This is a genomic window from Methanopyrus sp., assembly GCF_053997775.1.
The window spans coordinates 1-54,648 of record NZ_JBMXXF010000002.1; the positions used below are offsets into that span (position 1 = coordinate 1).

Sequence of the window (54,648 nt, forward strand, 5' to 3'; positions counted from 1 at the left end):
CCTCCCCGAACTCCAACTCCCGCGCCCGCTTAGTCACCTCCTCCGGTAACTCCACATCGAAACCTTTAAGAGACTCCCCACTATCCCCGACCACGGCCGCGACCCCCGCACGGCCTCCTCCCTACCACGGCCGGACCGAGACCGGGTCCCGGGGCTTACACGCTCACTCCGACCACCACCCACCCCACCCTACTTATTTGCGTTACGATCCCACCCAACCACCATTGTAACCAGACACCCACCAACCCTACCCACCGCGCCGAAGTTTCCACCGTTCGAGCTCCCAGAGCACGTCCCGCACCCATTCACCGTCCCGGGTACGATGCAGGAGGAGCTTCCGGAGCACCCGATCCGCGAACCAGGCCGGCCAGGGTCCGAGCACGGACCGGGTGAACCCCGGCGCCTTCTCCAACAACCTCTTGAGCCTGGTCGAGCCCGAGGGCCGCAGCTCGAACGCTAGGGAAAGCACCCGAGCCACCCGCTTGTGACTCACCTCACCGCCCGACGCTTCCTCGACCAGCCGCTCCAGGGCGGCTCGAAGGTGCCGAACCGCGAGTCGGGCCAGCCGCAGCACGAACCCCTCAGACTGCTCCTCGAGCCAGCGGACGAAGCCCACGCTCTCATTTTCCTTGCCCAAGTAGAAGACTCGGGGTAGGTCGAACCCCTTACTCCGCACCCGCTTCAGGTAGGCCACGTAATACGGCCCGTACGTCCTTCCACCAATCCTACGGTACGTTTCCTTCAGCTCGGGCTTGACCTCGCGGCGGTAAACCTCCCGGAGCACGCGTAGGACGCGGATGCGTTCCACGGGATCCTGAGGGACGGGCACGTTCTCCCAGGTCACGGCCCCGGCCCCCTTACGGGCCCGCCCACACCATTGTAATCACCCAGGAGCTTAAAAACGTTCTGACTCGGCGGGCTCGGCGGCAGGGAGGTTGGGGGAATCGAGCCTCGAGCCTCCCGGCTACGTGGTCCTGGGACTCCTGGTACCGTACCGGTACTCCGCCTGCACGGTCACGATCATCCTGGCCTTCTCCCATTGTAATCAGTAGGAGTAGGGGCCGGAGGACGGGGGCGAGTTCACCCACTCGGTCACCCTGGGTCTCGGTCCTGCAGTCCTCGATCTCCCGCGATTACAATGAGAGGAGGCTATCCACGCTCGGAGCCGGGCGGTGATCCTGGAGTGAAGTAGGGGGGAGAGGGGCCGTGGTTTTCCGACCCTGAAGGCCGTTCTGGGTGCGTTGAAAGGAGGGGGCAGCGTTCGGACGGCTGGCCGCGCGGCGGTGCGGTGGGTGGGTTTTTGGCCGTGCGGTTCTACCCGGGTTCCACGATGACCTCCTTGTGGACGATGGCGTGTCCGAGGGTGCGGCTGATGATGCACCGGTCGGCGCCGCGCTCGGCGATCTTCTTGGCCTCCTCGGGGTCGGTGTCGTCGCGCAGCTTCACGCGGATTTTGATGCGGATGTCGGTGATGGCGCCGCGGTCGAAGTCGCGCTCTCCGATGGCCTCGCCCGTCACCTCGGCGTCGATGTTCTCCTCTCGGAGGGCGGCGTCGGCGTTCATCAGGACGCAGGCGAGGAGGCCCGAGAGGAACATGTGGACCGGGGTGACCTCGTCTCCCTTCGCGATCTTGCTGCTGGTGAGCCTCTTCCGCTCGCCCGCGAACTCGACCTCGCAGTGGCCCTTGTCCAGGACCTCGGCGGTGACCTTGGGTTCTTCGGTCATGGGCTCGGCCCTCTTCAGTGAGATTTGAAACGTTCAAATTTGTTTCGAGGGGGAGCGGGATGGAGGGGCTGCGGGCGTTCCTGGAGCTGTTGGCGTTGGTCGGGTTGGGGTGCGTGGCGCGTCGGGTGGGGGCGTTGGGGGAGGAGGCGCCGTCGCACCTGAACGCGTACGTGGTGTACCTGGCGATGCCGGCGTTGGTGTTCGCGACGGTCGCGCGGCTGCCGCCGGGGAAGGTGGTGCGCTACGCGCTGCTGGTCCTGGTGTCGGTGGGTGTGGCGTCGGTCTGCTGCCTGGTGGGGTACGGGGTGGGTCGGTGGGTGGGGTTGGGTCGTCGGGACGCGGTGGCGGTGGGGTTGGCGTCGGGGTTGGGGAACACGGGGTTCCTGGGGTATCCGGTCTGCCTGTCCGTGCTGGGGCGGGGTGGGTTGGAGGCGGCGGTGTTCTACGACTTTGGGACGACCCTGTCGGTGATCGGGGCGTACCTGCTCCTGGCGCGGGGTGGGTGTCCGTTGAGGATGAGCCTGCGGTTTCCGCCGGCGTTCGCGGCGTTGGCCGGGATCGTGTGGGCGTTGCTGCGGTTGCCGTTGCCGGGGGTCGCGCTGCACGCGTTGGAGACGCTGGGGGCGTCGGCGGTGCCGGTGATCATGGTGTCGTTGGGGGCGTCGTTGCGGTGGGAGGTGGCGGTGGGTCGGGCGCTGCCGGTGGTGTGGGGGGTGAAGTTGGGGCTGTCGCCGGTGTTGGGGTGGTTGGTCGGGCCGTCGGGGTGGGAGGGTCGGGTGGTCGTGCTCGAGGCGGCGATGCCGCCGGCGTTGATGAACCTGGTGTTGGCGGAGCTGTTGGGGCTGCGGCCGCACGTGGTGGCGACGCTGGTGTTTACGACGACGGTGGTCGCGTTGGTGACGGTGCCGGTGGTGGTGTGGTGGTTGGGGGGTTCGCGTTGAGGGTGCCGACGGTGTGCTACGGTCGGGTGGAGGGGTGCGCGGTGAGTCGGTGGGGCTCGTACGAGGAGTACCTGGCGGACGTGATGCGTCGGTTGAGCGAGGAGCGGCCGTCGCGGTTGGAGTTCGAGCTGGGGGAGTGCGCGCGGTCGTGGCGGCACGTGCTGACGGCGTTCGACGTGCTCCTGCGGGCGTACGAGCGGAGGTTGCCGTTGGGGGAGGTGCGGGTGGGTGGTGAGGACGTGAGCGGGCTGCTGCGTCCGTTGTACGAGCAGGTGTTCAGCAACTACGACGTGGAGCGGGCGCGGGTGGGGGTGCCGGAGGGTCATCGGCACGTGAGGACGGAGCTGGTGATGCGGGACGGGCGGCGGCTGGTCTTTCAGGAGGCGACGGTCTCGAACGTCCTGCGGGCGTTCGTGACGGTGAAGACGCGGCCGGACGTGCGGTGCGTGCGGTTGAGGCGGAGGCGGTTCGACGTGCCGGGGTACGCGGAGTGGCAGCTGATCGAGGAGGACTAGCCGGGCCAGCGGTCGGTGAAGTCCTCGGCGAGGGCGAGGATCGCGCCGATGGTGGGGCGGCCGAGGGCCTCGTTCAGGGCGTTGACGTCCACGACGTGCAGGTTCTCGAACCCTTCCAGCCCGTACTCGCGGTCCAGGCGCTCGGCGAGCGCGCCGCCGGGGTGGGCGCCGGCGGGTCGGGTGACGGTCTCGACGTGGGCGCCCAGCTCGCGGAGGAGCTCGCCGGCCAGGGCGCACCCTTCGGCGAGGCGGGTGGCGTCCGTCGCGGTCACCGGTTTCCGTCGCTCGGCGACGCTGCCCGTGAGCTCGTCGCGGATCTTGACCATGAGGGCGTACCGGTCGGGGTGCCGCGAGGTGCGGTGTGGGGAGAGCATGTACTCGTCCTCGTGGACGATCACGGGCATCTGGAGCCCGGGTGGGGTCCTCAGGTTGGAGACGACGTGGACGTAGAGGTCGGCGAACAGGGGTGCGTCGGTCTCGATGCCGCTGCGCCGGAGGAGGTCCGGGGTTCCGGGGCACCCGGCGCTGAGCACGACCGCGTCGTCCTCGTCCAGTCGGAGTCGTCGTCGCTCGAGGATGAGCTCGGTTACGCGGCCGGAGGCGGTGCGGAGTTCGAGGCAGTGGTCCTCGATCACCTCGACGTCGTCGGGGAGCTCGCGCGTCGGGTCCCACTTGGCGCGGTGGGGGCACTCCAGGCAGCGGCCGCAGCCGGTGCAGCGGTTGAAGTCGATGGCTTTGGGCGCGCGTTCGGCCTTGAGGCCGAGGTCCCTCGCCGCGCGCTCGAGCCTGAGGTCGTGGTCGGTGAGGACGTCGTCCGGGGGGCGTTCGATGGGCGTCGATAGGTCGGTGATCGCGCGCTGGAAGCGGCGTTCCAGGCGTTTGGGGCCCCAGAAGCCGAGGTTGCCCATGGAGTAGCGGGCGGATCCGCCGGGCCCCAGCCCGTAATATACGAGGCACTCGTCGAAGCGTTCGCGGACGAGCCTGGGTCCGCGTCCGGTGATGAGGGTGACGCGGTGGCCCGATTCGGTGAGTCGTCTCGCGATCCAGCAGCCCGCGGGCCCGGCCCCGACGATGTAAACTCGGGTCAAGTAGTAGTCACCCTGGTTAACGGTCGTTGGGGGCGCGGTGGGTGAGGAAGGTCAACGTGGCGATCGCGGGTCACGTGGATCACGGTAAGTCGTCCCTGTTGAAGTGCATCACCGGGGAGTTCCCGGACTCGGAGGGGTTCGAGCTGGATCGCGGGATCACGGCCGTGATGAAGGTGATCCCGGCGGAGTGGAGGGGCGTGGAGATCCGGTTCATCGACACGCCGGGTCACTCGGACTTTCGGGAGGAGGTGGGGAAGGCGCTGCTGCTGGCGGACGGGCTGGTCCTGGTCGTGGCGGCGGACGAGGGGGTGCAGGCGCGGACGGAGGTGATCATCGAGGAGGCGAAGGAGCTGGGGTTGCCGGTCGTCCTGGCCGTTAACAAGATGGATAAGGAGGGGGCGGACTTCGAGCGGGTGGTGCGGGAGGTCAGGGAGCGGGGGCTCGAGCCGGAGGCGGCGGTGCCCACGTCGGCGAAGACGGGGGAGGGGATCGAGGAGCTGCTGGACGCGATCGTCGAGCACATCGAGCCGTGCGGGTACGGGGATCCGGACGACGAGACGGAGTTCCTGGTGGTGGACGTGCGGCGGATGAAGGGCGTGGGGGCGGCCGCGCTGGGCGTGGTGCGGGCGGGCACGCTGGAGCCGGGCACGACGCTGAGGGTGCGGGACGAGGAGTTCCGGGTGAAGGCGGTGTTCTCGCCCGAGCGGGAGCGGGTCGAGTCGGCGGGGCCGGGGGACATCGTGCTGGCGGCCCTGGATCGGGCGCCGGAGACGGGCTACCTGTTGACGGAGAGCGGCGGTTACCGGGTGGATAACCCGGAGGACGTGCGGCCGTGCGTCCGCTTCGTGGTGGACGTGGACGACACCCAGCGGGCGGTGGAGGTGCTGCGGGACCTCTCCCGCCGGAACATGGGGTTGGAGTACGAGGTGCGGGACGACGGGACGCTGGTCGTGTCGTGCCTGGGGGACGTGCACTTCGATCGGGTGCGGTCGGAGCTGGAGGAGGCGGGCGTGCGGGTGGAGGTGCGGTCGCGGGAGTTTGAGGGCGTGAAGACGGTGGGCCGGCGGGCGCGGGGTCGGTACGGTCCGGTGGAGGTGGAGGTCCTGCCGCGGGCGACGGAGGGGGTGCGGGTGTTTCGGCGGGGGAAGGATCGGGCGACGACGGACGAGATCACGACGGCGCACCTGGTGGCGGACGAGCTGGGGCTCGACGGGCTGGTGGTGAACATCCTCAGCGAGGGCGAGGCGGAGCCGGAGGCGTTGGCGGAGGCGCTGGCGGCGGCGGTGGAGGAGGCGGGGATCTTCGAGCTGTACCCGCTGGAGAACGTGCTGATCGAGGTGGGGAACGTGGGCAAGGCCGCCTCGCTGGTCTACAAGCACGAGGGTCACGTGATCGAGTCGGACGAGCGGAGCCTGAAGGCGGTGGTGCCGGCCCCGCGGCTCAACGACCTGGTGGACGAGCTCATGCGGGAGACGTCGGGTCGGGCCCGGGTCCGGCTGCTCTCGTCCTCGGGCGTGGAGGGGCCGATCCTGTCGATCGATCCCGGGGAGGTGAACTTCGGGCTCGCGTACATCCCGCGGCGCGGCCCGTGCGACGTGACCTCGGTCAAGCTGATGGGCCCGTCGGAGGAGGACAAGGTCCGGGAGCTGCGGAAGACGCTGGAGATGTTCCTGGCGGGGCGGGAGGAGCCCTCGCTGGTGTACGTGGGCAACGGGCCGGGCCACGAGGTCGCGGTCAGGGCCGTGCGCGGGGTGCTGGAGGACGCCGAGGTGATCCTCGTGGACGAGCGAGAGACGACGAAGGAGGCGCTCTACCGGCTCTCCTCGGGCAAGCTGGAGAACGTGGAGTCCCGGGACCTCCGGGATCACGGCGTGGCCGCGCTCGCGATCGCCCGGCGCGGGCAGCTGGGTCGCCGGGTCCGGAAGCGCGTGGACCGCGATCGGATCCGACGCCGCGTCACCACGGCGTTCGGCGGCGGTTCCAGCCGGTTCGGGGACTACTCGCGGCTGCCGATCAGCGACCCGGAGGAGCTCAAGGAGGGCACGATGCTGCAGATCAAGGACCCGAGCCGGATCAGCACGGGCCTCTCCAGGGGTGACGTGGTCATCTTCCAGGGCTGGCGGGAGGACGGGGGGATGATCGCGTCCACGCTGACGGGGAACCGGGTGATCATCAAGCCCAAGGACGGGAAGTCGCTGAGGAATCCCAAGAGGTTCTTCGAGGTGTTCCGACCGGTCAAGCCCAGGGACGGATCCGGATGATCCTGGGTGAGAGGCTGCTCCGGCGGCTGTTCCCCGGGCTCGATGAGGAACAGTACCAGCCCGCGGGGATCGACCTGCGGCTGCGGCGCGCGTACCGGCTGCGTGGCGAGGCGGGTCTGTTCCGCGGGGACGAGAAACGGCTGCCGGGGTACCGGGAGGTGGAGCCGGAGGACGAGGTGTACCGGCTGGAGCCGGGCGAGCCCTACGTGCTCGAGCTGTCCCCGAGGCTCGAGATCCCGGAGGACACCGTGGCCCTGTTCTTTCCGCGCTCCACCCTCATCCGGTCCGGCGTCGCCGTGCACACCGCGGTGGGGGACCCGGGGTTCCGCGGGCGGATCCGCGTGCTCGCGGTGAACCATCACCGGGAGCCGTACCGACTGACCCGGGGCGAGCGGGTGGTTCAGGCCGTCTTCATCCGGGCCGAGGGGGCCGGCACCTACTCCGGGGACTACGGCGAGGGGTGAGGGAGGGTGCCCGTCGGGGTGGTCGTCGTCCGCCCGGGATACCTGGAGCGGGGCGCGGACGGGAGCGTGCTCCGGGCCGACTCGGCCTCGGTCCTCCTGATTACGGACGAGGTGAACCTGCTCGTGGACGTGGGGTGCGAGCGGCCGGGGCGGCTGATCCGGCGACTGAAGCCGTACGGGGTCGACGCGGTGGTGTTCACCCACGGTCACCACGATCACGTGGGCAACGCCGAGGAGGTCCGGAGGGCCTTCGAGCCGGACTTCTACGCCCACCCGAAGGAGGCCGAGTCGATCCCGGTGGAGGTGGACGACGTCGACCGGCTCGACCCGCCCGAGGGCGTCGAGATCGTGGAGACCCCGGGCCACACGCCGGGTCACGTGTCGGTGGCGGTGGAGGATCACCTGATCGTGGCCGGGGACGCGTGCCCGACGCCCGACAACGCGGTGGAGCGGGTGCCGCCCGCCGTCGCGTGGGACCGGGAGCGGGCGAGGGAGTCGCTGGAGCGGGTGCTCTCCTACCCGACGGTGATCCCCGGGCACGGGGTCCACGTGCGCCGCTAGCGGAGCGGCATCAGCGCCGGGTGCCGGCCGGGCCGGTGCCGCTCGCACCATCGCCCGACCCGTAGGGCCCGAACCATGTCGCGATCGAGCTCCGCGGCGGGCTCTCCCTCTCCCAGCCCCTTGAGCTCCTCCGCGAGCACGTCGGCCAGGACCTCGACGTCCTCGCGGGTCAGACCCCGGACGTACAGCGCGTGCCCCCGGCACCCGCACCTCCGGGCGTAGGCCTCCGCCACCGGGATCACGATCCTCCTGCCGAGCAGTCGGGACAGGTCCCCCTCCAACCGTCGAGCGAGCCGCTCGAGGTCGTCCAACGGGCACCTCCCCCGGGGGGCGTTGGACTCGCGGGCGACCGTCACCCGAGTGAGCCTGTACGTGAACTCCTTCGTGATCTCGGTGGCGTCGGCCCTGGTGCTCCCGAACGTCCCCGCCTACGTGTACCGGGTGGGCGGCAGCGAGCTCGTCGCCGGGCTCGTGCTCTCATTGTTCTCGGTGACCATGGCGGCGGTCTCCGTTCCGGTCTCTCGGAGGTTGGAGGGCACTCCGGCCGGGATCCCCATCGCGCTGGGGTGCCTGGGGTACGGGGCGTCGTTGGCCCCGTTCCTGCTCGCCCCCTCGATCGACACCCTGGGGATCGCGCGCGCCCTTCAGGGCGCGTGCTCGGCGTTCTCCTTCACGTCGAGCGTGGCGGCCGCCGTGCAGATGGGGCGTCGGGTGGTGTCGATCAACAACCTCGCCTCGAACCTGGGGTTCATCGTCGGGTACGCGGTCTCCTCCTCCCTGAGTCACCCGTTCCGGTGGTGCCTGGTCCTGAGCGCGTGCTCCGCGGTGTTCGGCCTGCCGCTGCTGTCCGTGCGGCTTCGACCCCAGGAGGAGGTCACGCGGGAGCACGGGTACCGGAGCTCCTTCCCCGCCGCGCTGCTCCTGACCTTCGCCTCCACGCTGCCCAACTCCGCCGTCACCCTGATCGCTCCCCGGGTGGAGCCCCATTACGGGCCCGTGATCGCCGCGATGACGGCCGCCAGCGGGCTGGCGCAGCTGCTGGGGCCCTCGCTCGGGGAGGACCTGTCGGCGGCGCTGGCGGGGCTGCTGGCGGGGGTCGCGGGGCTGCTGGGCTACTCGCTCGCGAGCGTGCTGCTGGCGGGGATGGCCTGCGGGCTGATGTACTACGCGGCCAACATATACAGCGGAGGCGGCCGGGGGGTGCGGGCGATCTCGCTGGCCATCGGCGTCGGGTACGCGGTTAACCAGCCCCTCATCGGCGCGATCACGGCCGGCGGCTGGGACGGATGGTCGCTCTCGTCCGCGGTCTCCGGCGCCCTGAGCCTGGCCGCGCTGGTGGGGACGTTCGGGGTTGGAGGAGCGGTTCGATCGCATCGAAACGGGCGCGATCGTGGGCGTGGTGGGTAACGTCGGTCTGGCGGCCGCCAAGGTGGCGATCGGCGTCCTGTCGAACAGCTGGGCGCTCGTGGCGGACGGGATGCACTCGGCCAGCGACGTCGTCGCCTCCGCGCTGGTCTACCTGGGGGCCCGGATCGCGCGAAGGCCGCCCGACGAGCGGCACATGTACGGTCACTACAAGGCGGAGGTGCTCGCGGGGCTCGTCGTCTCCGTCCTCGTGGCGTGCACCGGCGCGTCCATCGGGTGGGAGTCCGTCGAGCGGCTTCGGCACCCGACCCCGGTGGTCTCGACGCTGCCCCTGCTCGTCGCGCTCGCCTCCGCCGCGGTCAAGGAGGCGATGTACCGGTACACGATCCGCCTGGCCGAGCGCGCGCAGAGCTCCTCGCTGCGGGCGGACGCACACCATCACCGCAGCGACGCGCTCTCCTCGCTCGCCGCGGCCGCCGGGATCCTCGGGGCCCTGGCGGGGTACCCGTGGGCCGACCCGGTCGCCGCGCTCCTCGTCGCCGGGCTGATCGTGAAGATGGGAGTGGAGGTCGGCTGGGAGTGCGTGCACGAGCTCATGGACGTCGCCCCGCCGCCCGAGCTGCTCCACCGGATCCACCGGGCGCTGGAGCGGGAGCTACCCGAGCGCGAGGCCGAGCCCGTCATCGTCCGCGGGCGGAAGATGGGCCCCGTCTACCAGATCGACGTGGTCGTCGCCGCGGACCCGGACCTGAGGCTCCGAGAGCTGTGGAGGCTGAGGGAGCGGGTGATCCGGTGCGTGCGCTCCGAGCTCCCCTCCGCCGTCCTCGTGACCGTCGAGTTCCACCCGCGGGGGTAGGGCCCCGTGATGGGCGTGGTGATCGCGGGCGTCCGGAGCGGGTGCGGGAAGACCTCGCTCACCATCGGGCTGCTCCGGGCGCTGCGGGAGGAGGGGTACCGGGTCCGGCCCTTCAAGGTGGGGCCGGACTACATCGACCCCACCTACCTGGAGGTGGCCGCCGGGGCGGAGAGCTACAACCTGGACGTGTGGATGATGGGCGAGGGGGGCGTGGTGGACACCTTCCGGCGCGCCACCCGGGGGTTCACGGGGGCGGTGGTTGAGGGGGTCATGGGGATGTTCGACGGGCACGGTGAGGGAACGGTGGAGGGGAGCACGGCGCACGTGGCCCGGCTGATCGGCGCCCCGGTCGTGCTCGTGGTGGACTGTCGCAGCTACGCCACCACCGTGGCGGCCGAGGTGCGCGGGTTCCTGGACCTGGCCCGGGAGGTGGGGGTGGAGCTCGCCGGGGTGATCCTCAACCGGGTGGGGAGTGAGCGTCACGAGCGGCTGCTGCGCCGCGCCCTGGAGCGATACTGTCCCGGGGTGCGGGTCCTCGGGGTGGTGCCCCGGCTGCGGGACGCCGTGATCCCGGACCGGCACCTGGGGCTGATCCCCGCGGACGAGCGGCGCGAGTTCGCCGAGCGGGTGGCGGAGTACTGGGGCGAGGTCGCGTCCGAGTACCTCGACCTGGACGCGATCGCCGGGCTGGAGGCGGGGGAGCCCGACGCCGAGCCGGTCCCGCCCCCGAGCCCTCCCCGGGAAGGGGTGCGGGTGGCCGTCGTGTCCGGCAGGGTCTTCACCTTTTATTACCGGGAGAACCTGAGGTACCTGGATCGGGCGGGTGAGGTGGTGCACGTGGATCCGGAGGGGGACCGGCTGCCGGACGTGGACGCGGTCTACGTGCCGGGTGGGTACCCGGAGGTGTACGCGGAGCGGCTCGACCGGCGGCTGATGGAGGACCTGCGAGGATTCCACGAGGAGGGTGGGCCGATCCTGGGTGAGTGCGGCGGGCTGATGTACCTGTGCTCGGAGCTGGTGGATGCGGACGGCCGGGAGTACGAAATGGTGGGCGTGTTCGACGCGGTCGCTCGGATGCGGGATCGGCTCGTCGCGCTGGGGTACGTGAAGGGTAGGATCACGGGTAATCACCCGTTCGGGCGCCCCGGCCGGGTCGTTCGGGGACACGAGTTTCACTACTCGGAGGTGGAGGTCCGGGAGGACGCCGAGTTCGCGTACCGGCTGGAGCGGGGTCGCGGGATCGAGGAGGGCCGGGACGGGTTGGTGAAGGGGAACACCGTGGCCTCGTACACGCACCTGCACGTGCGCTCGGACGGGGGCGTGCTCGAGGGTTTGATCCGGTTGGCCTCCTCCCGAGACGGTGGGAACCCGGGGTGAGCGGCTTGGAGGCGATCGTGCGCATCCTGGTGGACAACCGGGTGGGCATGGTCCGGGAGCCGTACCTGGCCCGGCACGGCCTGGCGGTGGTGGTGGAGGTACCCTCGGAGGACTTCGCGGTGCTCTTCGACACGGGCCCGTCGACGGACGTCCTCAGGCACAACCTGGAGGTGGCCGGGATGGACCCCGAGTTCGACGCCATCGTGATCTCGCACGAGCACTGGGATCACACGGGAGGCCTGGAGGCGGTGAGTGGGGACCGGATGATCGAGCCGGGCGGGGGCGAGGTGGACCTGCTCGACGGTGTCATCGTGGCGACGGAAACGTTCGAGGGCACGTACGACGGCGAGGTGATGCCGGAGCGGTCGCTGGTCGTGGGTGACCTGGCCCTGGTCGGGTGCTGTCACTTCGAGCTGGTGGAGCTGTTGGAGGGGTACGAGCCGCGCCGCGTGCTGGGCGGGCTGCACCTGATGGATCAGCCGCGGGAGCGGCTGGACCGGGTGGTAGAGACGCTGCGTGAGCACGGGGTCCGCCGGGTGTACGCCTGCCACTGCACCGGGATCCGGGAGTCGGCCTACCTGGCGGATCGCGTGGGCGGGGAGCCGGGCTACGTGCCCCTGGCGGTGAGGGTGGAGCTGTAGGGGGTCCCGCAAGGGGCGCCTCCTCATCCGGCCCGTCGGTCCCCGCCTCGCCCGGTCATCCCGCCTCGGGCACCGCCGTTCCGGTCATCGAGTCCCCAGTGGGGGCGTTTCCTCATCGGCGTAAGCGTGAGGGGATCAGCCGCCGCGGTACGCCTGTCCCGATCATCGGGGGAGTCCCGTCACGAGCGGCAGGCCTCATCATCGTGACCCTACTCGACCTCCACCCGGGCGATGAAGAACCCGTCCGTGCGGTGCAGGTGGGGCCAGGTGCGCCGGGCCTCCGGCATGCGGATGCCGGGGGAGGCCCAGTCGAGGGGTGGTTTACGCAGCCTCGCGTGCTGGTATCGGCGCAGGAGCCGCTCGATCAGGCGCTCGTTCTCGGTCAGGGTGATCGAGCACGTGGAGTAGACGATCCGGCCCCCGGGCTTGACGAGCCGCATCGCGGTCTTGAGCAGGTCCCACTGCAGGTGGGCCCACTTGGTCGGCTGCCCGGTCGTCTCGAGGTCCCAGCGCTTCTCCGGCTTGGAGTACACGGACCCGGTGCCCGTGCACGGCGGGTCCACGAGGACGAGGTCCGCGAAGTGCTCGCCGAACTGGTCGGGCGCGTCCCGGGCGTCCATCCGGTAGGCCTCCACGACGTCGTCCACGTGGAACTGCCGGACGCGCTTCCGCAGCGTCCTGAACCGCTTGGGGTGCATGTCGATGGCGATGATCTCGCCCTCTCCCTCCATGAGCTGGGCGAGGTGCGTGGTCTTCCCGCCCGGGGCCGCGCACAGGTCGACCACGGTCATCCCGGGCTCCGGTTCGGCCGCGTGGGCCACGGCCGCGGAGGCCTTGGTCTGGGGGAAGACCACGCCCCGCTCGAACTCCGGGGTCCGAATGATCGGGGTGTCGGCGGAGACGATCCGGAGGACGTCGGGGAGGTCCTCGTCCCGCTCCGCCTCGATCCCGCGCCGTTCGAGCCGCTCGATGGCCTCGTCCGGGTCCGCGACGAGGGTGTTCACGCGGACGTAGCGCTCCGGGGTGCCGTTGCAGGCCTCGAGGAAGCGGCGCAGCTCGGCCAGGTTGTGGAAGGCGGGTCGGACGAGCTCGACGTACCACTTGGGGAAGTTGTGTTCGGCGGCGAGGCGGGCGATGGGGTCGCTGATCCGTCGGATCACCCGGTCCGGGTCCACGTCCTCGACCTGGCGGAGGACGGCGTTGGCGAAGTCGGCGTCGCGGCGGCCGAGCCGGTCCTTGACGATGTCGACCACGACCTTGGTCACGGGGCCGGGGTGCTCGCCGCGCCAGTGGATCTCCCAGGTGCCGACGCGGAGGGCGTTGCGGAGGACGGGGTGGAGCTCCTCAACGGTGGTGCCTCGGAGCACCTCGTTGAGCACCAGGTCCACGTTGCCCAGCACGCGGAGGAGGTCGTGGGCCAGGGCCTGGATGAACCGACGCCGGGGCCCCGTGATCCCCTGGAGCACGTTGCGGAGGGCGGCCTTCAGGGAGTGACGGTGCCGTTCCATGTCGAGGAGCACGTCGATGAGCCGCTCGATGACGAAGCGGATGGGGAGGGAGGCCCCCCTACTCCGGTGGGATCTCCATCAGTCGCTTCCTGGCCTTCTCGGGCCCGAGTCGCTTCACCGTGCGGCTGTACGCGTAGTAGAAGATGAACGGTCCGGGCACCATCAGCGCGATCCACCAGTAGAAGCTCTTCGGGTCGCTGATCGCGATCTCGCCCAGGAACAGCAGGCTCAGCACCGTGCCGATGGCTCCCAGCCAGGGGATGGCGCGCTTGGTCTTGTCCCCGAGCGGCGCCTTCTCGTAGATCTCCGGCCGGACGAACCTCCAGACGACGCCGGTCATGCAGATGAACGTGTACGTGAACAGCAGGGCCACCGTGGTGATGTCGACCGCCTTCAGGAACTCCCCGACCGTCCAGACGAGGACGACGGAGGCGATCATCAGCACCGTGAGCGCCCAGTGCGGCGTGCCGAAGCGCCGGTGGACCTTGGCGAGGAACTTCGGGAACATGCCGTCGTACGCCCAGGCGAACGTCATTCGGCTCGTCGACAGGAACATCGGTGGGAGGTCGCTCAGCAGGGCGATGGCGGCCACGAACGCGACGTAGCCGGCGAGCGCCGAGCCCCAGGAGGGGGACAGCGTCTTCAGGACCGGCGCGATGGCCTCGGGCACCGTGAAGTTCGAGCCGGCCTGCTTGGCCAGCACGGCCTTGGCGTAGATGTACTCCCACGGGACCGCGTGGTACACGGCGGCCGAGTACAGGAAGTAATACACCGTGATGACGCCCAGCGCGATCAGCATCCCGCGGAACACGGTCTTCTCCGGGTTCTTGACCTCACCAGCCGCCTGCGTGCCCGTCTCGAAGCCCACGTAGGCGAACACCAGCGTGGCCGCGGCCGAGAAGATCGCGCTCAGCGAGCCCACGTCCTTCGGCAGCCCGCCCGCCTGCTTGATCAGCGACTGGAGCGCCGCGCTGCCCCCGATGGCCTTCAGCGTGAGCTCCGGGGAACCCGCGAACCCGGCGGCGACGACGATCGCGAAGCCCGTTAAGAGGATGAAGAACATCGTGTCGACCACGGCCTCGTAAATGCGGACGCCGAGGACGTTCACGAGCCACGTGAAGATGATGATCAGCGTGGCGACCGAGAGCGTGTGCGAATTTAGCCACTCCGCCGCGCCCGGCGCGCCCCAGAACTTGCACATGGCCGCGAGCAGGGACACGTCACCGATGGCGATCGCCACGAACGCGCCGATCTCACCCACGAAGCGGCTCCACGAGCTGAAGTAGGCCAGGAACGGGTCGAACAGCCGGCTCACGTAGGTGTAGTGACCTCCCGCCCTCGGCACCGCCGCGCTCAGCGCGCCCGCCACGATGCCGGCCACCAGGCTCGGGACGGCGCCGATCAGGAACGCCAGCGGCACGTAGGGCCCGACGCCGGGAGCCTTCGCCTGGATCATGCACGTCAGTACGTTGATACCGCCGCCGATCACCGTACAGCAGATCGTGGAAACGAAACCCAGCATCGTCAGCTCCCGTCGGAGCCCGACCCGCTCACGCTCGACGTCCTCCGGCAATCCGAACGCCCTGGGGCTGGGCTTAAATCCTCGGTTTTTATTGAATTCGGTTTAGGGGTTCACCGATCCTCTTTCTCACCCTTAAGCAGGCCCCGGGACTTCAGCAGCCGGTACGCCTTGCGGACGGCCCGTCGGATCTTGTCCCGGTGACCCAGGCCGCCCAGCGCCTTGGCGGCCTTTCGGATGCTGCCGCACTCCACCAGCAGCTCCAGCAGCTCCCGCTCCCTCGGGGAGAGTGGAACGTCCTCCTCCAGCGCCCGCTTCGCGATCTCGACCGGGTCGTGACCGTCGTAGGGGAGGTGCTCGGACAGGATCGGCTCGTCGAACTTCTCCACCCACTCGAACTCGATGATCGTAACCAGGTCGTCGTCCCGGAGATTCGGGTAGTGCTCTCGCAGCGCCTTGATCAGCTCCTCCCGGTTCTCGAACCCGTCCAGCCTCGCGTCCCGGTCGGTCAGCTCGCGGACCCGCTTCGTGCGCACGTTCGTGATCCGGACCTTGCCGTACACGTAACCGCCGCAGTGCAGGTACACGACCTTGCCCGGGCGCGCGCCCCGCACCCGGCCCACGCGGATGGTGGCGCGCTTCTCGCCCCGGAGCAGCTTGTCCCTGTACTCCCCGCTGAGCTCCAGGTGCTTGGAGATCCCGTAGGTCATGTGTGGTGGGGCCCCGGGGAATCAGCGGGGTGGCGGGCCCTCGAAGTCCTCCGGGTCGTACTCGAACTCCTCGTCCTCCTCCAGCCGGCCCAGCTTCTTCAGCAGCTCGCGCGCCAGCAGCCAGTAGACCAGCGCCAGCGCCTTGCGTCCCTTGTTGTTCGTGGGGATCGCGAGGTCCACGTTGCCCGTGAAGTTGTCCGTGTCGCACAGCGCGACGATCGGGATGCCCACGCTCTGCGCCTCCACCAGCGCCTGGAAGTCGGCGCGCGGGTCCGTGAGCACGATGATCTCCGGCTCCACGTACCCGTCGTACTCCGGGTTCGTCAGCGTCCCCGGCACGAATCGGCCGGGGATGGCCATCGCGCCCGTCGCCTCTGCGAACTTGGTGATCGGCCGCTGGCCGTAGTACCGGCGGGACACGACGAGGATCTCGTCCGTGTTGTACATGGAGAGGAAGTTGGCCGCGATCCGGATCCGCTCGTCGGTCTTCCTCACGTCGATCACGTGCAGCCCGTCCGGTCTGGTCCGGTAAATGAACGGTTCCATGTCCTTCGTCTTCTGCTGCGTGCCGATGTGCACGCCGGCCGCGAGGTAGTCGTTCAGCGGCACGAGGAGCTCGTCGTCCTCCGCCAAGGGTTCTCACCCCCAGACCCCGACTCGGTCGCGCTCCGCGGTGCGTTAATCCCTTACCTCGATCGCGCCCTCCGGGCAGGCCTGCTCGCACACGCCGCAGCCCGTGCAGTCGTCGGCGTTCACGACCACCGGCTTGTCGTCCTCCTCGTCCAGCACGTCCATCGGGCAGGCCTCGATGCACTCGCCGCACTCGGACACGCCTCGGCACGCGTCGTAGTCGATGACCGGCTCCGGCACGCTCGGCTCCCCCTACCTCTCCCTTATCACCACGACTGGAATGACCCCCTCCTCGAACTCCCTTTTAGCAATTTCCAGCGGGCTCTCGTCCCCCCGAACCTCGACCATCACCGGGGAACCCATCGCGATCTGCAGGGCCCTCGCGCCCAGGATCCGGGTCACCTCGAACCGGGTCAGCTCCTCGCGCACGCGGGCCGCCCCCACGACTCGTGAACCTCAGTGCACGGATTGTGAACCCGTTCTCCCTCCGGGAACGCGATACGGTCAACTAAGGATTCCGCCTGGGGGTCCGGCGAAGGGGACCCAGGTCGACTTGAACCGGATGGAGGTGGACCCGGAGGGGCTGCTTCGGGACCTCGTGGCCACGCCCAGCGTGACGGGGCGCGAGGAGGAGGTCCGGCGGCTGATCGTGGAGGTGCTGGAGGAGCACGGGGTCCCGTACGAGGTGGACGGGATGGGCAACGTGCTGGCCGGGGACCTGAGCGGGGTGGTGCTCAACGCGCACATGGACACCGTGCCCGCCGGCGACGGGTGGCGGGTGACCGACCCGTACGAGCCCCGCACGGTGGGCGGGCGGCTGTACGGTCGCGGGGCCGCGGACTGCAAGGGCGGCCTGGCCGCGGCCGTGTCGGCGGTGGTGGAGGCGCGCTACGAGGGGCTGCCGCTCGGCCTGCTGGCCACCGTGGGGGAGGAGTCGCCCAGCGAGGAGGACAACGGCACGCTGTACGCGTGCCGGCGGGGGCTGGACGCGCTCGGTGGGATCGTGTGCGAGCCCACGGACGGTGAGGTGCACGTGGGGGACCGGGGACGGATCACGCTGGAGGTCGTCATCCGGGGTAGGAGCGCGCACGCCTCCCAGCCGGAGAGGGGGAAGAACCCCATCGAGGCCGCGGCGAGGGTGGTGGAGGAGCTCTCCCGGTTGGAGCCGTCCCGGCGCCGGGTCCGGGGCGTGGGGCGCGTTGAGTCGTCGTTAAGCGTTACGCGCATCGAGGCGGACGGTCCCAGCAACGTGATCCCGGACGAGTGCCGCCTCACGGTCGATTACCGGTCCATCCCGGGCGACACGCCGGACTCGGTGCGGCGGCGCGTGGAGCGGGCCGCCCGCAGGGCCGCCCCCGGTTACGAGGTGGAGGTCCGGGTGAGGCACGCCTCCCGGGCGACGGCGGTGGACGCCGACTCCCGGGTCGTGAGGTGGGTGGTGCGCGCGGCCCGGAGGGAGGGGATGGAGGGGCGGATCGGGTTCAAGCTGGGTCACTGCGACATCGAGTACCTGGTGCACGAGGCGGGCGTGGACTCCGTGATCTTCGGGCCGAAGGGTGGAAACATCCACGGGCCGGACGAGTGGGTGGACGTGGAGAGCGTGCGGCGGTGCGCCCGGGTGTACCTGAGGGTGGGTAGGCGAGCGGCCCGGAACTAGCCGGGCGGGATCAGGTCGAGCACCAGCTCCCGGAACTCCTCGGGCATTTTCAGCGGATCCGCCGCCGGGTAGCCGAGCTCGGACTCCACCTCGCGGCAGAAGCGGCGCACCTCGGACTCGGACAGGTCCTTCCCGTTGACGCTGACGAACTGGATCCGGGCCCCGGTGAGCAGCGTGGCGACCTCCGCCGCGTCCTGGAGCCGGTCCTTGAGCTCCGGTCGCGTGGCGAGGATCATCTTGTCCGGATCGCTGCCGAGCAGGATCGTGAGCGACGCGAGCGCCCCGCCGCGCCCGGTGCCCACCTCCAGCGGGTCCGCGGTGACGCCAGTCTGGGAGCCCACCAGGATAACGTCCGGTTCGTACTCTTCGTCCAGCCGCTTCACCGCCCCGTACACCGTTCCGGCCGCGTGCCCCATGGGCAGGACCTGCGGGATCACCATCGCCTCGCACCCGACGAGCAGGCTGCTCGGCTCGGTCCCGACGCTCCGCACGTCGACGCCCTCCTCCTCCAGGACCTTCCGGGTCACGTTCAACGTGGTGAACTTGCCCGTGCGGCGCCCGGTGCCGACGACGGTGACCACCTCCGCGTCGATCCCTTCCTCCCGCGCCCGGATCCCGTACTCCAGGTACTCCAGGTACAGCTCGGGATCGCTGGCGTCGAAGTACTCCACCCCGCGCTTGTGGGCCTCCAGCCGCCAGTTCGGGTCCTGGGAGACCATGTGCAGCCGGCCCATGTTGTACACGTTGACGCCCTTCGTCACCGCCAGGTCGATGGCCTCCCGCCACCGCAGGTAGTGCTCGTCCTCGTCGAACACCTCCTTCGTCCAGATCAGCCACTCGGCCTCCTCCAGCAGCTCTCCCAGCTCCTCGAATGGGCGGATCTCCAGCTCCTCCACGTCCTCCCCGACGACCTCGGTGGTCTTCTTCCCCACCCGATGGTCCCGGTAGTCGCACGCTCCGACGACGTCCACGTCCGAGAACCGGAGGATCCCCGCCGCCACCTTGGTGAACGGAACCAGCACGGCCCGATCCACGCTCGGATGCTCCACCCCGACCAGCCCCACGCTACGCCTCCTTCAGGTTGATCACGGTCATCCTTCGACCGGGGTCCCGGCCTCCGTGGGTGGGGTCGTAGACTATAACCATTCCCACAGTGGGCTCGATTCCCACCTTCCGCTGGAAGTCCGTCTGCTCCTGGAAGGTGGCCGTGGAGATCACGTCGCAGCCCCGCCAGTGGTGCAGGGCCCTGATGTGCGTGTGCCCCACGGCGAACACGTGCGGCAGCCGGTTGATGACCAGGTAATCCTCCGGGAGCGGCGCGATGGGCACGGACTCCCCGTACATGGGCACCAGGTGCCGCGCCCGCAGGCAGGCCTCCGCCGCCGTCCGGACGCCGTTCGGATCGTGCTCCGCGTCCGGTCGGCTCAGGATGATGTCGTCCAGCGACTGCCCGTGGAACATCAGGACCTCCAGCTCCCCGTGCAGCCGCACCAGGGCCGGGTTCGAGGGCAGGTGCACCCCGTCCAGCTCGGTCAGCGGTTGCGCCGGGTCCGACGAGCGCAGGCTGGGCTGCGGTAACGCCTGCCGGATCGCGTCGTGGTTGCCCGGGATGATCACCACCTCCACCCAGTCGGGGAACTCCTCCAGGTACCGCGCGAACCGCTCGTACTGCCGGTCAATGTCGAGGATCTCCAGCTCCTCGCGCTGCCCCGGGTAGATCCCGATACCGTCCACGATATCGCCCGTGATCATCACGTACTTCACCTTACCTGCGACCGGATCGCTGGGATCGTTCAACCACTCAATGAACCTCTTGAACAGATCCTCCCGAAACCGCTTCGAGCCCACGTGCACGTCGCCGATGAACACCACCCGGATGTCGTCCTCGATCCGCGCCTTCCGGGTCTTCCTGGCACCCTCCCCCGGCAGTAGGATCTCCCCGTACCGATCCCCCACGAACGCCGTGGTCCCACGCTGCACCTTGACGAACGCCTTCACGCCGAGAACCACGCCCGGGGCCACCTCCCGCTTCACCTTCTCGAACGCCCGGGGCGCCTTGGATTTGGGGACCACGACGCGCACCTCACCCGTTCCGTCCTCCAGGATCAGCACCTGGGCCCGCTCCGACTCCCTCACGTTCGTCACCAGACCGGCGAAGCAGTACACGCCCGCCTCCTCCCGCGCCCTCGCCGCCAGCTCCCGCAGCGAGTCCACCCACTCGCCGTCGAACAGGCGGCGCACCTTGGGCTTCAGCTTCTCCAACCGGTCCCGAAAGTGCTGCACGAAACCCTCCACGTTACCCTCCGCGTCCACCCTCTGCGCCTCCTGAACAATCTCCACCTCCGCGTCCACCTCGGCCGCCGGGGGCGTCTCCGAGCGGCTCTCCACCACGACCTCGGTGGATCCCTCGGCCCCGCCTCCCTCCCCCTCACCCCGCTCCAGGACCTCGTAGACGCTCCCGTCGATCCCCTCAAGGAACTCCGGATCCAGCTCCCCGGAGACGAGCTCGCCGGTGAGCACGGGCAAATCTATTTCATCCGCCCGCTCCAGCGCCTCCGGCTCCTCCTCCGAGGAGACGAGCCGCTCCACCGCCTCCGGATCCAGCAGCACCCGATGCCGCTCCGCCACCTCACGCACGATCCTCAACCGCTCCTCCTCCACGGTCCTCACCCCACGGGGGACGGGCACCGTGGCCCGAGCGACCGCGATCGCGGCCAGGATCCTCGCGGCCGTGATCGTGTTCTCGGTGTCCTCCGTCTCCGGGTTCCTGTTCGCCATATCGCTGTCCGGCAAGTCGCCGGTGGACGTCCGGCTGATCTTCCGCGCGACCGCCGACCTGGCCCGGGGCGACTACGACGCGCTGGCCCACGACCTCACGATGGCCTACGTCCAGTTCATGACGAGCTTCAGCAGCGGCGTGAAGACCCTACTGGAGTACACCGGGTACAAGGCGAGCCAGTTCAAGGAGCGGGTGAAGCGGAAGGTGGAGTTCCGGTACCGGGTGAACATCGCCAACGCCCGCGACGTGTGCGACCGGCTGACCCGGCTCACGCACGTCGATGAGATCGCCGGGGGTCGCCTTAGAGCCTACGCCGACACCCGGCCGGAGCCCGGACGGCGGGCCCACGTGCTGATCAAGGCGGTGGGTTACGTGGAACGGGTGAAGACGAGGGGGGAAACGATCGTGATCTACTCCACCCCGTACTACATCGAGGCGGAGGCCTCCGGGGTGTTCGACCAGAGCGGCGACCTGATCGTCGACCCGAACTCGATACGGCTCAAGAAGGTGGAGCGTAAGTCATGAGGGTGCCCGAGGGGTCCCTGGCGGGGCTGAGGAGGACGGTGGCCCGCCTGTGCTTCGAGCTGCACCGACGGGGTCTCACCGCCGGGGGCTCGGGCAACGTCAGCGCGTGCCGGGAGGGCCGGGTGGCCGTCTCCCCCTCCGGGTTCCGGCTGGCGGACGTGAGGCCGCGCCACGTCACGGTGGTCGACGCCGGGTCCGGGGAGCGGCTGGTGGGGACGCGCGAGCCCACATCGGAGCTACCCATGCACCTGTCCGTGTACGAGAAGGTGGGTGATGGGGTGGTACTCCACTTTCACTCCCCGTGGGTCACGGAGGCGGCCCACGCGCTCCGGGAGGTCAGGGTGACGGAGGACCTGAGAAGGAGCGTGGGGTCGGTCGAGTGGATCGAGTACCACCCTCCAGGGAGCGAGGAGCTGGCCAGGGCGGTGGGACGGGTGGCCAAGAAGCCGATGGCGGCCGTGCTGGAGCGGCACGGGGGCCTGGTGGTGGGGGAGAACCCGATGGAGGCGCTCTCCCTCGCCGAGGCGTTGGAGGAGGCGGCGCGGCTGTCCGTCAGACTTCGTCCTTAACCTGCTCCAGCGTGGCGATCACCTGCAGCAGCACGGGCCGCACGTACTCCGGGGTGTTCTGGTCGTTGACCACCTCCTCCAGCGTGGAGATGGCCGTGCTGGCCCTCACCCCGGGCGACTGCCCCTCCTCCTTCAGCGCCTTGATCGCCTGCTTGGCCGCCCGGCGCACGTTCCTGGGCACCTGGTCATCCTGAACAATTCGCTCCTCAAGGAGCGTGCAGCACTGCTCGAACTTCTCCTCGTAGTCCGACAAGTCGCCACCCCCCTCCGGGGGTCGCCGCCCCAGGTAACCTTGAAAAAACTTTTTGGAAGTTACGGCCCCGGGGGCCCTCCGGCGTGAAATCGAAGATTAACCGGGAAGTCGTCGAGGTGCTGATGGACGTGTACGGGCTTACGGAACGGCAAGCTACGGTTTCCGTAATGCGATCCGAGGGGATGTCGTACCGGGAGATCGCGGAGGAACTTGGCATTACGGTTTCCGGGGTTAGGAACCACTTAGAGCAGGCTAGGATGAAGATGAAGGTCGACAACGACTTCGAGATAGCAAGGATCGTGGGAAGGCTTGAAGTTAGCTTGGGTCCGGCGCTGGTTATTGCCATAGTTCCGGTGGATAAGTCGGAGGATGTGATTAACCGATTGATTCAGGAAGGGGAAGGAGTAACTGAGATGACGGGCCGAGGTGGGTACACAGGGGAGGAGCAGTCCGTCCTATTTATCATCACGGAGGATGAGGATAAGGTTAGAGAGATCATCGAGGAGGAGGTGGGAGACCGGGTTCCCATGTTCATCATGCGAACGCCGTACGCCGCGCTCGCCCCGTAGGGGGAGAGCGGACCGGGATGAGCATCCGCCGGACCGACCTGAACCGGATGGCCGAGAAGCTGCTCGCCGGGTACAAGATGCTCGGCATCCACTGCCCGGACTGCAAGGCGCCGCTCTTCCAGCACCCCAAGACCAAGCGGGTCGTGTGCCCCGTCTGCGGGGCCAAGTTCGAGGTGGTTAAGGGTAAGCTCACGATGGTCGAGCGTGGCCGGCGGGAGGAGGCCGAGTCTGGGTCGGTCGAGGGTCCGGAGCCCGGGTCCGGGCCGGAGGAGGCCGAGGAGGCGTCGGAGGAGGAAGGGGAGACCGAGGAGGAGTCGGAAGAGGACGAGGATGAGGAGGCCGAGGAGGAAGGCGAGGACGAGGGGGAGGAAGGGGAGGAGGCCGTCGTCGAGGAGGGTGAGCCCCAGGCGCGACCGGTCGAGTCGGAGGAGGAGCTTCGGGAGGTCGTCCTGTCCGTGGTTCGAACGTGGCTGGATCGGGCCGTCAGTACCGAGGATCCGGAGGAGGCCCTGAGGGACCTGAAGGTTGCCGAGCGGGCGCTCAAGCTCCTCCGACTCCTGTAAGGTGGCCTTCGTAGGGGTGGTCAACCGGCAGTTCTGCGAGCTTTATCCGGGCGGACCCGCGTGCTCGGTGCAGTTCTACGACCCGGAGGATCAGCCCGGGAGGGTGGTCCCGTACGTTCGGGAGGGCCCCGGTCGCGTCCTGCCCCCGTTCCGGACGCCCCCCTCGGGCTGGCTGGAGGAGCGGCTGAGGGAGCTGGAGCCGGACTCGATCGTTCCCACGTCCGAGTTCGCCGTTGAACCCGCGCACCGGGTGGCCAGGCGGCTGGGGGCCGAGTTCCTGGGGAACCCGCCCGGGGTCGTGCGTCGGGCCGGCGATAAGTGGGAGCTCTATCGGCGGCTCTCGGACCTCGTTCCAATGCCCGAGACCTCCCGCGACCCGGGCGAGGTCCCGGGCCGGGTGATCGTGGAGAAGCCGGTGAGCGGGGCCGGAGGTGTGGGCGTCCGGCGGGTGGAGCGGGAGCGGGCCGAGCCCCGGCCCGGGGTGATCTTCCAGCGGCTGCTCAAGGGCCGTCACGTGAGCGCCCTGTTCCTGTCCGACGGCTCCGACGCGGTCCTCCTCTCCGTCAACGACCAGCTGGTGGATCTGGACGGTGACGGCTACGCCTACCGGGGGAACCTCGTGCCCTCCCCGTTTCACCTCGTCCCGAGGGTGCGCCGGCAGCTCGAGCGGGTCTGCCGGGTGGTCACCGAGGAGCTGGGCCTGGTGGGGCTGAACGGGGTGGACGGGGTCCTGGAGGGCGACACGTTCTACCTCGTGGAGGTGAACCCCCGTCCCACGGCCGCCACCGAGTGCCTCGCCCGGGTCGCCGACGTCAACCCGATGACCGTCCACGCCTCCGCCTGCCGGGGCGAGCTGCGCCTGAAGCGGGTGCGGGTGCGGGGATGGGCCTGCAAGCGGGTCGTTTACGCCCCCGGGACCGTCCGCGCGGGCCGTCTCTCCCGGGCCCGGGATCGGGTCCGACCGGGCACGATCGTGCCGGGAGGTGAGCCCGTTTGCACGGTGGTCGCCTGCTCCTCGACGCCCTCCGCCGCCTTGCGGCTGACCGAGCGGGAGGAGCGGTGGGTGCTCCGGAGGCTCGAGCCTGTGTCGTCGACGCCACCCACGGAGGGGTGGTACTGAGCGACTTCCTGCACGAGCTGGGCCTGGACGTCGTGCTCGTCGACGTGTACGGCACGCTCCGGGAACCGCGGGGGTACCCGGTGGTCCGGCGCGCCTTCGGGTCGTACGATCTCGTCGCCGTGCCCGTGCACTGCGGCGTCGACTACGGGCCCGTGCGCGGCCCGAGGGTCACTCACCACGCGCTGTCCGGGGCCCTGGCGGGCGGGCTCAAGGAGGGCCCGCTGTTCGAGGTGACCGGGGTGCGGGGGAAGACCACGACCGCCACGTACCTGGCCCGGATCCTGGAGGAGGCGGGCCACGATCCGGCCGTGTCGACGACGGACGAGTCGCCCGTGGGTCGGCCGTCGGTCACGCCCGCCCGGGTGCTGGAGGTGGTGAGGGACTGCCGCCCGCCCTACGTCTGCGAGGTCTCGCTGGGGGTCACCCCGGCGGCGGACTGGGCGGTGTTCACCGGGGCGCCGTACGACTACCGGATCGCGGGGGGTCGGAGGTCGGCCGTCCGGGCGAAGGTTCGCACGATCCGAGAGGCGGTGGAGGTGGGATCCAGGGTCGTTGTTGAGTCCCGGGAGGCGGTGAGGGTCGGCCTGGGCGGGCCCGGGGTGATTCGGGTGGAGGTGGGTCCCGGGCGCGCTCGGGCCCCCGACCTGTCCCTGGGGTGGGAACCGTTCGGGATCGACTTTCACGACCGTTGCTTCGGGCTGGCGGCGGTGGTCGCCGTGCTCTCCGGGTTGGCGGATCGGGAGGACGTGTCGGCGGCCCGGGGGCGCGGGTTCGTGCGTGGTCGATTGGAGCCTCGGGACGGTGGGCTCGTGGACGTTCATCCGGCGGTGAATGAGGAGACGGTGGAGTACGCGCTGAGGGTGGCCTCGGACCGGTGGGATCGGTTCGGGGTGGTGATCGGTGGGGATTCGGGCGGGTACTGCGAGGGGGTGGACGCGGGTCGGGTCGCTCGGGTGCTGGAGCGGTGGGTGCGGTCGGGTCGGGTGGTGGGGGTGGAGTTCGTGGGGGAGCTCGGTCGTCGGGTGAGGGAGCGGCTGCGCGTTAAGGTGGGTGAGGTGCCGGAGGGGGTGCCGGTGGTGCGGGTGGTCCGCAAAGGTGATTAAGCCGGTCGGGCGGGCGCGTGGCCGGGGATGTGCGTGCCGGACGTGCAGCGGGAGTTCGTGATGATTAAGCCCGACGGGGTAGTCCGCGGGCTGGTCGGTGAGGTTATCAGGAGGCTGGAGCGGAAGGGTCTGAAGATCGTGGCGATGCGGATGATGCGGCTCGATCGGGAGACGGCGGAGGAGCTCTACGCGGAGCACCGGGACAAGCCGTTCTTCGACGACCTGGTGGAGTACGTCACGTCCGGTCCCGTGGTGGCGATGATCGTGGAGGGCCGGGAGGCGGTGAAGGTGGTGAGGAACCTGATCGGGGCCACCGATCCCGTGGAGGCCGACCCGGGCACGATCCGGGGGGACTTCGCGCTGGACATCGGTCGGAACGTGGTGCACGCGGCGGACTCTCCGGAGTCCGCGGAGCGGGAGATCAAGGTCGTGTTCGGGGAGGAGCCCCCGATCGTGGAGTACGAGCGGTGCGACGAGGACTGGCTGTACGAGGAGCGGTAGCCTCACAGCGTCCGCTCCAGGCACCTGAGGAACTCGTCCAGTCGGTCCGCCGGGATCTCGGCCCCGGCCGCCCGCTCGTGCCCGCCCCCCTCGCCGCCTACCAGCTCGGCGGCCTCGCTGGCGAGCTCGCCCGCGTCCACCCCGCTGTCCTCGGGGCATCGGATCGAGACCTTGACCGTGTCATCGTCCACGCGGGACACGCCCACCACGACCTTACCCTCGTTCTCGCACACGATCTGGGAGACGATGCCGATCACGGTGGGAGGCACGCCGAGCCGGTCGCCCTCGACGAGCAGGTAGCCGTCGCGGTCCCGCACGCCCTGACCGCGCTCGAGCCTGGACAGCGCCTCCCGGATCACGGCCCTGTGCTTGCGTCGGAGGCGCTTGGCCCGGTCCAGGTGGTCCCAGCATCCCATGGCGACGACCAGCCCGACCCAACCCTCACCGTACCGCCCGCAGGCGTTGAGTAGGGTGGCCGTCTCCAGCGGATCCCTCAGCTCCGCCAGCGGTCGCTCGTCGTGGAAGACGTGGATGTATCCGGTTTTCCCGTTCAGGTCCGTCAGCTGGGCGTGTTCCTCCACGATCTCGCACTCCTCCTCCCGGGGCAGCTCGACCGGGGGCCGGTCCAGCTCCCCGAATCGGGCCTCGAGCGCTCGCCGGACCTCCGGGCCGGACAGCGTCTCCACGATCTCCCCGACGGTCATGGTGGCGCGCCCGTACGTCCAGTACGCGGGGTCCCGGGGCTCCAGGACCTCGCCCTCCTCCCCGTCCCGCTCCGGGATCCGGTTCAGCCCGCGCACCCCGCGCCGGTCGGCCTGGTTGTCCCCGTAGGCACCCACCAGGGCCGTTTTGGGGAGCTCCGTGCGCTCCAGCTTGACCAAGAACTTGCAGAGTAGGTAGGTCACGGTGGACGCGGAGGCCTCAGTCCCGCCGTTGAACCCGCACCGGCGCGGGTTCACCAGGGTGACGTTGTCGGGCGCCTCGTCGGGCGCCTCGTGGTGGTCCACGACGAGCACCGGGTGGTCGGAGGAGAGGTGGCGTAGGATGCCGCTGCCCATGTCCAGGAGGATGGTGGGGCCGTCGAGCCCGTGCTCCAGCACGTCGGACTCGTTGTCCAGCACGCGGACGGTGGCCGGGGTCCTCAGGCACCGGAGGGTGAAGGTCAGGATGGCCCCGGCGGAGAGCCCGTCCGCGTCGTTGTGCGTGTACACGCGGACCGCGTGTCCCTCCAGGTCGGAGAGTAGGTCGGCGCCCTCCCCCATCAGCTCCTCCAGCTCGCTCCAGCGGTCCTCGCTCAAGGTATCTCCCCTTTTCACCCCCGTCGATCGTTAATCGGCTCGTAACGATTCGGCCGGGGGTCGGCCTACTCGACGTGCAGGGCCTCCGGGTCGTACCGCCAGTCCTCTGGCAGCTTGCCCTTCCGCTTGTAGTACCGCACCAGCCGGTGGATCTTCGACTCGATCAGCTGCAGTCCGCGCCGCGAGTGCAGGTCCTTGGGGTGCCGCTTCAGGTGCTCGCGGAGTCGCTTGGCCCGCCGGATCAGGTTCAGTAGGTCCTCCGGGATCTCCGGGGCCAGCCCGTGCTCCTCCAGGATCTCGGTGATCTTCTTGCCCGTGATCAGCTTCACGTCCGGGATCCCGTACTCGTCGCGCAGCTTGATCCCGATCATCGCGGGCTCGTAGCCCTGCTTGGCCAGGTCCACGACCAGGCTCTCCACCTCCTCGGGCGAGTACTCCACCCACGAGGGAGGGGCCACGCGCGGGGGCCGGGTGGAGCCGGACTTGCCCTTGTCCCGCGAGTGCATGCGCGCCATCGCTCATCGCCCCGCGCGACGCTTGAACCATCTCGCGAACTTCTCGAGGGCCCGGGCTCGGTGCGACATTTTACATTTTTCCTCAACGCCCAGCTCGGCGAACGTTTTTTCTCGGCCCTCCGGGATGAAGATGGGGTCGTACCCAAACCCCTCCTCCCCGCGCGGTTCCTCCGCGATCCGCCCGCGCACCTCCCCGGTGAACGTCACGGGCTTCCCGCCGGGCTCGCAGTACCCGACCACGGAGATGAACCGGGCCGAGCGGTCCTCCTCGCCCTCCAGCAGTCGGAGGATACCCTCGTTTCCGATCGTCTCGTACACGTAGGCGGAGTACGGGCCCGGGAACCCGTTCAGCGCGTCCACGAACAGGCCCGAGTCCTCCACGATCACCGGCTTACCGAGCGATTCGGCGCAGTACCGGGCCCCGTGGGCCGCGATCTCCTCCGGGCTGTCCGACTGCAGCTCCGGGTAGTCCACGTCCACGCGCTCCGCCTCGATCCCGTGCTCCCGGAGGATGTCCCTCATCTCCCGGAACTTGGCCCGGTTTCCGGTGGCGACGAGGATCTTCAAGCGGCGCCGCCCCCACCCAACGTTTAAATTGTGGGTGCAGTCCGGCCTGAAGACCGTTGAAAGGGCGTTGGGGGACGGTTGAAGTTGAGCGAGGGTGAGAAGGCGATCCGGCAACCCATCATATCGGTGCTGGGGCACGTGGATCACGGTAAAACGACCCTCCTGGACAAGATCCGGGGGACCGCCGTGGCCGCCAAGGAGGCGGGCGGCATCACGCAGCACATCGGCGCGTCGGAGATCCCGCTGGACGTGATAAAGGAGATTTGCGGGCCCCTGCTCGAGCAGCTCGACGTGGAGCTCACGATCCCGGGCCTCCTGTTCATCGACACGCCCGGTCACGAGGCCTTCACCAACCTCCGCCGCCGCGGGGGCGCCCTCGCGGACATCGCGATCCTGGTCATCGACATCATGGAAGGCGTCATGCCCCAGACCGAGGAGGCCCTGCGGATCCTCCGCCGCTACAAGACGCCGTTCGTGGTCGCGGCGAACAAGGTGGACCGGGTCCCCGGCTGGCAGCCGCACGAGGACTCTCCCTTCCTGGAGTCGTTCCAGAAGCAGTCCCCGGAGGTGCAGAAGCGGGTGGAGGAGAAGATCTACGAGCTCATCGGCCAGCTGCACCAGCACGGGTTCCAGGCGGAACGCTTCGACCGCGTGCGGGACTTCACGCGCACGGTCGCCATCGTCCCCACGAGCGGGATCACCGGGGAGGGCATCCCCGAGCTGCTCATGGTCGTGACGGGGCTCGCCCAGCGGTTCCTGGAGGAGCAGCTCAGGATCGAGGTGAGCGGGCCCGGGAAGGCCGCGATCCTGGAGGTCAAGAAGGAGCCGGGCCTGGGCCACACGGTGGACGCGATTCTCTACGACGGGATCATCCGGACGGGCGACCGGATCGTCATCGGCCACCCCGAGGAGCCGATCGTCACCCGAGTCCGCTCGCTGCTGAAGCCCAAGCCGATGGACGAGATGCGCGACCCGAGCGACCGGTTCCGGAAGGTGGATGAGGTGAGCGCCGCGGCCGGCGTGAAGATCAGCGCGCCGGAGCTGGACCGGGCGATCGCCGGGACCCCGCTGCGGGTCGTGGGGGAGGACGAGGACGTGGAGGAGGTCGTGAAGGAGGTGCAGCAGGAGGTGGAAGAGGTCACGATCGAGACGGACAAGGACGGGATCATCATCAAGGCGGACACGCTCGGCACGCTGGAGGCCGTGGTGGGCGAGTTCAAGGAGAAGGAGGTACCCATCCGGCGCGCCGACGTGGGTGACATCACGAAGGAGGACGTGATCGAGGCGCACGCGGTCGCCGAGAAGGACCCGCGCCTGGGCGTGATCGTGGGGTTCAACGTGGGCATCACCGAGGAGGCGGAGGAGCTGGCGGAGGAGTACGACGTGGACATCATCATCGACGACGTGATCTACGAGCTGGTGGAGAAGTACGAGGAGATGGTGGAGAAGCGGATCGAGCGGGAGCGCCGTCGCCGCCTGGACGAGCTCGTCCGCCCGGGCAAGGTCAAGGTCCTGCCCGGCTACATCTTCCGCCAGAGCAAGCCGGCGATCGTGGGCGTCCGCGTCCTCGGCGGCGTCATCAAGCCCGGCTACCCGCTCATGCGCGAGGACGGTCGGGAGCTGGGCCGGATCAAGCAGATCCAGTCGCACGGGGAGCCGCAGGAGGAGGCCAAGCGGGGCGAGGAGGTGGCCATCTCGATCGAGGGACCGATCGTGGGCCGCCACTTCGAGGAGGGCGACATCCTCTACACGGACGTGCCGTCGGAGCACGCCAGGCTGATGTTCGAGGAGTTCTGGGACCTGCTCACCGAGGACGAGCGGGAGGTGCTGGAAGAGATCGCGGAGATCAAGCGCCGAGAGGACCCGTTCTACGGCACGTGAGCGCGCCCGGGCCGATGACGAGAAACCTGGGCACGGACGGGTGAAGAGCCGCGTCCTAGCGGAGGCCCCTCACCGCAGCAGCGGCAGGTCGCCCGTGACCCGATCGACCCGCTCCTCCCGCTCCGGACCGATCCCCACGCACGTCACCGTGCCCGGCTCCAGCTCCGTCAACCCGGCGTCCCGAACGAGGAACGCGGGCAGGCCCAGCTCCCTCGCCCGCTCGTACCTCTCCATCAGCTCCCGCTCGTCCTCGCACCGAACGACGACCTTCTTCTGCCCCTCCTCCAACCACTCGTCCACCGGGGCCCCCAGCTCCCGGGCCCGCAGGAGCGCACCCACGGCCGCGTGGGCCACCTGGGCCGCGAGCTTACCCCGGCTCAGGTCCAGATCGCCCCGGACGACGATCACCTGCTTGTAGGCCAAAGGCACCACCCTCGGCTGAGAGGAGTCTCGTCACGGCGTCACGCCCGTCAGCTCCTCCTCATCGGGTCGCCGACCGTCGGAGGCGAAATCTTATTTATATTGAGTCTGCGGCGCCCACCGCGAGGCGACGACGCCCGGGATGAGGATGAACCGATGAGGGGGTGCGGATTATGGCGGACAAGCCCATGTACGTGAAGTTCGAGGTGCCCGAGGAGCTCGCCGAGAAGGCCTACGAGGCGCTCGAGATCGCCCGGGACACGGGCGAGATCCGGAAGGGCACCAACGAGACCACGAAGGCGGTCGAGCGCGAGCAGGCCGTGCTGGTCCTGATCGCCGAGGACGTGGACCCGGAGGAAGTGGTCGCCCACCTGCCGGAGCTGTGCGACGAGAAGGGCATCCCGTACGTGTACGTACCGAGCAAGGACGAGCTGGGCGCCGCCGCGGGCATCGACGTTGCGGCCGCCAGCGCCTGCATCATCGACCCGGGCGAGGCCAAGGACCTGGTCGACGAGATCATCGAGAAGGTCGAGGAGCTCCGCGAGTAGGCCCACGCCCCCTCCCGCCCCGGCCATCGTTAATCGTCTCGTAACGATGCCGGGGAGCCGCTCGGATTAAGAGTCCCGGGACCCGCCCCCGCCGGCGGGGCCATCGTGCCGGAGCGCGAGTTCGGCTGCCTGATCGGCGGCGAGTGGGTGGAGGGCGAGGAGGAGCTCCTGGTCCTCAGCCCCTACGACGACTCCGAGGTCGGCCGCGTGCTGATACCCGCCGAGATCGACGTCGACGAGCTCCGAAAACACGCCAAGGAAGGTCTGAAACGGTGGAGGGAGCGCCGAACCCACGAGCTCCGTGAGGCGCTCGAGGAGGCGGCTCGGCTGGTTCGGAAGCGCGAGAAGGAGCTCGCCCGGCTCATCGCCCTCGAGGGCGGTAAACCGATCCGGGAGGCCCGGTTCGAGGTGCGCCGGACGGCGGAGGTGCTGCGGCTGTGCGCGGGCGAGGCCGAGCGGCTCTGGGGCGAGACGCTGCCGGGCGACGCCCAGCCGGGGCGCGTCTCCGAGCTCATCCTCACGGTCCGGGAGCCGGTGGGCGTCGTGCTCTCCATCACCCCGTACAACTTCCCGCTGATGCTGCCCGCGCACAAGCTGGGGCCCGCCCTCGCCGCCCGATGCTCCGTCGTGCACAAACCGGCCTCCGAGACCCCACTCTCCTCGCTGAGGCTGGCGGAGCTGCTGCTGGACGCCGGGGTCGACGAGCGGGCGATCCAGGTCGTGGTCGGCCCGGGCGGGGAGCTGGGCGAGCGGCTGGCGCGCTCGGACTTCGACGCGCTCTCCTTCACGGGCAGCCGGGAGGTGGGCGAGCGGCTGCTGCGGATCTCCCCCATCCCGAGGAAGACGCTCGAGCTGGGCGGGAACGATCCGGTCATCGTGGACGAGACCGTGGAGGACCTGGAACGGGTCGCCGAGGAGGTCGTCCGGGGGGCGTGCTCCCACGCCGGTCAGGTGTGCATCGCCGTGGAGCGGGCCATCGTGGTGGAGGACGCGTACGAGGAATTCGTGGAGGCGGCCGCGAGGGCCGCGGAGTCCCTGCGGGTGGGTAACCCGCTGGACGAGCGCACGGACGTGGGGCCGCTCCTCAACGACCGGGCGCTGCGGAAGGTGATGAGGCACGTGGAGGATGCGGTCGAGCGAGGCGCCGAGGTGGTCACGGGGGGCGAGCCCCGGGAGCGCCGGCTGCTCCCGCCCACGGTGCTCGCGGACGTGCCCGAGGACGCCCTGGTCGCGCGGGAGGAGACGTTCGGACCCGTGCTCCCGGTGCTCCGGGTCGAGGACTTCGACGAGGCGCTCCGCGCGGCCAACGCGACCGAGTACGGGCTTCACGCGGCGGTGTTCACGAACCGGCTGGACCGGGCGGTGCGGGCCGCGCGGGAGCTCGAGGCTGGAGGGGTGATCGTCAACGGGGTGACCAACTACCGGGTCGATTACATGCCGTTCGGGGGCGTGAAGGCCAGCGGCGTGGGCCGCGAGGGCGTGCCGTGGGCGGTCCGGGAGTTCACGGAGGAGAAGACGATCGTCCTGGGCCGGGGATCGAGCTAGGGGTCGGCAAAGCCGGCCTCACCTCATCCCGAACTCGGCCCCAAAGGTCCTCCTCATCCCCGGCGCCCCCGGTCCCGAACGCTTATCTTTGCACCGGTCGGCGCACCGACCGGGGCCCGCGTTGAGGAGCGACGAGGTCCGACGGGGACTCGAGCGCGCTCCCCACCGGTCGCTGCTCCGGGCCTGCGGGCTCACCGACGAGGAGCTGGAGGGCGACGGGCCGTTCATCGCCGTCGTGAACACGTACTCCGAGATCGTCCCCGGCCACGTCCACCTGGACCGGGTCGCGGAGGCGGTGAAGGCGGGGATCCGGGCCGCGGGCGGCGTCCCGTTCGAGGTGGAGACGATCGCCCTCTGCGACGGGATCGCGATGAACACGCCCGGGATGAGGTACTCGCTGCCGAGCCGGGAGCTCGTCGCCGACTCCATTGAGACCGTGGTGGAGGCCCACCGGTTCGACGGCTTCGTCGCGGTCGTGTCCTGCGACAAGATGGTCCCGGGCGCGTTGATGGCCGCGGCCCGGCTCGACCTGCCGGCCGCCGTGGTGACGGGCGGTCCCATGGAGCCGGGTCGGGCGAACGGGGAGCGCGTGGACCTCATCGACGTGTTCGAGGCCGTCGGGGCGGTGAAGGAGGGGGAGATGACGGAGGAGGAGCTCGAGGAGCTCGAGCACCGGGCCTGCCCGGGCCCGGGCTCCTGCGCCGGCATGTTCACGGCCAACACGATGGCGTGCATGACCGAGGTGCTCGGGATGTCGGAGTTCAACTGCGCGGCGACCCCGGCCACGGAGGCCGAGAAGCTCCGGATCGCGAAGCTCACGGGCGCGCGGCTCGTGGAGGCCGTCAAGGAGGGCGTCACGGCCCGGGACGTGCTCACCCGCGAGGCCTTTCTGGACGCGATCCGCGTCGACATGGCCCTGGGCGGCAGCACGAACACCGTGCTCCATCTGCTCGCGATCGCCCGCGAGGCGGGCGTTGACCTCTCCCTCGACGACTTCGACGAGCTCAGCCGGGACACGCCGCACCTCTGCGCGATGCGGCCGGGCGGCCCCTACACCATGCGCGACCTGTACGAGGCCGGCGGCGTGCCCGCCGTGATGAGGGAGCTGTCGGAGGACCTTCATCTCGACCGGCCGGACTACGCCGGCCGTCCGGTGCGAGAGCGCGTCGAGCGCGCCGAGGTCAGGGACCGGGACGTTATCCGACCGAAGGACGACCCGGTCGAGGAGGAGGGTGGGATTCGGATCCTGTACGGGAACCTGGCCCCCAAGGGGGCCGTGATCAAGACGGCCGCGCTGTCCGAGGACATGTACGAGCACGAGGGCCCGGCCGTCGTGTTCGACTCCGAGGAGGAGGCGACCGAGGCGATCCTCGGCGGCGAGGTGGACCCCGGCGACGTGGTGGTGATCCGCTACGAGGGCCCGGCCGGCGGTCCGGGCATGCGCGAGATGCTGACCCCCACCTCCGCCCTGTGCGGGATGGGACTGGACGACTCGGTAGCCCTGGTCACGGACGGGCGGTTCTCGGGCGGGACCCGCGGTCCGTGCATCGGTCACGTGTCGCCCGAGGCCTACCGGGGCGGTCCGATCGCGGTCGTGGAGGAGGGGGACACCATCCGTATCGACGTCCGGGAGCGGAGGCTGGAGGTCGACCTGGAGGAGGGGGAGCTGGAGGCCCGGCTGAGGGAGTGGGAACCCCCCGAGGACGAGGTGACCGGGTACCTGCGTCGCTACCGGGAGCTGGTTCGGGGAGCGGATGAAGGGGCCGTACTGCGGTGACGCTGGGCGAGCGGACCGAGCGGGGGCGTCGGATCGCCGAGCGGAGCCTGGACCGGTGGATCGAGCGCCTGGGCGAGCCGGAAGGGCTGGAGGATCACCTCGCCCTGCGCCTCGCCCACGCGACCTGGGACCCGTTCATCGCCGAGACGCTCCGGGTGGTGCCCTCCGAGGGGGAGGTCGTGCGCGGGTTAAAGCGGGCGGAACTGGTGGCGGTCGACGTGGAGATGGTGAGGGCCGGGATCCGCCGCTCCCTGAAAAGGCTGGATCTTGACGCCCGGGTGGCCTCTCGGGAGGGGAGAAGCAGCGCCCGGGACACGGTCACGGGGGACGGCATGCGCAGGATCCTGAGCGAGCACGAGCGCGTGGCCGTGGTCGTGGGCAACGCGCCGACGGCCGCCGAGAAGGTGGGCGAGTACCGGGAGTCCGTCAGCGTGGCGCTGCTGATGCCCGTGGGCCTGGGCTCCCTGGAGGTAAAGTTCGCGGCGCTGGACTGGGGGGTTCCGATGATCACGAACCTCTCAATGCGGGGAGGGACCCCGATGGCCGTCGCCGCCTTCAACGCCCTGGTTGATTACGCGCTGGAGAGCTGAGTCCGGAGCCGCCGGTCGGCCTCCCTTACCTCCTCCCGCATGCGCTCGGCGTGCTCCTCCAGGAACTTCCGCACCCTCTCGTCCTCCAGCGCGAGGATCCTGAGGGCCAGCAGGGCGGCGTTCTCGCCGCGATCCACCCCCACGGTGGCCACCGGCACCCCGGGCGGCATCTGCACGGAGGACAGGAGCGCATCCAGGCCCGAGAGCTTCGCGCCCACGGGCACCGCGATCACGGGCTTGCTCGTCCGGGCCGCGAGCACGCCCGGCAGGTGCGCCGCCAGCCCGGCGATCGCGATGTACACCTTCACCTCCTCATCGTTTTCCTCCACGATCCGCTCCAGCAGCTCGGGCGAGCGGTGCGCCGACGCCACCCGTACCTCGTAGTCGACGCCGGCCTCCTCCAGCACCTTCACCGCCTTCTCCGCCACGTCTCGATCGCTGGGGCTTCCCAGCACCACGAGCACGTCCGGCACCCACCGATCCCCCTACACGCTTATGAGCATCTTCAGCACCTTCGGCCCCAGGTAGTGGGAGATCGCGAACCGGACCGCCTCGGACTGAGACACGTACCCCAACAGCAGGAACCGGAGAAACCGGCCGGAGACGACGGCGGTGAGAAACAGGCGCAGGTCCATCTCGACGAGGCCGGCCCCGATGGTGAAGGGCTTGAACGGTATGAACTGAATGAGCCCGGCGAGGAACACGGACGCCCAGGCGGCGAGCCGGTGCCGGGTGAGCCGCTCCTCGACCCGGATCAGGTTCGCCTCCCCGACGAGCTTGACGGCGAGGGGGCGGCCCCCGTAGTACCCGATGGCGTAGCCGAGCAGGCTTCCGGCGATGGACGCGAGGGCGGTTAGGCCAGCGAGCGCCCAGGGGTTCATTTTCAGCGCGTACGGGAACACGAACGGCTCCGGGGGGACCGGGAGCACGCTGCACTCCAGCGCCGTGATCAGGAGCATCCCCGGGAGCCCGATCGCCCGCTCGAACTCCATGAAGTAAAGGACGAGGTGCTCGGAGAGGCCCAGCAGCCCCACCGAATCACGCCCCGAACTTCTCCAACCGGTCGGCCAGGTCCTTCAACACGTCCATCAGCCGGAGCCCGGGGAACCGACCCAGGCACCCGCAGGCCACGGAAACCTCGTCGAACCTCTCCACGTCATCGCGGCGGATGTCGTCCGTCCAGATCGCCACCGGCACCGGGTCGGCCGTGTGATCCCCCACGGTCACCGGAGTCGAGTGGTCCGCGGTCAAGCACACGACGACCTCGCTCGAGTCCACCTCGTCCAGGATCCTCCCCACCAGCTCCCGGTCCATCCGCTCCAGCATCTCCACCTTCCCGCGGAAATCCCCGTCGTGACCCATCTCGTCCACCGCGTTGAAGTTCACCAGCACGAACTCGTGCTCCTCCAGGCACCTCAGGGCCAGCTCCGCCTTCCGACGCAGGTCCGTGTCCTTCCGCCCCGTGATCCCCTCGTCCTCCGGCACCGTCATGTCCAGCATCCGACCGATCCCCTTGATCAGCGAGGCGCCCGCCACCACGGCGCCCGACATCCCGTGCCGCTCCTCGAACCCTTCCACCCTCCTCAGCCGGCCCGCCCCACGCGGCAGGATCGCGTTCGCCGGGGGCAGCCCCCGCTTCCGGCGCTCCTCGTTGATGGGATGGTTCTCCAGCACCTCGTGCGCCCGTCGGATGAACTCGTTGACGATCTCCGCCGTCCGCTCGGCCGCGGGGTCGTCCGAGGTGGGCTTCACCTCCTTCACCGGCCGACCCGGCCGCTTGGGATCCGCGTCGGTCACGTCCGCCGAGAGCCCGTCACCGCGCAGCACCAGCACGGCCCGGTGGCCCACCGCCTCCCGGAACTCGAACTCCACCGGCAGATCGACCTCCTCGTTGACCGCCCTGGCCAGCTCCGGCGTCCCCTCCTTCTCGCTGATCCTACCCGCCCTCCGGTCCTCGACGATCAGGTCACCGTCCTCCCTCCGCACCGTCGCGAAGTTGCACCGGAACGCCACGTCCCCGGGCCTCACCTCCACCCCGGCGCCCAGCGCCTCGAGCGGTCCCCGACCCGGGTACACCTTGAACGGATCGTAGCCCAGCAGCGCCAGGTGGGCCGTGTCGCTGCCGGGTCGGACCCCGGGTCGGATCGGATCCATCAGACCCGTCGACCCGCGCCGGGCCAGCTCGTCCATGTTCGGCACGTCCGCCGCCTGCAGCGGCGTCTCCCCTCGGTCCGGCTCGAACCGATCGGCCATCCCGTCCCCCACGAGCACCAGGATCCTCTTACCCAAGCGATCACCCTCAGCCGCTCCCGTGGTCGTCACGGGACGCGCTCGGCGTGCTGTACTCACATCATCGGGCCCAGCCCGGCAACCGGGTTACTAGACTTTAACGGATAACCGTCAGGTCCGGGGGCGGGACGACTTTCACCTCCACCTCGAACTCCTCCCGGACGCGCCGGGCCAGCTCCTGCACGCCCGGGAGCTCGCTGTACTCGTGACCCAGCTCCACCACGGTCACGCCCAGGTCCAGTAGCTCCGCCCTGGTGTGGTACTTCACCTCCCCGGAGACGACGACGTCCACCCCGTCCGCCTCCCGCGTCACCTCGCCCGGGGCGGCCCCCGGGACCACCAGCACCGTCCGAACGCCCTCCCAATCCCCGTAGACCGTGGTCAGCGGGGAGAAGTTCCGGAGCGCGTTGAGCAGCTCGTCCTCCGAGCCCCTCACCTCGCAGACCCGACCGAACCCGTCGCAGGCGGTGTCCACGACGCGCAGGTTCAGCCGGCGGGCCAGACAGTCCGCGACGCCGCCATCGGCCCGGTCCCAGTTCGTGTGGGCGGCGTAGAAGGTGGTGTCCGCCTCCAGCACCCGGCGCAGCAGGGAGAAGGTGTGACCCGTGATCCTCCTGGGCGGTCTCAGGTGCAGCGGGTGGTGAGTGACCGCGAGCTCCGCGCTGCGGGCCGCGTCCACGACGTGCGCCACGTCGAGTCCCACCACGACCCGACTCACCCGGCGGGAGAGTCCGTCGGGGGGCGCCACCTGGAGTCCCGGGTTGTCCCAGTCCTCCGCGAGGTCCAGGGGGGCGAGCTCCTCGAGGAACTCGATGATCTCCCGCACCGTGGGCAAGCGAGGGACCCCGCGACGGGCCGGGGCGAGGTTATTCAAGCGTCGCTCGGGACGCGGTCGGGGATGCCGGATGGTGCCGACGGGACTTGGGCTCGGGAGAGGGGCGCTGCTGGCCCTCCTGGCGCTGTTGTGGTTCGGGTACGCGCTGATCGGGTTCGTGAAGTTCTACGCGACGACGCACTGCCTGCCGCTGGGCCGGCTGTCGTACGTGAAGCTGCACGACCCGGACATCCGGCCGGGCGGGCTGCACGAGCTGACGGCGGTTCGCGTGGCGAGTGGGATGGGGTACCCGGCGGTGGTGATCGTGCACAACGCCGGGTACGAGAACTTGTACGGGCACTGGGTCGAGCGGGGCGTGCTGGTCTGGAACCTGGCGGTCCTGGATCCGCGCGGGAACCGGGCGCCGGTGGACTGGCGCGGTGTCCTGAGGGAGCTCGTGTTCGCCGACCGGCTGAGGAATGCGACGTGGGTGCACGACGGACCCATCCCGGGACCGATCCTGCCCAAGGGCTCGGTGATGTTCTGGCACGGTACCGTCCGGCAGGGGTTCCCGCTGCTCTACGGGGGGTGCGGGTGCGAGCCGTACTACTACATCCTGGCCAACTACGGGAACGTGCCGTTCGCGGTGACCGCGGTCGCGCTGGGCTGGTTCACCCCGTTCCTGATCTCCCCGCTGGAGACGCTGTGGGAGCTGGCCCACTACCGGGAGCTGCAGTACGCGTACCTGAAGAAGGTGGGCGGGGTGCGGCTGATCAACCTGAGGAACTACGAGGGAATCGGGGGTGGTCCTACCGCACCCGGTCCATCGGGTAGTTCGGTGCCTCGTCCGTGATCGCGATGTCGTGCGGGTGGCTCTCCTCGTAGCCCGCCCGGGTGATGCGGACGAACTCCGCCTTCTTCTTCATCTCCTCGATGTTCCGGGCTCCCACGTAACCCATGCTGGACTTCAGCCCGCCGATCAGCTGGTACACGACCTCGCGGACGGGCCCGCGGTACGGGACGACGCCCTCCACGCCCTCCGGGACGAACTTGGACTGGGCCACGTGCCGGCCGCCCCGCTCCCGACGCTGGAAGTACCGGTCCGCGGCCTCCCCCTTCATCATCGCGCCCAGGCTGCCCATGCCGCGATACTGCTTGTACAGGCGCCCTTGGAGCCGGATGAGCCGTCCGGGGGCCTCGTCGGTGCCCGCGAGCAGGTTGCCGAGCATGACCGCGTCCGCGCCCGCGGCGATGGCCTTCGCGATGTCCCCGGAGTACCGGATCCCGCCGTCCGCGATCACCGGGATGTCGTGCTCCTCGGCCACGTCGGCCACCTGCGCGACCGCGGTGATCTGGGGGACGCCGACGCCCGCCACGACCCGGGTCGTGCAGATGGATCCCGGACCGATGCCCACCTTGAGCGCGTCCGCGCCGACGCCGATGAGGTCCTCCGCGGCCTCGGCCGTGGCGATGTTGCCCGCGATGACGTCGGCCTCCACCTCGTCCCGGATCTCCCGGATGAAGTTCATGACCGTCTCGGTGTGCGCGTGCGCGCAGTCCACGACGAGGATGTCCGCGCCCGCCTCGTCCAGGGCCTTCGCCCGGTCCGGGTCCTTCGGGCCCACCGCGGCCGCGACGAGGTATCGGCCCTCCTCGTCCGTGGCGGCCTCGGTCTCCTCACGTAGTTCGGAAACGTCCTTGGCCGTCACGATACCGATCAGCCTCCCCTTCTCGTCCACGACCGGCAGCCGCTCCACCTTCTCCCGCCTCATGGTCTCGATCGCGCGCTCCTCGAGGTTGCGGCCCTCCCGGATCACGATCGGCTCCTCCGTCATCACGGATCGAACGTCCAGCTCCTCCACCTCCTCGTCCGAAAGCAGCTCCACGTCCCTCCGGGTGATGATTCCGACCACCCGGTTCTCCTCGTCCACCACGGGCAGGCCGCCGATCCCGTGCCGCTCCATGAGCTCGATCGCCTTCTTCACGCTCTCCTCCGGCCGGATGGTGATCACGTCCCGGCGCACGACCGTGCGCGCCTCCTTGACCTTCCGCACCTCCCGCACCTGCTCCTCCACGCTCATGTTCCGGTGGATGACGCCGAGGCCGCCGCATCGGGCCAGCGCGATCGCCATCTCCGCCTCCGTAACCGTGTCCATCGCGGCGCTCAGGATCGGGATGTTGATCCGGTAGTTGACGGTGACGCGCGTGGACACGTCCACGTCCGCGGGCTCCACGGAGGACCGCTTCGGTACGAGCAACACGTCGTCAAAGGTCAGCGCGAGCTCCGCCTCCTCCAACTTCCGGGTGTACCGACCGGACAACCCGCCGGAGCCCCGCACTTTTTGGCGGGGCCCGCACCGACCACGTTAAAGGTTTGCCGGGAGGGGGAAGAAAAAGCCGGGGCGCCTACTCCTCGGCCTCCTTCTCCTCTTTCTCCTCCTTCGCCCGCTTCGCCCGCTCTTCCAGCTCCTCCGCCCACTCCGCAAGTCGCTCCGAGAGCTCCTCCATCTTCTCCTTGAAAGCGCTGTAGTAACCCTTCGCCGCCTTCACCAGGAACAGCGCGCCCACGCCGAGCCCCGCGACCAGCACGATGACGCTCAGCACGGCGCCCAGGCCCGGTAGCGGGACGACCAGCGGGGAGAGTAGCACCGCCGCCAGGATGGCGACGATGGCCAGCACCAGGTTGTACGTCGCGGTCCGGACGTTCTCGTCCCGCTCGCCCAGCACCAGCTCAGAGAGCAGGTCGGACGCCGCGTTCACGATGGGAGCCAGGTGCCGGATCGTCTGGTAGAGGAAGTAGAAGAACAGCAGGATCACGCCGACCGTCACCATCGTGTTCACCGGGACGCCGATCCCCGGGATCGCCGAGCCCAGCGAGGAGAGCATCGGCACCAGCAGCTGCGCGAACGCCACCGTCAGCACCGCTCCCAGCCCGTTCACCAGCGTCGGCACCGCGTGCTTCCGGATCTGGTCCGCCAGCTCACCCATGAGGGCGCTCCCCCGCGGCCCGGCGGCGCGCCACGGTAAAAAGGTAATCGATCGGGTTCAGGCCAGCGCCTCGACCAGCTGCCGGACCAGGTGACTGCGGACGGACCCGCGGTCCCGGTCGTTACCCTCGCAGGCGGCCCCACGGACGCCCACGATGTCCGCCCCGAGCTCCTTCACGACCGGCATGTCCTCCCGGCGCAGGGAGCCCGCCAGCGCGACCTCCAGCCCGTGCTCGTGGGCCAGATCCACGAACTCGCCCACCTCCTCCTCGCTCAGGAAGTCGAACAGCCGCTTCCCGTCCTTCACCGCCGTGTCCACCATCGCCACGTCGCACTCCGCCTCCGCCGCCACCTCCGGCACCTTCATCGGGTCCAGGCTACCCACCCGGTGCGCGTCCGCGTACCCGGCCGCCACGACCCGGGTCGAGTACCCGAACTCCCGCACCGCGCGGGAGCAGGCCCGCATGACCTCCACGGCCTCCTCCGACGTCTTCACCCCGTAGAGCCCCACCTTCGCGTAATCCACCCCGATGGAGGCGACCCCGAGCACGGCCTGCGACACCGTGCCCGGCTTGTACGGCACGTCACCCACGGTGGCGCTGACCTCGCGATCCTCCGGCACCACCTCCATGATCTCGCGGATCACCCAGGGCATGTTGGCTCCTAGGGAGCCCTCCCTCGGGTTCTTCACGTCGATGATGTGAGCGCCGCCCTCCACGGCCTCGAGCGCCTCGTTCCGGTCGACGGGGCTCACCAATAGCCTGGGCCGCATCGATCCGGCCCCAGCCCGGTCTGCGGAAACTCCCTAAATAGTTCCTCCGGGACGGGCGAGCCCGGACCAGGGGTTGACGCCTTGAGAGTCCTCGCGGCGACCGCGGCGCTCCTCCTCTGCCTGACCCCGACCGCGGCCCAGGTACTGACCCCTGAGGACGTCGAGAGGCTCCCCTACGACCACCCCGTGATCGTGGACTGCGTCCTCGGGCCCCCGGAGGCGGAGTCCCCGTCGGACTACGCCAGGATCGCGTGGGTGGACCCTGACACCCACCGGCGCCGGGTCCGCGACCGCGTGGAGGTGCGGCTCTCGGGGCCCGCACTCCTGAACGTGGCGGTCGCCTCCCCCCACCGCGCCAGTCGCTGCACCCTCTCCGTGACCCTCGACGACCGAACGGTGCTGCAGCGGGACGTAAGCCTGGACGCCAACGGGCTGTTCCAGCAGTCCCTCACCCTGAACGTCCGCCCGGGCGCGCACCGGCTCCGAATCAGCCTAAGATCGCCCGCCGGGAGCGACTCGATCGACTGTCAGGTGCTCGTCCGGCGCGCGCCGTCGGCCGGAGCCCAGGACGGGGAAGGGAGCCCGTCCCCCGCGTACCCGGGGACGATCATCCTGGGGCTCCTGCTGGCATGTCGGGCGAGACGATGGTGATCGTGGCCGAGAAGCCCAGCCTGGCCGCTACCATCACCCGGTTCCTCGGCGGTCGGTGGGTCGGACGGCGGCTCCTGGGATTCGCCCGCCACCGCGGCCGCCGGTTCGCCGTTACCTGCCTCTCCGGCCACGTGCTGGAGTGGTGGCCCCGGAACGACCCAGGGTTCAACCATCCCGACTACTTCCCCGATCCCCGGGAGTTCGACGTCCGGCCGATCCGGGAGAAGCGCCGGTTCCTGCGGGCGGTGGAGCGGGCCGTCGACCGGTACGCGGGCGGCCGGGCGAACCGGGTGATCGTGGCCACCGACAACGACCCCGAAGGGGAGCTGATCGGCTGGGAGGTGCTCGTCTGGCTCCGGAAGCGCGGGAGGCTGGACGACCCCGAGCGGGCCCGGAGGATGCGGTTCTCCGCCTACACCCGTCGGGACATCCTCCGGGCGCTCGAGGAGGCCCTCCGGGGCGAGCGCGTGGACCCGAGCATGGCCTACTCCGCCCTCGCCCGCACCATCGCCGACTGGCTCTACGGCATCCCGCTGACCCGGAAGCTCTCCCAGGGCAGCGACGGGATCGTCTCGGTGGGCCGCGTTCAGACGCCGACCCTCAAGCTGGTGGTCAAAAGGGAGCGGGAGCGTGAGGAGGCCAAGAAGAAGCGCCGACACTACTGGGTGCTCGTCGCGGACACGCCCCTCGGGCGGCTGAAGTCCCGGGAGAAGCTCCGCGATCCCGAGCGGGCCCGACGGCTGGCGCGCCGGATTCGGGAGCTGAGGATCGAGCGGGTGGAACGCCGGCGGAAGCGCGTGACCCCGCCCGCCCCGTTCAACCTCACCGACCTGCAGCGGGCCGCGGGCAGGATCCTGCGGATCTCACCGAAGAAGACCCTCGACACGGCCCAGCGGCTCTACGAGGAGGGGCTGATCACGTACCCCAGAACGGCCACGAATCGGTACCCGCCCACCTTCGATCACGACTCCCTACTGCGCCGGCTGGAGCGGGCCCACCCGGGCGCGATGTCGGACTTCCGCCGGGCCGGGCGACGCGACGAACCGGTGTCCGGGCGGGAGTACGACGGCGCTCACCCGCCCATCACCCCGACCGGGGAGCGGAAGCGCGTCAAGGATCGACTCGGAACCCTGGCCTGGAGGCTCTACGACCTGATCACCCGGCGGTACCTGGCCACGCTCGCCCGGGACGCGGAGGTGGTGGAGTGGAGGATCCTAGCCCGCGATCCGGGCACGGGCGTTGAGTTCGTGGCGGAGGGGAAGGAGGTGAAGTCCGAGGGCTGGTACGCGGTCTACCCGTGGGACCGGCCGGAGGAGCGGAGGATGCCGGACGCCCGACGGGGGCAGACGGTGCGGGCCCGGGTGCGGGTCGAGCGCAGGAAGGAGCCGCTGCCGCCCCGGTACTCGCAGTCCAGGCTGGTGGCGAAGATGAAGAAGCTGGGGCTCGGGACGGAGTCCACCCGGGCGGAGATCGTGAAAAAGCTCTTCGACCGCGGGTACGTGAAGCGGGCGGGCCGCGGCATGAAGCCCACCCGGCGCGGGGAGCGGTTGATCGAGGTGCTGGAGGAGCGGATCCCCGAGCTGGTGAGCGTGGAGCTCACCCGTCGTATCGAGCGCAGGATGGAGGAGATCTCCGAGCTGCCCCCCGAGGAGGCGAGGAGGCGGATGGAGGAGGTGGCCCGGGAGGTTCGCCGGGCGGTCCGTAGGAACGCGAGGAAGCTGGACTCGGTGCGGGTGGTGTAGGGCCATGTCGGAGGTGGAGAAGGCCAGGATCCGCCGCAGGGTGTGGCGGGAGCTGGAGGAGTCGGGTGAGGCCGCCCCACCCTTCCCCGTCGAGGGGCGGATCCCCAACTTCCGGGGCGCTCAGCTCGCCGCCCGCCGGCTGGCCTCGACCGACGAGTACGAGGATGCGGACGTGATCAAGGTGAACCCAGACTCGCCCCAGCGGCCGGTGCGGGAGCGGGCCCTGAGGGACGGTAAGACGCTGATCATGCCCACGCCGCGGTTGCGTCAGGGGTTCCTCGTGATCGAGAACCCGCGCGACCCGCGCCGCGCCTCCACGATCCGGGGCGCGTTCCGGGAGGGTCGCCGGGTCATGCCCGACGAGCTGCCCGCCCCGGACCTGGTGGTGGCCGGCTCCGTGGCGGTGGCGCCGGACGGGGCCCGGCTGGGCAAGGGGGGCGGGTACTTCGACCTGGAGTGGGGCATTCTGGCCGAGCTGGGGCTGGTGGACGAGGACACGCCCGTCCACACGACCGTGCACGACGTGCAGGTGCTGCCCGCCGGGGAGATCCCGATGGAAGAGCACGACGTCCCCGTGGACGTCGTGCACACGCCCACGGGCACCCACGAGTGCGACCGCAGGTACGAGAAGCCGGAGGGGCTGCTCCGGGACCGGATCGGGGAGAAGTTGAACGAGGTGAAGTGGCTGCGGGACTACCTGGACTAGCCCGACCGCCCGGCGATCGCGTCCACGAGCCTCGTGAGCGCGGTCTCCAGCTCCTCCTCGGTGATCACCAGCGGCGGCACCAGCCGGATCACGTCCCCGGAGGTGACGTTCACGAGCACGCCCCGGTCCACCATCTCCCTGGCGATCTCCTCGGCCCGGTCCCCGTCGCCCACCTCCACCCCGATCATCAGGCCGCGTCCCCGCACCTCCACGACGTGATCCTCCGCCTCCGACAGCAGCTCCAGCGCCCTCTCACCCTTCCGGGCCGCGGCCTCCGGCAGGTTCTCCTCCAGCACGGTGCGGACCGCTGCCACCACCGCGGCGCACGCCAGCGGGTTCCCGCCGAACGTGGACCCGTGATCCCCGGGCTCGAACGCCTCCGCGACCTCCTCCCGCGCGATCGTCGCTCCGACCGGGACCCCGCCGCCCAGTCCCTTGGCCAGGCAGACGATGTCCGGCACGATCCCCTCGTGCTCGAACGCGAAGAACCGGCCCGTCCTACCCATGCCCGTCTGCACCTCGTCCACGATCAGCAGGGCCCCGTACTCGTCGCAGAGCTCGCGGAGCCCCCGCAAGAAGCCCTCGGGCGGGACGCGCACGCCCCCCTCTCCCTGCACCGGTTCCACGATCACCCCGGCCGTGTCCTCGTCGATCGCCTCCTCGACCGCGTCCAGGTCCCCGTACGGCACGTGCTCGAACCCCGGCACCAGGGGCTCGAACGGCTCGCGGAACTCGGGCTTCCAGGTCGCCGAGAGGGAGCCCAGCGTGCGCCCGTGGAAGCCGTGCTCGAACGCGATGAACTTCGTGCGGCCCGTGCACTTCCGGGCCAGCTTGATCGCGCACTCCATGCTCTCGGTGCCCGAGTTGCAGAAGAAGACCCGGTTGAGGTCGCCCGGGGCCGTCTCCGCGAGGAGTTTGGCGGCCTCGGCCTGAGGCTCGTTGTAGTACAGGTTGGAGCAGTGAATCAGCCGGGAAGCCTGCTCGGTGATCGCCTCCACCACGGCCGGGTGGCAGTGCCCGAGCACGTTCACCGCGATCCCGGCCACGAGGTCGATGTACTCGCGACCCCGATCGTCCCAGACCCGGGCCCCCTCGCCCCTCACGAGCGTGACCGGAAACCGGGAGTACACGTCCATGTGGTACCGGTCCAGGATCTCCCTCGCGTTCAGCGACTACTCCCCCTCCAGCAGGCCCAGGTCCTTCAGCACCCTTCTCAGGAGCTCCTTGGTGTCCTCGCGGGCCTCCTTCAGCGGGGGTCGGGGCGGGCTGGAGGACAGCCCGACCATCTCCGCCGCGGCCTTGACGGGGATCGGGTTCGTCTCGGTGAACAGGGCCCGGTGCAGCGGGAGCAGCCGGTAGTGGAGCTCCCGGGCCCGCTCCAGGTCGCCCCGCTTCCAGGCCTCGTACATCTCGACCATCAGCTCGGGGGCGACGTTGGCGGTGACGGAGACCGTGCCGCGGCCGCCCACGGCCAGGATGGGCAGGTTCAGCTCGTCCACGCCGGACAGCACGATGAAGTCGTCGGGCGTTTCCTCCACGAAGCGCTGAACGAGGTCCAGGTTCCCGCTCGCCTCCTTCACTCCCACGATGTTGGAGTACTCCTCCGCGAGCTTGGCGGCCGTTTCCGGGTCCAGGGAGCAACCGGTGCGGGAGGGCACGTTGTAGAGGATGATCGGGCAGTCCACCGCCTCGGCGATCCGGGAGAAGTGGAGGTACAGGCCCTCCTGCGGGGGCCGGTTGTAGTACGGGACCACGGACAGGATCGCGTCGGCGCCCACGTCCTCCGCGTACCGGGAGAGCTCCAGGGCCTCCCGGGTCGAGTTGGAGCCCGCGCCGGCGATGACGGGGACCCGACCGTTCACCTCGTCCACGACCACCTCGATCACGCGCCGGTGCTCCGCGTGGCTCAGCGTGGAGGACTCCCCGGTGGTACAGCCCGGACCGACCCCGTGCACGCCGGCCTCGATCAGCCTCGAGACGTTCTCGCGCAGTCCCTCCTCGTTGATCCCTTTCAGGTCGTCCGTGAACGGCGTGATCAGAGCCGGGATGATGCCCTCGATGTCCACGTCCGTCAAGGCGTGACCTCCCGGCTACTCCTCGGACTCCTCCTGACGCTCCTTCAGCCTCATCAGATGGGTCACGTAGCCCGCGATCAGGTTGCGCAGGCGCTTGGTCTTGGGCTCCGCCACGATCTCGACGACCTTCTTGTTGTGCTCGAAGTCGGTCGTGAGGTACTCCTCGTACTTCTCCACGATCTCGCGGGCCGGCCGCTTCACGAACGAGGGGCGCACCTTACCCATCGTCTATCACCCCGCGCTGCACCCGCTTGCTGGCCTCAAGCAGGGAGTCGAGGATGAGGTCCGCAAGGGCGGGATCCAGACCCTCAGCTTTAAACCTCTCCCTCCATCTCCTCCGAATCTCCGACTCCCGCTCCCGATCCGTCAGCGGCAGCCCCTCCCGGGCCTTCACCCGACCGATCTCCTCCGCCACCTTCAGCCGCCGGATCACGGCGTCCAACAGGTCCCTATCGATGTCATCGATCTTGCGCCTGAGCCCCTCCAACGCGCTCAAGACCAACGACCCGCGTCCGGAGCGTTTTGCCGACGTCCTCCCACGCCTCCTCCACGGCCTCGGCGTCGGACCTCGTCTCGCACAGGGCCACGTAGGCCGGGCCCGTGCCGGAGAGACCGGCCGCCGACGCGCCCGCCTCCAGCGCGTCGAGCACCGGGTCCAGGTCGTGCCCGAGCAACGGACAGTACGCGGACGAGTTGATCAGCATGGCTGAACGGTAATCCCCGACGAGCGCGCGCTCGAAGGCGGCCTCCGCCACCGGGGCGACGCGCTCCAACCGCTCCACGTCCACCTCCCGGGTCTCCACGCGACCGCCGGGGAGGAGGACCACCGCGTGATCGTACGGTGGCTCGCGCACGTCGACGATCCTACGCTCATCGTTCAGCGTGAGCACGATCCCACCCAGGAAGGAGGCGCAGGCGTCGTCGTACGCGCCCGTCGCCGTCACCCCGGCCCGGAGGCTGGCCTCGACCCCCAGGCGGACGACCTCCAGCGGCTCGGGCTCCCTCCCCAAGGCTCGAAGCAGGGCCTCGACCACGGCGTTGGAGACCGCGCTGCTGCTGGCCAGGCCCACGGCCACCGGGATCTCCGACTCGATTTCGATCCGGAAGCGCGCGTCCTCCGCGTCGACGTGCTCGCGGACCACGTCCACGCAGCGTTCGACCAGCGACGTGTCCTCCACGTCCGTCCGAACGGCGTCCTCCTCGGCCTCCCGGGCGCGGACGGTAACCTTCAAATCCAGCGCGAAGGCGCAGCCCTTCTTGGCGGAAATGGCGTTGACGACCGTGCCGGCGGCGTAGGCGCGACCCGTCCCACGCAAACCATCACCCCGTCACGCTCCTGAGAGCCCGAGCGCGGGCCCGCCCCGGCGCGGCAGGCGGTGGTGAGGTGGCCGGAGCCGCCGATGAACCACCGTTCAACGGTCGGGGCACACGGGCGATGAGCCCCGCTGGCCCGACCGGGCGGAGGCGGGCTGGCGCCCGACGATGACGCCCCGGTCCCGTCGGGCGGGGCACAGTTACTCGAGCTTCTCCATCACGAACTCGCACTGGTCCTCGTCCACGTTGATCTCCTTCATCCGCATCCGCTGCTCGAACGTCTCCTCCGTGATTTTCAGTATGCAGGAGGCGAACGGGCAGACCACCGGCATCTTGTCGCGCCTCAGCAGCGCCTGCTTGGCCTCGGAGAACGGGCATCCGATGATCCTCACTCGAATCTCGTTGCCCTCCTCCTCGGCCTCCACGTTCTCGACCGAGTCCAGCGTGTCGATGATTTCCTGGATGTCGTGGGCCAGCGACTCCGTCGAGTGCCCCGAGGCCTCCAGCATGTCATGATCCTTCAGGTAGTCGAGCATGGCGCGGCCGGCGATCCGGTTCAGGGCCAGCGCCATCTTGCCGTGCGTCTCGAAGAGCGCCTCCTGCAGGCCGATCACGAAGAGCTCCGAGATCTTCTTCACCATAATCCTAATCTACCCCCTTAGCACGTTTCTTATGACCCTCCCGAGTTCCCCTCCGATCCTCGGGATTCGGCCGCTTTGTATGTCTTCAAGGACTTCCTTCATCATCCTGTAGTGGTTTAAGAGTTCTACGACGTCCTTTTCAGACGTGCCGGACCCGATGGCTATCCTCCGGATCCTGGATTTGTTGATGATCTCCGGGTTCTCCAGCTCCTTCTCGGTCATGGAGTCCATGATGACTTTGTACTTCTTCAACCGCTCCTCCGTGATCCTGGACAGCTCGCGCGCTCGCCGTCCCGCCCCCATCCCCGGAACGAACTGCAGCAGCTTGTCCACGGGTCCCATCTTGCTCAGCGCCTCCAGCTGCTCGTACAGGTCCTTCAGCGTGAACTCGCCCTCCAGGACGTCCTCTTCCTTCTCTTCCTCCTCCATCATCTCCTCCGTGCGGCGCAGCAGCTCGTCGATGTCGCCGATGCCCAGCAGGCGGGCCACGAAGCTCTTCGGGTTGAACTCCTCCAGGTCGTCCAGCCGCTCGCCCGTGCCGACGAACTTGATCGGGGCGCCGGTTCGGGCCACGGCCGAGAGGGCACCGCCGCCCTTCGCCGCCGTGTCGAGCTTGGTCAGGATCACGCCCGTCAGCGGGACCGCCTCGTGGAACGCCTCCGCGTGGTCGCCCGCCTTCTGGCCCACCGTGGCGTCCAGCACCAGCAGCACCTCGTGCGGCTCCACCCGTTCCGCGATCTCCTTGAGCTCCTCGATCAGGTCCTCGCTCAGCCGGTCCCGGCCCGCCGTGTCGATGATGATCACGTCGCACTCGTCCTTAAGCTCCTCCACGCCCCGCTCGGCCATCTTCACCGCGTCGTCGGTGTCCTCCGTGTGCACGGGGGCGCCTATCTCCTCCGCCAGCTGCCGCAGCTGCTCGTCCGCCGCGGGCCGGTACGGGTCCGCGCAGACGAGCCCGACCTTGTACCCCTTCCGCTGCAGGTACCGGGCCAGCTTGGCCGCCGTGGTGGTCTTACCCATGCCGTAGAGTCCGACCAGCATGATGACGTTGACGTCCCGGGAGGGGTCGACGTCCAGCCCCTCCGTCTCCTCGCCGCCCAGCAGGTCCACCAGCTCCTCGTACACGATCCTCAGCAGGTAGTCGCGCTTGGGCACGCCGGCGGGCGGCTCCTCCTCCAGCGCCCGCCGCTCGATCCGCTTGCTGAGGTCCATCACGAGCTTCACGTCCACGTCCGCCTCGAGCAGCGCGCGCTGGACGTCCCGCACCACCTCCTTCACGAGCCGCTCGTCGATGACCGGGGCGCCTTTGATCTTGTCCACGAGCGCGGAGAGGCGGTCGCCCAGCCCTCCGATCACGACGACTCAGCCCCCACGACGCGCTCGACGAACCACTCCGGTTGAAACTCCTTCAAGTCATCGTAGCCCTGACCGACGCCCAGGTACAGGATGGGGGCACCGGTCACCTTCGTAATGGACAGGACCGCCCCGCCCTTCGCATCCGCGTCCACCTTGGTCAGGATGGCCCCATCGATCCCCACGTACTCGTCGAACGTCCGGGCCTGCTCCACGGCGTCGTTGCCCGCGAGCGCGTCCCCCACGAAGATCACCAGGTCCGGCTCGAGCACGCGCTTCATCTTGCGGAGCTCCTCCATCAGGTTCACGTCCGTGTAGGCCCGGCCGGCCGTGTCCACCAGCACGACGTCCTTGCCCTTCGCCTCCGCGTGCTGGACCGCGTTGAACGCGACCGCCGCCGGGTCGTCGCCCTTCTCCCCCTTGATCAGCGTGACCCCGAGCCGCTCGGCGTGCTCCTCCAGCTGCTCGATCGCGGCGGCCCGGAACGTGTCCGCCGCGGCGATGACCACGGAGTACCCGCGATCCTTGAGCAGCTTGGCCACCTTGGCGATGGTCGTGGTCTTACCGCTCCCGTTCACGCCCACGAACATGATGACGGCGGGTCGGCCCTCCTCCCGGGCCTCCTCGATGACCTCGAACAGGTCCACCTCCCGCTCCGGCTCGAGCACGGAGAGCAGGGCCCGCTGGAGGCTCCGCTCCACCACCTTCTGGACCTCCGACTTGCCCTTGACCTTTCTGCCGATCAGCTCCCTCTCCAGCTCCTTCCTGATACTCTCCGCCACCTCCACCGCCACGTCGTTGCTTATCAGGTTCAGCTCAAACTCCTCCAGGATATCCTTCACGTCCTTCTCCGTGATCGTGACCTCACGTTTGATCACCCGCTTCAGCCTCTCCTTCAGTGACGGTTTCTTCAGCCTCTTCCCCTCGGTCTCCTTCCCCTCCTCTCCCTCAGCGCTCTCCATCCTCTCTTTCCTCTCCTCCTTAACACTCTCCTCGTCCTTCTTCCCCTTCCCCTCCTCCGGCTCGGTCTTTTCCCCTGCTTCAATCGTTTCAGTCTCCTTAACTTTTCCCGGGCTCGGGGACTCCTCCTCGGCCCGCCGCTCCACGCGCTTCGTGACCCTCTCCTTCACGCTGCCCAGCAGCTTCTTCATCTTGCCGAACAAGGGCAGGGGACCCCCGGGAAGGGGTTAGGAGCCGCCGGAGGGACCACCCGACTGCCGCTGCTGGGCGGCCTGCTGGGCCTGCTGAGCCTGCTGGGTGAGCCCCAGCTTCTCGGCCAGCTGCTGCGCCTCACGCTGCTTCTCCTGCAGCTTCTGCGAGATCTCCTGCAGTCGCTTCTGCGCCTCCGAGCGGGCCTTCTCCAGCTCCTGACGCCGGTTGTCGATGGACTCCAGGGCCTCGTCGATCGTGCGTTCCACCGCCACGCCCGCTCCGATGCCCACGATGACGCGGTCCGTGTCCGTGATCGTCGCCTTCACGAACGACTGGGCGCCGACGGGCACCAGCACCTCCTCCTCCCCTTTCAGTTCCTGCACGCCCTTAAGCGTCTCCTCCACCCGGTTCAGCTCCTCGATGGAGGTGTCAATCAGATCGAGCTGCGCGTTGATCGCCTCCGCCTGACCCTGCAGCTGCTGGATCTCGGCTATCAAGCGCTGCAGCTTCTCCCGGTCCTTCTCCTTCCCCTTCTTCTCCGCCATCACTCCTCCACCCCTAAGAGGCGCCTGAGCACCGGGTCCTCGACGTCCTCGGGGTCGATCTCTTTGATCTCTTCGATCCGGATCTCCGTCCGGGAGACCCGGTGCTCGCTACCCAGCTCGGAGTAGACCTTCTCCAGCGCCTCCTCCTCCCGGGTGGCCGTGACCTGCTTTCGGAAGGGCTGCCGGGGCTCGTCACCCATCCGAAACGTGCCTCGAACCTCGAACACCTTCACCTCGGGACCCTCCTCCGACACGGGGCGGCACCCCCGGTCAGATCAGGTGGAGCGCGTCCTCGATGCGGGCGAGCTCGGGTCCGGTCGTCTCCTCGCCCACGAGGGCGCCCTTGGAGTTTACCACCAGCCCGGCCCCGACGTAGGGGGATCCCTTGTTGACGGTCCCCACCTCGGCCTCGACCTTTAGGACTTTGGACACGAGGTCCAACTCCTCCTCCGTCGCGCCCGGGTGGATCAGGGCGCCCTTCGAGTTCGCCACGCCGGCGGATCCGACCGTCTTCACGCCGCCGATCTCCGCCCGCTCCGCGCGGCAGCCCAGCACGGACTCCACGACCTCGAGCGCGTGATCGTTCAGGTCGGGGTGAACCAGGGCACCCCGGTCGTTCGCCAGCACCAGGTTACCTACCGCGTTCATCTTGGAGGGCAGGACGTCCACCTCCACGCCCAGCTCGGCGACCGCCCGGATCTCCCGGTCGTCGGCGTGCCGCGGGAACAGGGCGCCGTGGGAATTGACGGCCAGCAGGGCGCCGACGAGCTGGCTCCCCGCGACGGTGGTCTTTACCACCTCGACGTCCAGCGCCTCCTCCAGGTCTCGCACCACGTCGTCCGGGACCCGGGGGGCGACCACCGCGAACTCCTCCGACGCGGCGATCCAGGCCCCGACGTTCGGGTCCCCGCGGATCGAGGCCTTGACGACGGTCATCGTCACTCCGCCAGCCTGACCTCGACGGTTCCGTCCTCGTACTTCACCGCGCGGACCCTCACCCGGGAGGGCGGCTTCTTGATCCCCCGCTCCCAGATCCGCTCGTTCACGTCGTTCCCGATCTTCACCTCCTCCGCCTTCATGTGCCGCTCGATGAACTGCCGGAGGACCTTGATCGCCTTGGGGGCCCGCTTCTTCAGGGGCGCCTTCTTGGCGTCCCGCAGCGGAACCGTGTAAACGCGCTCCTCCACCACCTCACCCTCCGCCACGTCCGGTCACCCCCTTACGGCTTCAGCTTGCTTCTCCTCCAGTGCCGCTGCTTCGGGTTCTCAACGCTCCGACCGCCCGTCTTTGCGATCACCCACGGGGGTACCCGGCGGTTCTGCTTGATGGCCCGACCCATCCTCAGCTTCTTGCCCAGGGGCTTGGCCTTCGCCATTTCGGAGCCCCCTACTTCCGCTCGATTCGGATCTTGAAATCCTTCCTCGTCGCCTCCGAGACCTGCTTCAGGAGCCTCTTCAGCTGATCCTCGTCCACCCGACCGTTCAACCGGCCGGACTGCGCCAGCTGGATCAGATAGTTCTCCACGGCCTGCGCCAGCTGCGGCCGGGCCAGGCGCACGCGGGCCAGCCGCTCCCGGGCCTCCGGGGTCAGGATCTTGCGCAGGAGCGCCCGGCGCTGCGCCTCCTCCAGCGCGCGTCGCTCCTCCTCCTTACGCTCCTTCGCTCCCTCCCGGGCCTGCTGAGCCTGGGCTCGGCGCTGCAGCTCGAGCATCCTCTTCCTTCGAAGCCGCTCCAGCTCGGGGTCCGTCATGGTGGTACGCCCCGGCTACACCGGGGACTGGAACTTATCCGTGTACCCCTTTTCCTTGGCGATCTCGTGCGCCGTCTCGTCCACCAGGGAGCGCCCCTCCGGCGTGAGCACCCGACCCTCGTCCGTCTTCTCCACCAGCCCCGCCTCCTCCAGCTGCTGCAGGATCCTGCGGATGATCGCACCGCTGCCCTTGCGGAACCGCTCCGGGCGGGCGCCCCGGTCCTGACGGCCCCCGTAGTACGTGCGCAGTCGCTCGACGCCCACCGGCCCGTCGATGTAGAGCCGGCGCAGCACGGAGGCGGCCCTCACGTACCACCAGTCCGGGTCCTCCGGCGGTCGCTCCTTGTGACGCCCGGTCTTCACGTACTTAGCCCACTCCGGCGGCTCGATCTCGTCGAACTCCTTCAGCCGCTCCGCGAGCCGCTCCACGAGCTCGTGTCCCGGGACCGAGAACGCGTCGTACACCGGCACGCGCCAGCCCCCCGCCTCGGCGGGCCCGCCCGCGTTAATTGGTTTACCGGGAGAAGCGCTCCAGGTAGCGCTTCCAGCCCTGTCGGGGCCGGAACAGGACGGCCGTGCGACCCCGCACGTCGACCAGCTCCGCGTTCACCTTCCGGGCGAGCTCCGCCGCCAACTCCTTGCGATCGTACCGGCGCAGGACGTTCCGCTCGAACCGCACCTTGACCAGCTCCCGCTCCTCCAGCTGCCGGTCCACCTCCTCGATCACGCCCGACGTGAGCCCGCGCTTCCCGATCCGCACCACCGGCTCCAGCATCACGCCCCGGGCCCGCAGGCGGCGACGCTCCTTCCCGGGCAGCCGCTTGACGTCGGCCGGGTACTTAACCATCCGAGCCCACCCCCTTCCGACGCTCCGCGCGCCGGCGACGCCGCTCCTTCACCTCCCTCAGGTACGGGTA

67 protein-coding genes (1 of these 67 only partly in view) are annotated in these 54,648 nt (G+C 69.5%); 26 read left to right on the forward strand and 41 right to left on the reverse strand.

Going from position 1 to position 54,648, the window contains the following annotated elements:
- Positions 1-247: 247 nt before the first annotated feature.
- A complete protein-coding gene (locus ACXJJV_RS00150; protein ID WP_456466127.1) occupies positions 248-844 on the reverse strand; it encodes a DUF1678 family protein in 597 nt (198 codons plus the stop codon).
- A 470-nt stretch (positions 845-1,314) separates the two neighbouring features.
- Complete coding sequence (locus tag ACXJJV_RS00155) at positions 1,315-1,725, reverse strand: OsmC family protein (RefSeq protein ID WP_456466129.1); 411 nt, start codon at positions 1,723-1,725, stop codon at positions 1,315-1,317.
- A 59-nt stretch (positions 1,726-1,784) separates the two neighbouring features.
- On the opposite strand from ACXJJV_RS00155, the gene ACXJJV_RS00160 reads away from it, so the two are divergent.
- Together ACXJJV_RS00160 and ACXJJV_RS00165 are read left to right on the forward strand one after the other, a co-directional pair.
- Positions 1,785-2,666: an AEC family transporter gene (locus ACXJJV_RS00160; RefSeq protein ID WP_456466131.1), complete on the forward strand. Its 882-nt coding sequence runs from the start codon at positions 1,785-1,787 to the stop codon at positions 2,664-2,666.
- On the forward strand, positions 2,663-3,181 hold the full coding sequence (locus ACXJJV_RS00165; RefSeq protein ID WP_456466133.1) for a hypothetical protein: 519 nt from the start codon (positions 2,663-2,665) through the stop codon (positions 3,179-3,181). Before ACXJJV_RS00160 ends, ACXJJV_RS00165 begins: the two co-directional genes overlap by 4 nt.
- Here ACXJJV_RS00165 and ACXJJV_RS00170 read toward each other — a convergent pair.
- Complete coding sequence (locus ACXJJV_RS00170) at positions 3,178-4,269, reverse strand: GMC family oxidoreductase (RefSeq protein WP_456466135.1); 1,092 nt, start codon at positions 4,267-4,269, stop codon at positions 3,178-3,180. The genes ACXJJV_RS00165 and ACXJJV_RS00170 overlap by 4 nt on opposite strands.
- Positions 4,270-4,310: 41 nt before the next feature.
- Between ACXJJV_RS00170 and ACXJJV_RS00175 the strand changes: the two genes are divergently transcribed.
- From ACXJJV_RS00175 to ACXJJV_RS00185, 3 genes are read left to right on the forward strand one after another with little or no spacing between them, the layout of a single operon-like run.
- On the forward strand, positions 4,311-6,530 hold the full coding sequence (locus ACXJJV_RS00175; protein ID WP_456466137.1) for a GTP-binding protein: 2,220 nt from the start codon (positions 4,311-4,313) through the stop codon (positions 6,528-6,530).
- Positions 6,527-6,994, forward strand: a complete 468-nt coding sequence (locus tag ACXJJV_RS00180; protein WP_456466139.1) for a 2'-deoxycytidine 5'-triphosphate deaminase domain-containing protein — start codon at positions 6,527-6,529, stop codon at positions 6,992-6,994. The genes ACXJJV_RS00175 and ACXJJV_RS00180 overlap by 4 nt, the downstream gene beginning before the upstream one ends.
- Before the next feature lie 6 nt (positions 6,995-7,000).
- Positions 7,001-7,555 (forward strand): MBL fold metallo-hydrolase, encoded by a 555-nt coding sequence (locus ACXJJV_RS00185; protein ID WP_456466141.1) that lies wholly within the window; start codon positions 7,001-7,003, stop codon positions 7,553-7,555.
- On the opposite strand, the gene ACXJJV_RS00190 is transcribed toward ACXJJV_RS00185, so the two are convergent.
- Positions 7,552-7,866 (reverse strand): DUF5402 family protein, encoded by a 315-nt coding sequence (locus ACXJJV_RS00190; protein ID WP_456466143.1) that lies wholly within the window; start codon positions 7,864-7,866, stop codon positions 7,552-7,554. The two genes, ACXJJV_RS00185 and ACXJJV_RS00190, sit on opposite strands and share 4 nt — an antisense overlap.
- 22 nt (positions 7,867-7,888) lie before the next feature.
- Between ACXJJV_RS00190 and ACXJJV_RS00195 the strand changes: the two genes are divergently transcribed.
- From ACXJJV_RS00195 to ACXJJV_RS00210, 4 genes are read left to right on the forward strand one after another with little or no spacing between them, the layout of a single operon-like run.
- Positions 7,889-8,962 (forward strand): MFS transporter, encoded by a 1,074-nt coding sequence (locus tag ACXJJV_RS00195; RefSeq protein WP_456466145.1) that lies wholly within the window; start codon positions 7,889-7,891, stop codon positions 8,960-8,962.
- Positions 8,907-9,776, forward strand: a complete 870-nt coding sequence (locus ACXJJV_RS00200; RefSeq protein ID WP_456466147.1) for a cation diffusion facilitator family transporter — start codon at positions 8,907-8,909, stop codon at positions 9,774-9,776. The genes ACXJJV_RS00195 and ACXJJV_RS00200 overlap by 56 nt, the downstream gene beginning before the upstream one ends.
- Positions 9,777-9,785: 9 nt before the next feature.
- Positions 9,786-11,153, forward strand: a complete 1,368-nt coding sequence (locus ACXJJV_RS00205) for a cobyrinic acid a,c-diamide synthase CobB (protein ID WP_456466149.1) — start codon at positions 9,786-9,788, stop codon at positions 11,151-11,153.
- A gap of 5 nt (positions 11,154-11,158) precedes the next feature.
- Positions 11,159-11,794 carry an MBL fold metallo-hydrolase gene (locus ACXJJV_RS00210; protein ID WP_456466151.1) on the forward strand — a complete coding sequence of 212 codons (636 nt, stop codon included), beginning with the start codon at positions 11,159-11,161 and terminating at the stop codon, positions 11,792-11,794.
- A gap of 209 nt (positions 11,795-12,003) precedes the next feature.
- Here the strand turns inward: ACXJJV_RS00210 and ACXJJV_RS00215 are convergent, their stop codons facing one another.
- Genes ACXJJV_RS00215 through ACXJJV_RS00240 form a run of 6 tightly spaced genes read right to left on the reverse strand, consistent with a single transcriptional unit; the run spans position 12,004 to position 16,590 of the window.
- The gene (locus tag ACXJJV_RS00215) at positions 12,004-13,314 is read right to left on the reverse strand and encodes an RsmB/NOP family class I SAM-dependent RNA methyltransferase (protein ID WP_456466153.1); all 1,311 of its coding nucleotides are present in this window, start codon (positions 13,312-13,314) and stop codon (positions 12,004-12,006) included.
- Positions 13,315-13,360: 46 nt separating this feature from the next.
- Positions 13,361-14,875, reverse strand: coding sequence for an APC family permease (locus tag ACXJJV_RS00220; RefSeq protein ID WP_456466155.1), 1,515 nt, complete (start codon positions 14,873-14,875; stop codon positions 13,361-13,363).
- Positions 14,876-14,934: 59 nt separating this feature from the next.
- Positions 14,935-15,531 carry an ASCH domain-containing protein gene (locus ACXJJV_RS00225; protein ID WP_456466157.1) on the reverse strand — a complete coding sequence of 199 codons (597 nt, stop codon included), beginning with the start codon at positions 15,529-15,531 and terminating at the stop codon, positions 14,935-14,937.
- 21 nt (positions 15,532-15,552) lie between these two features.
- Positions 15,553-16,164 carry a 30S ribosomal protein S2 gene (gene rpsB, locus ACXJJV_RS00230; protein ID WP_456466159.1) on the reverse strand — a complete coding sequence of 204 codons (612 nt, stop codon included), beginning with the start codon at positions 16,162-16,164 and terminating at the stop codon, positions 15,553-15,555.
- Between the two features lie 45 nt (positions 16,165-16,209).
- The gene (locus tag ACXJJV_RS00235) at positions 16,210-16,401 is read right to left on the reverse strand and encodes an ATP-binding protein (protein WP_456466161.1); all 192 of its coding nucleotides are present in this window, start codon (positions 16,399-16,401) and stop codon (positions 16,210-16,212) included.
- A gap of 12 nt (positions 16,402-16,413) precedes the next feature.
- A complete protein-coding gene (locus tag ACXJJV_RS00240; protein ID WP_456466163.1) occupies positions 16,414-16,590 on the reverse strand; it encodes a DNA-directed RNA polymerase subunit K in 177 nt (58 codons plus the stop codon).
- Between the two features lie 133 nt (positions 16,591-16,723).
- On the opposite strand from ACXJJV_RS00240, the gene ACXJJV_RS00245 reads away from it, so the two are divergent.
- Positions 16,724-17,818, forward strand: a complete 1,095-nt coding sequence (locus ACXJJV_RS00245; RefSeq protein WP_456466238.1) for a M20 family metallopeptidase — start codon at positions 16,724-16,726, stop codon at positions 17,816-17,818.
- Here the strand turns inward: ACXJJV_RS00245 and ACXJJV_RS00250 are convergent.
- Together ACXJJV_RS00250 and ACXJJV_RS00255 are read right to left on the reverse strand one after the other, a co-directional pair.
- A complete protein-coding gene (locus ACXJJV_RS00250) occupies positions 17,815-18,882 on the reverse strand; it encodes a DUF1611 domain-containing protein (RefSeq protein ID WP_456466164.1) in 1,068 nt (355 codons plus the stop codon). The genes ACXJJV_RS00245 and ACXJJV_RS00250 overlap by 4 nt on opposite strands.
- A gap of 1 nt (position 18,883) precedes the next feature.
- Positions 18,884-20,479, reverse strand: coding sequence for a DNA-directed DNA polymerase II small subunit (locus ACXJJV_RS00255; RefSeq protein WP_456466165.1), 1,596 nt, complete (start codon positions 20,477-20,479; stop codon positions 18,884-18,886).
- Between the two features lie 28 nt (positions 20,480-20,507).
- Between ACXJJV_RS00255 and ACXJJV_RS00260 the strand changes: the two genes are divergently transcribed.
- Positions 20,508-21,122 carry a hypothetical protein gene (locus ACXJJV_RS00260; RefSeq protein WP_456466166.1) on the forward strand — a complete coding sequence of 205 codons (615 nt, stop codon included), beginning with the start codon at positions 20,508-20,510 and terminating at the stop codon, positions 21,120-21,122.
- Positions 21,119-21,691 (forward strand): class II aldolase/adducin family protein, encoded by a 573-nt coding sequence (locus tag ACXJJV_RS00265; RefSeq protein WP_456466167.1) that lies wholly within the window; start codon positions 21,119-21,121, stop codon positions 21,689-21,691. The genes ACXJJV_RS00260 and ACXJJV_RS00265 overlap by 4 nt, the downstream gene beginning before the upstream one ends.
- Here ACXJJV_RS00265 and ACXJJV_RS00270 read toward each other — a convergent pair.
- Entirely contained in the window at positions 21,675-21,944 is a 270-nt protein-coding gene (locus ACXJJV_RS00270; protein ID WP_456466168.1) for a stationary phase-response protein, read from the reverse strand. The genes ACXJJV_RS00265 and ACXJJV_RS00270 overlap by 17 nt on opposite strands.
- An 83-nt stretch (positions 21,945-22,027) precedes the next feature.
- Between ACXJJV_RS00270 and ACXJJV_RS00275 the strand changes: the two genes are divergently transcribed.
- The 5 genes from ACXJJV_RS00275 to ndk are packed head-to-tail and all read left to right on the forward strand — an operon-like array spanning position 22,028 to position 25,800.
- A complete protein-coding gene (locus tag ACXJJV_RS00275; protein WP_456466169.1) occupies positions 22,028-22,513 on the forward strand; it encodes a helix-turn-helix transcriptional regulator in 486 nt (161 codons plus the stop codon).
- A 17-nt stretch (positions 22,514-22,530) separates the two neighbouring features.
- Positions 22,531-23,076 carry an autoantigen p27 domain-containing protein gene (locus tag ACXJJV_RS00280; RefSeq protein WP_456466170.1) on the forward strand — a complete coding sequence of 182 codons (546 nt, stop codon included), beginning with the start codon at positions 22,531-22,533 and terminating at the stop codon, positions 23,074-23,076.
- The gene (locus ACXJJV_RS00285) at positions 23,039-24,196 is read left to right on the forward strand and encodes an ATP-grasp domain-containing protein (RefSeq protein ID WP_456466171.1); all 1,158 of its coding nucleotides are present in this window, start codon (positions 23,039-23,041) and stop codon (positions 24,194-24,196) included. The genes ACXJJV_RS00280 and ACXJJV_RS00285 overlap by 38 nt, the downstream gene beginning before the upstream one ends.
- Positions 24,136-25,299, forward strand: coding sequence for a hypothetical protein (locus ACXJJV_RS00290; protein ID WP_456466172.1), 1,164 nt, complete (start codon positions 24,136-24,138; stop codon positions 25,297-25,299). The genes ACXJJV_RS00285 and ACXJJV_RS00290 overlap by 61 nt, the downstream gene beginning before the upstream one ends.
- Positions 25,300-25,341: 42 nt before the next feature.
- Positions 25,342-25,800, forward strand: coding sequence for a nucleoside-diphosphate kinase (gene ndk / locus ACXJJV_RS00295; RefSeq protein WP_456466239.1), 459 nt, complete (start codon positions 25,342-25,344; stop codon positions 25,798-25,800).
- A 2-nt stretch (positions 25,801-25,802) separates the two neighbouring features.
- Here the strand turns inward: ndk and ACXJJV_RS00300 are convergent, their stop codons facing one another.
- From ACXJJV_RS00300 to ACXJJV_RS00310, 3 genes are all read right to left on the reverse strand, one after another.
- Positions 25,803-27,098: a DHHA1 domain-containing protein gene (locus ACXJJV_RS00300; protein WP_456466173.1), complete on the reverse strand. Its 1,296-nt coding sequence runs from the start codon at positions 27,096-27,098 to the stop codon at positions 25,803-25,805.
- 65 nt (positions 27,099-27,163) lie between these two features.
- Positions 27,164-27,613, reverse strand: a complete 450-nt coding sequence (locus tag ACXJJV_RS00305) for a 30S ribosomal protein S15 (protein ID WP_456466174.1) — start codon at positions 27,611-27,613, stop codon at positions 27,164-27,166.
- A 3-nt stretch (positions 27,614-27,616) separates the two neighbouring features.
- Positions 27,617-28,180: an XTP/dITP diphosphatase gene (locus ACXJJV_RS00310; RefSeq protein WP_456466175.1), complete on the reverse strand. Its 564-nt coding sequence runs from the start codon at positions 28,178-28,180 to the stop codon at positions 27,617-27,619.
- 84 nt (positions 28,181-28,264) lie between these two features.
- Here ACXJJV_RS00310 and infB point away from each other — a divergent pair, with 84 nt between their 5' ends.
- Positions 28,265-30,061, forward strand: a complete 1,797-nt coding sequence (gene infB, locus ACXJJV_RS00315; RefSeq protein ID WP_456466176.1) for a translation initiation factor IF-2 — start codon at positions 28,265-28,267, stop codon at positions 30,059-30,061.
- A gap of 69 nt (positions 30,062-30,130) precedes the next feature.
- On the opposite strand, the gene pth2 is transcribed toward infB, so the two are convergent.
- On the reverse strand, positions 30,131-30,484 hold the full coding sequence (gene pth2 / locus ACXJJV_RS00320; RefSeq protein WP_456466177.1) for a peptidyl-tRNA hydrolase Pth2: 354 nt from the start codon (positions 30,482-30,484) through the stop codon (positions 30,131-30,133).
- Between the two features lie 170 nt (positions 30,485-30,654).
- On the opposite strand from pth2, the gene rpl7ae reads away from it, so the two are divergent.
- The 4 genes from rpl7ae to ACXJJV_RS00340 all read left to right on the forward strand — a co-directional run bounded on the left by rpl7ae (position 30,655) and on the right by ACXJJV_RS00340 (position 34,941).
- Positions 30,655-31,029 carry a 50S ribosomal protein L7Ae gene (gene rpl7ae, locus ACXJJV_RS00325; protein ID WP_456466178.1) on the forward strand — a complete coding sequence of 125 codons (375 nt, stop codon included), beginning with the start codon at positions 30,655-30,657 and terminating at the stop codon, positions 31,027-31,029.
- 105 nt (positions 31,030-31,134) lie between these two features.
- The gene (locus ACXJJV_RS00330) at positions 31,135-32,574 is read left to right on the forward strand and encodes an aldehyde dehydrogenase family protein (protein WP_456466179.1); all 1,440 of its coding nucleotides are present in this window, start codon (positions 31,135-31,137) and stop codon (positions 32,572-32,574) included.
- Positions 32,575-32,695: 121 nt separating this feature from the next.
- Complete coding sequence (gene ilvD, locus ACXJJV_RS00335) at positions 32,696-34,351, forward strand: dihydroxy-acid dehydratase (protein ID WP_456466180.1); 1,656 nt, start codon at positions 32,696-32,698, stop codon at positions 34,349-34,351.
- The gene (locus ACXJJV_RS00340) at positions 34,348-34,941 is read left to right on the forward strand and encodes a precorrin-8X methylmutase (RefSeq protein WP_456466181.1); all 594 of its coding nucleotides are present in this window, start codon (positions 34,348-34,350) and stop codon (positions 34,939-34,941) included. The genes ilvD and ACXJJV_RS00340 overlap by 4 nt, the downstream gene beginning before the upstream one ends.
- On the opposite strand, the gene purE is transcribed toward ACXJJV_RS00340, so the two are convergent.
- The 4 genes from purE to ACXJJV_RS00360 form a co-directional block, all read right to left on the reverse strand.
- Positions 34,923-35,414 carry a 5-(carboxyamino)imidazole ribonucleotide mutase gene (gene purE, locus ACXJJV_RS00345; RefSeq protein ID WP_456466182.1) on the reverse strand — a complete coding sequence of 164 codons (492 nt, stop codon included), beginning with the start codon at positions 35,412-35,414 and terminating at the stop codon, positions 34,923-34,925. The genes ACXJJV_RS00340 and purE overlap by 19 nt on opposite strands.
- Before the next feature lie 12 nt (positions 35,415-35,426).
- The gene (locus tag ACXJJV_RS00350) at positions 35,427-35,975 is read right to left on the reverse strand and encodes a YqaA family protein (protein WP_456466183.1); all 549 of its coding nucleotides are present in this window, start codon (positions 35,973-35,975) and stop codon (positions 35,427-35,429) included.
- 4 nt (positions 35,976-35,979) lie between these two features.
- Complete coding sequence (locus tag ACXJJV_RS00355) at positions 35,980-37,230, reverse strand: 2,3-bisphosphoglycerate-independent phosphoglycerate mutase (protein WP_456466184.1); 1,251 nt, start codon at positions 37,228-37,230, stop codon at positions 35,980-35,982.
- Positions 37,231-37,327: 97 nt separating this feature from the next.
- On the reverse strand, positions 37,328-38,056 hold the full coding sequence (locus ACXJJV_RS00360; protein WP_456466240.1) for a Nif3-like dinuclear metal center hexameric protein: 729 nt from the start codon (positions 38,054-38,056) through the stop codon (positions 37,328-37,330).
- 79 nt (positions 38,057-38,135) lie between these two features.
- Here ACXJJV_RS00360 and ACXJJV_RS00365 point away from each other — a divergent pair, with 79 nt between their 5' ends.
- A complete protein-coding gene (locus ACXJJV_RS00365) occupies positions 38,136-38,897 on the forward strand; it encodes a hypothetical protein (RefSeq protein ID WP_456466185.1) in 762 nt (253 codons plus the stop codon).
- On the opposite strand, the gene guaB is transcribed toward ACXJJV_RS00365, so the two are convergent.
- The 3 genes from guaB to ACXJJV_RS00380 form a co-directional block, all read right to left on the reverse strand.
- Positions 38,854-40,365 carry an IMP dehydrogenase gene (guaB, locus tag ACXJJV_RS00370; protein WP_456466186.1) on the reverse strand — a complete coding sequence of 504 codons (1,512 nt, stop codon included), beginning with the start codon at positions 40,363-40,365 and terminating at the stop codon, positions 38,854-38,856. The genes ACXJJV_RS00365 and guaB overlap by 44 nt on opposite strands.
- Before the next feature lie 85 nt (positions 40,366-40,450).
- The gene (locus tag ACXJJV_RS00375; RefSeq protein WP_456466187.1) at positions 40,451-41,032 is read right to left on the reverse strand and encodes a hypothetical protein; all 582 of its coding nucleotides are present in this window, start codon (positions 41,030-41,032) and stop codon (positions 40,451-40,453) included.
- Positions 41,033-41,089: 57 nt separating this feature from the next.
- On the reverse strand, positions 41,090-41,803 hold the full coding sequence (locus ACXJJV_RS00380) for a (5-formylfuran-3-yl)methyl phosphate synthase (RefSeq protein ID WP_456466188.1): 714 nt from the start codon (positions 41,801-41,803) through the stop codon (positions 41,090-41,092).
- An 81-nt stretch (positions 41,804-41,884) separates the two neighbouring features.
- Here ACXJJV_RS00380 and ACXJJV_RS00385 point away from each other — a divergent pair, with 81 nt between their 5' ends.
- Genes ACXJJV_RS00385 through ACXJJV_RS00395 form a run of 3 tightly spaced genes read left to right on the forward strand, consistent with a single transcriptional unit; the run spans position 41,885 to position 44,902 of the window.
- The gene (locus tag ACXJJV_RS00385; protein WP_456466189.1) at positions 41,885-42,454 is read left to right on the forward strand and encodes a hypothetical protein; all 570 of its coding nucleotides are present in this window, start codon (positions 41,885-41,887) and stop codon (positions 42,452-42,454) included.
- Positions 42,433-44,196 carry a type IA DNA topoisomerase gene (locus tag ACXJJV_RS00390; RefSeq protein ID WP_456466190.1) on the forward strand — a complete coding sequence of 588 codons (1,764 nt, stop codon included), beginning with the start codon at positions 42,433-42,435 and terminating at the stop codon, positions 44,194-44,196. Before ACXJJV_RS00385 ends, ACXJJV_RS00390 begins: the two co-directional genes overlap by 22 nt.
- 4 nt (positions 44,197-44,200) lie before the next feature.
- Positions 44,201-44,902 (forward strand): 5-formyltetrahydrofolate cyclo-ligase, encoded by a 702-nt coding sequence (locus ACXJJV_RS00395; protein WP_456466191.1) that lies wholly within the window; start codon positions 44,201-44,203, stop codon positions 44,900-44,902.
- Here ACXJJV_RS00395 and ACXJJV_RS00400 read toward each other — a convergent pair.
- The 17 genes from ACXJJV_RS00400 to ACXJJV_RS00480 all read right to left on the reverse strand — a co-directional run.
- Entirely contained in the window at positions 44,899-46,038 is a 1,140-nt protein-coding gene (locus ACXJJV_RS00400; RefSeq protein WP_456466192.1) for an acetylornithine transaminase, read from the reverse strand. The two genes, ACXJJV_RS00395 and ACXJJV_RS00400, sit on opposite strands and share 4 nt — an antisense overlap.
- A 36-nt stretch (positions 46,039-46,074) precedes the next feature.
- Entirely contained in the window at positions 46,075-46,962 is an 888-nt protein-coding gene (gene dapA, locus ACXJJV_RS00405; RefSeq protein ID WP_456466241.1) for a 4-hydroxy-tetrahydrodipicolinate synthase, read from the reverse strand.
- 30 nt (positions 46,963-46,992) lie between these two features.
- Positions 46,993-47,202, reverse strand: a complete 210-nt coding sequence (locus tag ACXJJV_RS00410; RefSeq protein WP_456466193.1) for a 30S ribosomal protein S17e — start codon at positions 47,200-47,202, stop codon at positions 46,993-46,995.
- Positions 47,195-47,473 carry a chorismate mutase gene (locus ACXJJV_RS00415; RefSeq protein WP_456466194.1) on the reverse strand — a complete coding sequence of 93 codons (279 nt, stop codon included), beginning with the start codon at positions 47,471-47,473 and terminating at the stop codon, positions 47,195-47,197. Before ACXJJV_RS00415 ends, ACXJJV_RS00410 begins: the two co-directional genes overlap by 8 nt.
- Positions 47,436-48,293, reverse strand: a complete 858-nt coding sequence (locus ACXJJV_RS00420) for a shikimate kinase (protein WP_456466195.1) — start codon at positions 48,291-48,293, stop codon at positions 47,436-47,438. The genes ACXJJV_RS00415 and ACXJJV_RS00420 overlap by 38 nt, the downstream gene beginning before the upstream one ends.
- A 198-nt stretch (positions 48,294-48,491) precedes the next feature.
- Positions 48,492-48,932: a hypothetical protein gene (locus tag ACXJJV_RS00425; RefSeq protein WP_456466196.1), complete on the reverse strand. Its 441-nt coding sequence runs from the start codon at positions 48,930-48,932 to the stop codon at positions 48,492-48,494.
- A 9-nt stretch (positions 48,933-48,941) separates the two neighbouring features.
- The gene (locus ACXJJV_RS00430; protein ID WP_456466197.1) at positions 48,942-50,288 is read right to left on the reverse strand and encodes a signal recognition particle protein Srp54; all 1,347 of its coding nucleotides are present in this window, start codon (positions 50,286-50,288) and stop codon (positions 48,942-48,944) included.
- A complete protein-coding gene (ftsY, locus tag ACXJJV_RS00435; RefSeq protein ID WP_456466198.1) occupies positions 50,285-51,448 on the reverse strand; it encodes a signal recognition particle-docking protein FtsY in 1,164 nt (387 codons plus the stop codon). Before ftsY ends, ACXJJV_RS00430 begins: the two co-directional genes overlap by 4 nt.
- A 24-nt stretch (positions 51,449-51,472) precedes the next feature.
- Entirely contained in the window at positions 51,473-51,982 is a 510-nt protein-coding gene (gene pfdA / locus ACXJJV_RS00440; RefSeq protein WP_456466199.1) for a prefoldin subunit alpha, read from the reverse strand.
- The gene (gene rpl18a / locus ACXJJV_RS00445; RefSeq protein WP_456466200.1) at positions 51,982-52,236 is read right to left on the reverse strand and encodes a 50S ribosomal protein L18Ae; all 255 of its coding nucleotides are present in this window, start codon (positions 52,234-52,236) and stop codon (positions 51,982-51,984) included. Before rpl18a ends, pfdA begins: the two co-directional genes overlap by 1 nt.
- Positions 52,237-52,252: 16 nt before the next feature.
- Positions 52,253-52,918 carry a translation initiation factor IF-6 gene (locus tag ACXJJV_RS00450; protein ID WP_456466201.1) on the reverse strand — a complete coding sequence of 222 codons (666 nt, stop codon included), beginning with the start codon at positions 52,916-52,918 and terminating at the stop codon, positions 52,253-52,255.
- Between the two features lie 2 nt (positions 52,919-52,920).
- Positions 52,921-53,187, reverse strand: coding sequence for a 50S ribosomal protein L31e (locus ACXJJV_RS00455; protein WP_456466202.1), 267 nt, complete (start codon positions 53,185-53,187; stop codon positions 52,921-52,923).
- A gap of 14 nt (positions 53,188-53,201) precedes the next feature.
- Positions 53,202-53,357, reverse strand: coding sequence for a 50S ribosomal protein L39e (locus ACXJJV_RS00460; RefSeq protein WP_456466203.1), 156 nt, complete (start codon positions 53,355-53,357; stop codon positions 53,202-53,204).
- A gap of 11 nt (positions 53,358-53,368) precedes the next feature.
- Positions 53,369-53,731, reverse strand: coding sequence for a DNA-binding protein (locus tag ACXJJV_RS00465; RefSeq protein ID WP_456466204.1), 363 nt, complete (start codon positions 53,729-53,731; stop codon positions 53,369-53,371).
- Positions 53,732-53,746: 15 nt separating this feature from the next.
- Positions 53,747-54,196 (reverse strand): 30S ribosomal protein S19e, encoded by a 450-nt coding sequence (locus tag ACXJJV_RS00470; RefSeq protein ID WP_456466242.1) that lies wholly within the window; start codon positions 54,194-54,196, stop codon positions 53,747-53,749.
- A gap of 49 nt (positions 54,197-54,245) precedes the next feature.
- A complete protein-coding gene (yhbY, locus tag ACXJJV_RS00475; protein WP_456466205.1) occupies positions 54,246-54,578 on the reverse strand; it encodes a ribosome assembly RNA-binding protein YhbY in 333 nt (110 codons plus the stop codon).
- Positions 54,571-54,648, reverse strand: partial view of a ribonuclease P protein component 4 gene (locus ACXJJV_RS00480; protein WP_456466206.1) — the end only. It continues 288 nt past the right edge of the window; the window shows 78 of its 366 coding nt (coding positions 289-366); its start codon lies beyond the right edge, outside the window — the gene reads right to left on this strand; the stop codon is at positions 54,571-54,573. Before ACXJJV_RS00480 ends, yhbY begins: the two co-directional genes overlap by 8 nt.

Excerpts from the sequence above, each read along its gene's own strand:
- ACXJJV_RS00155 (WP_456466129.1), bottom strand. The coding sequence starts at position 1,725 with ATGACCGAAGAACCCAAGGTCACCGCCGAGGTCCTGGACAAGGGCCAC.
- ACXJJV_RS00160 (WP_456466131.1), top strand. The coding sequence starts at position 1,785 with ATGGAGGGGCTGCGGGCGTTCCTGGAGCTGTTGGCGTTGGTCGGGTTG.
- ACXJJV_RS00180 (WP_456466139.1), top strand. The coding sequence starts at position 6,527 with ATGATCCTGGGTGAGAGGCTGCTCCGGCGGCTGTTCCCCGGGCTCGAT.
- ACXJJV_RS00205 (WP_456466149.1), top strand. The coding sequence starts at position 9,786 with ATGGGCGTGGTGATCGCGGGCGTCCGGAGCGGGTGCGGGAAGACCTCG.
- ACXJJV_RS00225 (WP_456466157.1), bottom strand. The coding sequence starts at position 15,531 with ATGACCTACGGGATCTCCAAGCACCTGGAGCTCAGCGGGGAGTACAGG.
- ACXJJV_RS00245 (WP_456466238.1), top strand. The coding sequence starts at position 16,724 with ATGGAGGTGGACCCGGAGGGGCTGCTTCGGGACCTCGTGGCCACGCCC.
- ACXJJV_RS00265 (WP_456466167.1), top strand. The coding sequence starts at position 21,119 with ATGAGGGTGCCCGAGGGGTCCCTGGCGGGGCTGAGGAGGACGGTGGCC.
- ACXJJV_RS00280 (WP_456466170.1), top strand. The coding sequence starts at position 22,531 with ATGAGCATCCGCCGGACCGACCTGAACCGGATGGCCGAGAAGCTGCTC.
- ACXJJV_RS00305 (WP_456466174.1), bottom strand. The coding sequence starts at position 27,613 with ATGGCGCGCATGCACTCGCGGGACAAGGGCAAGTCCGGCTCCACCCGG.
- rpl7ae (WP_456466178.1), top strand. The coding sequence starts at position 30,655 with ATGGCGGACAAGCCCATGTACGTGAAGTTCGAGGTGCCCGAGGAGCTC.
- ACXJJV_RS00365 (WP_456466185.1), top strand. The coding sequence starts at position 38,136 with ATGGTGCCGACGGGACTTGGGCTCGGGAGAGGGGCGCTGCTGGCCCTC.
- ACXJJV_RS00375 (WP_456466187.1), bottom strand. The coding sequence starts at position 41,032 with ATGGGTGAGCTGGCGGACCAGATCCGGAAGCACGCGGTGCCGACGCTG.
- ACXJJV_RS00380 (WP_456466188.1), bottom strand. The coding sequence starts at position 41,803 with ATGCGGCCCAGGCTATTGGTGAGCCCCGTCGACCGGAACGAGGCGCTC.
- ACXJJV_RS00390 (WP_456466190.1), top strand. The coding sequence starts at position 42,433 with ATGTCGGGCGAGACGATGGTGATCGTGGCCGAGAAGCCCAGCCTGGCC.
- ACXJJV_RS00395 (WP_456466191.1), top strand. The coding sequence starts at position 44,201 with ATGTCGGAGGTGGAGAAGGCCAGGATCCGCCGCAGGGTGTGGCGGGAG.
- ACXJJV_RS00400 (WP_456466192.1), bottom strand. The coding sequence starts at position 46,038 with ATGGACGTGTACTCCCGGTTTCCGGTCACGCTCGTGAGGGGCGAGGGG.
- ACXJJV_RS00410 (WP_456466193.1), bottom strand. The coding sequence starts at position 47,202 with ATGGGTAAGGTGCGCCCCTCGTTCGTGAAGCGGCCGGCCCGCGAGATC.
- ACXJJV_RS00425 (WP_456466196.1), bottom strand. The coding sequence starts at position 48,932 with ATGGTGAAGAAGATCTCGGAGCTCTTCGTGATCGGCCTGCAGGAGGCG.
- pfdA (WP_456466199.1), bottom strand. The coding sequence starts at position 51,982 with ATGGCGGAGAAGAAGGGGAAGGAGAAGGACCGGGAGAAGCTGCAGCGC.
- ACXJJV_RS00450 (WP_456466201.1), bottom strand. The coding sequence starts at position 52,918 with ATGACCGTCGTCAAGGCCTCGATCCGCGGGGACCCGAACGTCGGGGCC.
- ACXJJV_RS00460 (WP_456466203.1), bottom strand. The coding sequence starts at position 53,357 with ATGGCGAAGGCCAAGCCCCTGGGCAAGAAGCTGAGGATGGGTCGGGCC.
- ACXJJV_RS00465 (WP_456466204.1), bottom strand. The coding sequence starts at position 53,731 with ATGACGGACCCCGAGCTGGAGCGGCTTCGAAGGAAGAGGATGCTCGAG.
- yhbY (WP_456466205.1), bottom strand. The coding sequence starts at position 54,578 with ATGGTTAAGTACCCGGCCGACGTCAAGCGGCTGCCCGGGAAGGAGCGT.